Source organism: Halalkalibacter urbisdiaboli, assembly GCF_002156385.1.
GTDB lineage: Bacteria > Bacillota > Bacilli > Bacillales > Bacillaceae_D > Halalkalibacter_A > Halalkalibacter_A urbisdiaboli.
The window spans coordinates 119717-177055 of sequence record NZ_MVJM01000001.1 but is presented as its reverse complement, the minus strand read 5'-3'; the positions used below and the strand labels follow the sequence as shown (position 1 = coordinate 177055).

General features: G+C 36.9%; 64 protein-coding genes, 2 pseudogenes and 1 other annotated feature (1 of these 67 running past the window's edge). Of the genes and pseudogenes, 50 read left to right on the top strand and 16 right to left on the bottom strand.

The features are described 5' to 3' along the window. The 12 genes and pseudogenes from B1R93_RS00890 to B1R93_RS00840 form a co-directional block, all read left to right on the top strand. Positions 1–751: the 3' portion of a GerAB/ArcD/ProY family transporter gene (locus B1R93_RS00890; protein ID WP_165763695.1), read on the top strand. 362 nt of this gene lie to the left of the window's left edge; 751 of the gene's 1113 nt are visible here — the last part of the coding sequence; the start codon falls outside the window, past its left edge; the stop codon is at positions 749–751. A gap of 184 nt (positions 752–935) precedes the next feature. Then, the gene (locus B1R93_RS00885) at positions 936–2711 is read left to right on the top strand and encodes an SLC13 family permease (protein ID WP_088102112.1); all 1776 of its coding nucleotides are present in this window, start codon (positions 936–938) and stop codon (positions 2709–2711) included. A gap of 104 nt (positions 2712–2815) precedes the next feature. Then, entirely contained in the window at positions 2816–3682 is an 867-nt protein-coding gene (locus B1R93_RS00880; protein ID WP_088102111.1) for a gamma-glutamylcyclotransferase family protein, read from the top strand. After that, positions 3679–4296 carry a cyclase family protein gene (locus B1R93_RS00875; protein ID WP_088102110.1) on the top strand — a complete coding sequence of 206 codons (618 nt, stop codon included), beginning with the start codon at positions 3679–3681 and terminating at the stop codon, positions 4294–4296. The genes B1R93_RS00880 and B1R93_RS00875 overlap by 4 nt, the downstream gene beginning before the upstream one ends. 149 nt (positions 4297–4445) lie before the next feature. Next, positions 4446–5435 carry a sugar-binding protein gene (locus B1R93_RS00870; protein ID WP_088102109.1) on the top strand — a complete coding sequence of 330 codons (990 nt, stop codon included), beginning with the start codon at positions 4446–4448 and terminating at the stop codon, positions 5433–5435. 16 nt (positions 5436–5451) lie between these two features. Beyond that, the gene (locus tag B1R93_RS00865) at positions 5452–6897 is read left to right on the top strand and encodes a sensor histidine kinase (RefSeq protein ID WP_088102108.1); all 1446 of its coding nucleotides are present in this window, start codon (positions 5452–5454) and stop codon (positions 6895–6897) included. Next, positions 6890–8470, top strand: coding sequence for a response regulator (locus B1R93_RS00860; protein WP_088102107.1), 1581 nt, complete (start codon positions 6890–6892; stop codon positions 8468–8470). Before B1R93_RS00865 ends, B1R93_RS00860 begins: the two co-directional genes overlap by 8 nt. A 297-nt stretch (positions 8471–8767) precedes the next feature. After that, entirely contained in the window at positions 8768–9865 is a 1098-nt protein-coding gene (gene chvE / locus B1R93_RS00855; RefSeq protein WP_245308158.1) for a multiple monosaccharide ABC transporter substrate-binding protein, read from the top strand. Between the two features lie 74 nt (positions 9866–9939). After that, on the top strand, positions 9940–11460 hold the full coding sequence (mmsA, locus tag B1R93_RS00850) for a multiple monosaccharide ABC transporter ATP-binding protein (RefSeq protein WP_088102106.1): 1521 nt from the start codon (positions 9940–9942) through the stop codon (positions 11458–11460). 11 nt (positions 11461–11471) lie between these two features. Next, positions 11472–12641 carry a multiple monosaccharide ABC transporter permease gene (gene mmsB, locus B1R93_RS00845; RefSeq protein WP_088102105.1) on the top strand — a complete coding sequence of 390 codons (1170 nt, stop codon included), beginning with the start codon at positions 11472–11474 and terminating at the stop codon, positions 12639–12641. Between the two features lie 158 nt (positions 12642–12799). Next, positions 12800–12918, top strand: a pseudogene (locus B1R93_RS23875) (sugar ABC transporter substrate-binding protein); the annotation flags it as partial. 250 nt (positions 12919–13168) lie between these two features. Continuing rightward, a complete protein-coding gene (locus tag B1R93_RS00840; protein ID WP_088102104.1) occupies positions 13169–13843 on the top strand; it encodes a hypothetical protein in 675 nt (224 codons plus the stop codon). Between the two features lie 54 nt (positions 13844–13897). Here B1R93_RS00840 and B1R93_RS00835 read toward each other — a convergent pair whose 3' ends face one another. After that, complete coding sequence (locus tag B1R93_RS00835) at positions 13898–15160, bottom strand: glycosyl hydrolase family 18 protein (protein ID WP_088102103.1); 1263 nt, start codon at positions 15158–15160, stop codon at positions 13898–13900. A gap of 220 nt (positions 15161–15380) precedes the next feature. Between B1R93_RS00835 and B1R93_RS00830 the strand changes: the two genes are divergently transcribed. The 4 genes from B1R93_RS00830 (at position 15381) to B1R93_RS00815 (ending at position 18110) form a co-directional block, all read left to right on the top strand. Further along, positions 15381–16181, top strand: a complete 801-nt coding sequence (locus B1R93_RS00830; protein ID WP_088102102.1) for an ABC transporter ATP-binding protein — start codon at positions 15381–15383, stop codon at positions 16179–16181. A 68-nt stretch (positions 16182–16249) separates the two neighbouring features. After that, complete coding sequence (gene ppnP / locus B1R93_RS00825; RefSeq protein WP_088102101.1) at positions 16250–16564, top strand: pyrimidine/purine nucleoside phosphorylase; 315 nt, start codon at positions 16250–16252, stop codon at positions 16562–16564. 66 nt (positions 16565–16630) lie between these two features. Next, on the top strand, positions 16631–16873 hold the full coding sequence (locus B1R93_RS00820) for a hypothetical protein (RefSeq protein ID WP_088102100.1): 243 nt from the start codon (positions 16631–16633) through the stop codon (positions 16871–16873). A 172-nt stretch (positions 16874–17045) separates the two neighbouring features. After that, entirely contained in the window at positions 17046–18110 is a 1065-nt protein-coding gene (locus B1R93_RS00815) for a branched-chain amino acid aminotransferase (protein ID WP_088102099.1), read from the top strand. Between the two features lie 43 nt (positions 18111–18153). Here B1R93_RS00815 and B1R93_RS00810 read toward each other — a convergent pair whose 3' ends face one another. Continuing rightward, on the bottom strand, positions 18154–18456 hold the full coding sequence (locus B1R93_RS00810) for a DUF3231 family protein (RefSeq protein ID WP_088102098.1): 303 nt from the start codon (positions 18454–18456) through the stop codon (positions 18154–18156). Between the two features lie 191 nt (positions 18457–18647). Between B1R93_RS00810 and B1R93_RS00805 the strand changes: the two genes are divergently transcribed. The 3 genes and pseudogenes from B1R93_RS00805 (at position 18648) to B1R93_RS00800 (ending at position 21427) form a co-directional block, all read left to right on the top strand. Then, complete coding sequence (locus B1R93_RS00805) at positions 18648–19637, top strand: sodium-dependent bicarbonate transport family permease (protein WP_088102097.1); 990 nt, start codon at positions 18648–18650, stop codon at positions 19635–19637. Between the two features lie 382 nt (positions 19638–20019). Further along, positions 20020–20411: pseudogene (locus B1R93_RS23870) on the top strand (DUF6886 family protein). Positions 20412–20425: 14 nt separating this feature from the next. Beyond that, the gene (locus B1R93_RS00800; protein ID WP_088102096.1) at positions 20426–21427 is read left to right on the top strand and encodes a DUF3231 family protein; all 1002 of its coding nucleotides are present in this window, start codon (positions 20426–20428) and stop codon (positions 21425–21427) included. Between the two features lie 28 nt (positions 21428–21455). On the opposite strand, the gene B1R93_RS00795 is transcribed toward B1R93_RS00800, so the two are convergent. The 3 genes from B1R93_RS00795 to B1R93_RS00785 form a co-directional block, all read right to left on the bottom strand. Next, positions 21456–22079: a class D sortase gene (locus B1R93_RS00795; protein WP_245308157.1), complete on the bottom strand. Its 624-nt coding sequence runs from the start codon at positions 22077–22079 to the stop codon at positions 21456–21458. A gap of 16 nt (positions 22080–22095) precedes the next feature. Continuing rightward, a complete protein-coding gene (locus B1R93_RS00790; RefSeq protein WP_088102095.1) occupies positions 22096–23055 on the bottom strand; it encodes a processed acidic surface protein in 960 nt (319 codons plus the stop codon). A 265-nt stretch (positions 23056–23320) separates the two neighbouring features. Then, positions 23321–23503: a hypothetical protein gene (locus B1R93_RS00785; protein WP_088102094.1), complete on the bottom strand. Its 183-nt coding sequence runs from the start codon at positions 23501–23503 to the stop codon at positions 23321–23323. 217 nt (positions 23504–23720) lie between these two features. Between B1R93_RS00785 and B1R93_RS00780 the strand changes: the two genes are divergently transcribed. Continuing rightward, positions 23721–25193 carry an MHYT domain-containing protein gene (locus B1R93_RS00780; protein ID WP_165763694.1) on the top strand — a complete coding sequence of 491 codons (1473 nt, stop codon included), beginning with the start codon at positions 23721–23723 and terminating at the stop codon, positions 25191–25193. A gap of 126 nt (positions 25194–25319) precedes the next feature. Beyond that, complete coding sequence (locus B1R93_RS00775) at positions 25320–26057, top strand: MerR family transcriptional regulator (protein ID WP_088102092.1); 738 nt, start codon at positions 25320–25322, stop codon at positions 26055–26057. Positions 26058–26127: 70 nt separating this feature from the next. Here B1R93_RS00775 and B1R93_RS00770 read toward each other — a convergent pair whose 3' ends face one another. After that, the gene (locus tag B1R93_RS00770; protein ID WP_088102091.1) at positions 26128–26499 is read right to left on the bottom strand and encodes a DoxX family membrane protein; all 372 of its coding nucleotides are present in this window, start codon (positions 26497–26499) and stop codon (positions 26128–26130) included. Between the two features lie 175 nt (positions 26500–26674). Between B1R93_RS00770 and B1R93_RS00765 the strand changes: the two genes are divergently transcribed. The 10 genes from B1R93_RS00765 (at position 26675) to B1R93_RS00725 (ending at position 32443) form a co-directional block, all read left to right on the top strand. Beyond that, entirely contained in the window at positions 26675–27115 is a 441-nt protein-coding gene (locus B1R93_RS00765) for a GNAT family N-acetyltransferase (RefSeq protein WP_088102090.1), read from the top strand. A 31-nt stretch (positions 27116–27146) separates the two neighbouring features. Continuing rightward, the gene (locus B1R93_RS00760) at positions 27147–27662 is read left to right on the top strand and encodes a GrpB family protein (RefSeq protein ID WP_088102089.1); all 516 of its coding nucleotides are present in this window, start codon (positions 27147–27149) and stop codon (positions 27660–27662) included. A 58-nt stretch (positions 27663–27720) separates the two neighbouring features. Further along, on the top strand, positions 27721–28272 hold the full coding sequence (locus B1R93_RS00755; protein ID WP_088102088.1) for a GNAT family N-acetyltransferase: 552 nt from the start codon (positions 27721–27723) through the stop codon (positions 28270–28272). 131 nt (positions 28273–28403) lie between these two features. Next, the gene (locus B1R93_RS22850; protein ID WP_165763693.1) at positions 28404–28556 is read left to right on the top strand and encodes a hypothetical protein; all 153 of its coding nucleotides are present in this window, start codon (positions 28404–28406) and stop codon (positions 28554–28556) included. Positions 28557–28599: 43 nt separating this feature from the next. Then, positions 28600–29211 carry a histidine phosphatase family protein gene (locus tag B1R93_RS00750; RefSeq protein ID WP_088102087.1) on the top strand — a complete coding sequence of 204 codons (612 nt, stop codon included), beginning with the start codon at positions 28600–28602 and terminating at the stop codon, positions 29209–29211. A gap of 134 nt (positions 29212–29345) precedes the next feature. Next, positions 29346–29762, top strand: a complete 417-nt coding sequence (locus B1R93_RS00745) for a GNAT family N-acetyltransferase (RefSeq protein ID WP_245308156.1) — start codon at positions 29346–29348, stop codon at positions 29760–29762. A gap of 79 nt (positions 29763–29841) precedes the next feature. Then, positions 29842–30450, top strand: a complete 609-nt coding sequence (locus B1R93_RS00740; RefSeq protein WP_088102086.1) for an HAD family hydrolase — start codon at positions 29842–29844, stop codon at positions 30448–30450. A 252-nt stretch (positions 30451–30702) separates the two neighbouring features. After that, positions 30703–31689, top strand: coding sequence for an HD-GYP domain-containing protein (locus B1R93_RS00735; protein ID WP_088102085.1), 987 nt, complete (start codon positions 30703–30705; stop codon positions 31687–31689). A gap of 24 nt (positions 31690–31713) precedes the next feature. Next, positions 31714–32070, top strand: a complete 357-nt coding sequence (locus tag B1R93_RS00730; protein WP_088102084.1) for a response regulator — start codon at positions 31714–31716, stop codon at positions 32068–32070. 109 nt (positions 32071–32179) lie between these two features. After that, positions 32180–32443, top strand: coding sequence for a hypothetical protein (locus tag B1R93_RS00725; RefSeq protein ID WP_088102083.1), 264 nt, complete (start codon positions 32180–32182; stop codon positions 32441–32443). Between the two features lie 132 nt (positions 32444–32575). Here B1R93_RS00725 and B1R93_RS22845 read toward each other — a convergent pair whose 3' ends face one another. The 3 genes from B1R93_RS22845 to B1R93_RS00715 form a co-directional block, all read right to left on the bottom strand. Then, a complete protein-coding gene (locus B1R93_RS22845) occupies positions 32576–32749 on the bottom strand; it encodes a hypothetical protein (protein ID WP_165763692.1) in 174 nt (57 codons plus the stop codon). Positions 32750–32888: 139 nt separating this feature from the next. Continuing rightward, entirely contained in the window at positions 32889–33851 is a 963-nt protein-coding gene (locus tag B1R93_RS00720) for a DMT family transporter (RefSeq protein WP_245308155.1), read from the bottom strand. Next, positions 33820–34779, bottom strand: a complete 960-nt coding sequence (locus B1R93_RS00715; RefSeq protein ID WP_088102081.1) for a proline dehydrogenase family protein — start codon at positions 34777–34779, stop codon at positions 33820–33822. Before B1R93_RS00715 ends, B1R93_RS00720 begins: the two co-directional genes overlap by 32 nt. 132 nt (positions 34780–34911) lie before the next feature. Here B1R93_RS00715 and pdxR point away from each other — a divergent pair, with 132 nt between their 5' ends. Next, positions 34912–36315, top strand: coding sequence for a MocR-like pyridoxine biosynthesis transcription factor PdxR (gene pdxR / locus B1R93_RS00710; RefSeq protein WP_088102080.1), 1404 nt, complete (start codon positions 34912–34914; stop codon positions 36313–36315). A 149-nt stretch (positions 36316–36464) separates the two neighbouring features. Here pdxR and B1R93_RS00705 read toward each other — a convergent pair whose 3' ends face one another. After that, the gene (locus B1R93_RS00705; protein ID WP_280949464.1) at positions 36465–37115 is read right to left on the bottom strand and encodes a DsbA family oxidoreductase; all 651 of its coding nucleotides are present in this window, start codon (positions 37113–37115) and stop codon (positions 36465–36467) included. Between the two features lie 195 nt (positions 37116–37310). After that, on the bottom strand, positions 37311–37586 hold the full coding sequence (locus B1R93_RS00700; protein ID WP_088102078.1) for a hypothetical protein: 276 nt from the start codon (positions 37584–37586) through the stop codon (positions 37311–37313). Between the two features lie 112 nt (positions 37587–37698). On the opposite strand from B1R93_RS00700, the gene B1R93_RS00695 reads away from it, so the two are divergent. The 3 genes from B1R93_RS00695 (at position 37699) to B1R93_RS00685 (ending at position 39810) form a co-directional block, all read left to right on the top strand. After that, a complete protein-coding gene (locus B1R93_RS00695; protein WP_088102077.1) occupies positions 37699–38103 on the top strand; it encodes a hypothetical protein in 405 nt (134 codons plus the stop codon). Positions 38104–38285: 182 nt separating this feature from the next. Then, complete coding sequence (locus B1R93_RS00690) at positions 38286–38792, top strand: RNA polymerase sigma factor (RefSeq protein ID WP_165763691.1); 507 nt, start codon at positions 38286–38288, stop codon at positions 38790–38792. Beyond that, positions 38785–39810 carry an anti sigma factor C-terminal domain-containing protein gene (locus B1R93_RS00685; protein WP_088102075.1) on the top strand — a complete coding sequence of 342 codons (1026 nt, stop codon included), beginning with the start codon at positions 38785–38787 and terminating at the stop codon, positions 39808–39810. Before B1R93_RS00690 ends, B1R93_RS00685 begins: the two co-directional genes overlap by 8 nt. Before the next feature lie 288 nt (positions 39811–40098). Here B1R93_RS00685 and B1R93_RS00680 read toward each other — a convergent pair whose 3' ends face one another. After that, the gene (locus B1R93_RS00680; protein ID WP_088102074.1) at positions 40099–41127 is read right to left on the bottom strand and encodes an S-layer homology domain-containing protein; all 1029 of its coding nucleotides are present in this window, start codon (positions 41125–41127) and stop codon (positions 40099–40101) included. A 334-nt stretch (positions 41128–41461) separates the two neighbouring features. Here B1R93_RS00680 and B1R93_RS00675 point away from each other — a divergent pair, with 334 nt between their 5' ends. From B1R93_RS00675 to B1R93_RS00630, 11 genes are all read left to right on the top strand, one after another. Then, positions 41462–43201 carry an ABC transporter ATP-binding protein gene (locus B1R93_RS00675; RefSeq protein ID WP_165763690.1) on the top strand — a complete coding sequence of 580 codons (1740 nt, stop codon included), beginning with the start codon at positions 41462–41464 and terminating at the stop codon, positions 43199–43201. Beyond that, positions 43198–44940, top strand: a complete 1743-nt coding sequence (locus B1R93_RS00670) for an ABC transporter ATP-binding protein (RefSeq protein ID WP_088102072.1) — start codon at positions 43198–43200, stop codon at positions 44938–44940. Before B1R93_RS00675 ends, B1R93_RS00670 begins: the two co-directional genes overlap by 4 nt. A gap of 259 nt (positions 44941–45199) precedes the next feature. Beyond that, entirely contained in the window at positions 45200–45616 is a 417-nt protein-coding gene (locus B1R93_RS00665) for a GNAT family N-acetyltransferase (RefSeq protein WP_245308154.1), read from the top strand. Between the two features lie 373 nt (positions 45617–45989). Then, positions 45990–46340 (top strand): DUF3221 domain-containing protein, encoded by a 351-nt coding sequence (locus B1R93_RS00660; RefSeq protein ID WP_165763689.1) that lies wholly within the window; start codon positions 45990–45992, stop codon positions 46338–46340. Positions 46341–46539: 199 nt separating this feature from the next. Continuing rightward, a complete protein-coding gene (locus B1R93_RS00655) occupies positions 46540–47247 on the top strand; it encodes a cytochrome c biogenesis CcdA family protein (protein WP_088102069.1) in 708 nt (235 codons plus the stop codon). A 64-nt stretch (positions 47248–47311) separates the two neighbouring features. After that, positions 47312–48073, top strand: a complete 762-nt coding sequence (locus tag B1R93_RS00650) for a (S)-benzoin forming benzil reductase (RefSeq protein WP_088102068.1) — start codon at positions 47312–47314, stop codon at positions 48071–48073. Between the two features lie 121 nt (positions 48074–48194). Continuing rightward, positions 48195–48485: a DNA-binding protein gene (locus tag B1R93_RS00645; RefSeq protein WP_088102067.1), complete on the top strand. Its 291-nt coding sequence runs from the start codon at positions 48195–48197 to the stop codon at positions 48483–48485. 343 nt (positions 48486–48828) lie between these two features. After that, positions 48829–49044 (top strand): hypothetical protein, encoded by a 216-nt coding sequence (locus B1R93_RS00640; RefSeq protein ID WP_088102066.1) that lies wholly within the window; start codon positions 48829–48831, stop codon positions 49042–49044. A 29-nt stretch (positions 49045–49073) separates the two neighbouring features. Beyond that, positions 49074–49538, top strand: a complete 465-nt coding sequence (locus tag B1R93_RS00635; RefSeq protein ID WP_088102065.1) for a 2-thiouracil desulfurase family protein — start codon at positions 49074–49076, stop codon at positions 49536–49538. A gap of 9 nt (positions 49539–49547) precedes the next feature. Further along, entirely contained in the window at positions 49548–49715 is a 168-nt protein-coding gene (locus B1R93_RS22840) for a hypothetical protein (RefSeq protein ID WP_165763688.1), read from the top strand. 22 nt (positions 49716–49737) lie between these two features. Beyond that, positions 49738–50169 (top strand): hypothetical protein, encoded by a 432-nt coding sequence (locus tag B1R93_RS00630; protein ID WP_088102064.1) that lies wholly within the window; start codon positions 49738–49740, stop codon positions 50167–50169. A 44-nt stretch (positions 50170–50213) separates the two neighbouring features. Here B1R93_RS00630 and B1R93_RS00625 read toward each other — a convergent pair whose 3' ends face one another. Beyond that, the gene (locus B1R93_RS00625) at positions 50214–50396 is read right to left on the bottom strand and encodes a hypothetical protein (RefSeq protein WP_088102063.1); all 183 of its coding nucleotides are present in this window, start codon (positions 50394–50396) and stop codon (positions 50214–50216) included. A gap of 14 nt (positions 50397–50410) precedes the next feature. Next, the gene (locus B1R93_RS00620; RefSeq protein WP_088102062.1) at positions 50411–51421 is read right to left on the bottom strand and encodes a DUF3231 family protein; all 1011 of its coding nucleotides are present in this window, start codon (positions 51419–51421) and stop codon (positions 50411–50413) included. 214 nt (positions 51422–51635) lie between these two features. Between B1R93_RS00620 and B1R93_RS00615 the strand changes: the two genes are divergently transcribed. The 4 genes from B1R93_RS00615 (at position 51636) to B1R93_RS00600 (ending at position 56622) form a co-directional block, all read left to right on the top strand. Next, positions 51636–52382: a DUF3891 family protein gene (locus tag B1R93_RS00615; RefSeq protein ID WP_088102061.1), complete on the top strand. Its 747-nt coding sequence runs from the start codon at positions 51636–51638 to the stop codon at positions 52380–52382. A 38-nt stretch (positions 52383–52420) separates the two neighbouring features. Further along, positions 52421–52632: a binding site (T-box leader), on the top strand. A gap of 41 nt (positions 52633–52673) precedes the next feature. Further along, on the top strand, positions 52674–53174 hold the full coding sequence (locus B1R93_RS00610) for a class I SAM-dependent methyltransferase (protein ID WP_207634106.1): 501 nt from the start codon (positions 52674–52676) through the stop codon (positions 53172–53174). 283 nt (positions 53175–53457) lie between these two features. Beyond that, the gene (locus B1R93_RS00605; RefSeq protein WP_088102060.1) at positions 53458–54207 is read left to right on the top strand and encodes a GTP pyrophosphokinase; all 750 of its coding nucleotides are present in this window, start codon (positions 53458–53460) and stop codon (positions 54205–54207) included. Between the two features lie 273 nt (positions 54208–54480). Beyond that, positions 54481–56622, top strand: a complete 2142-nt coding sequence (locus B1R93_RS00600; RefSeq protein ID WP_088102059.1) for an ATP-dependent Clp protease ATP-binding subunit — start codon at positions 54481–54483, stop codon at positions 56620–56622. Positions 56623–56663: 41 nt separating this feature from the next. Here B1R93_RS00600 and B1R93_RS00595 read toward each other — a convergent pair whose 3' ends face one another. Continuing rightward, positions 56664–56894 (bottom strand): group-specific protein, encoded by a 231-nt coding sequence (locus B1R93_RS00595; protein WP_088102058.1) that lies wholly within the window; start codon positions 56892–56894, stop codon positions 56664–56666. Positions 56895–57114: 220 nt separating this feature from the next. Beyond that, on the bottom strand, positions 57115–57339 hold a 225-nt coding region (locus B1R93_RS23275), incomplete at its 5' end, for a transposase (protein WP_483422317.1).

Here is a 57339-nt window from a genome sequence, read left to right as displayed (position 1 = left end):
TGGAACCGTTCTTTACCTTGCAATGTCAGGAATCGAAGTGATTGCCAGGTTTACAGAGTTATACTACTTTTTATTTATTGGTGTGATTTTATTTATCCCTTTATCATTAGGAACTCAAATAAGTGTTGAAAATTTTGAACCGATGGTCGGTTTAAAGGTGATTCCTTCCCTGTTACAGTCATCCTATATTGGACTAGCATGGATGGGAGAAGCGGTGGCTGTAATTATGATTATTTGGCTTACAAGTCCAAAAGAGGGAACAAGGAAAGCCGTGTTCTGGGGGATAGGATTTGGAATAACGATGCTGTTCATTCTCATTTTTTCACAAATTGCTGTGTTAGGGTCGGAAATTGTACGTTATTCCACGTATCCTAGCTATACGCTTGTTCAACAAATTCGTTTAACGGAATTTCTAGACCGACTCGATTTTGTGCTTGTTGCCTTTTATTTTCCTACGGTTTTTGCTAAGATGTCCTTTTTCTTATATGGATTACATCGCTCGTTAACGATGTTAAATAACAAAATGACGAATATTACGATGGTTCCTTTAGCTATAATAATGGGGGTATTGGCTGTAACGTTATTTGAAAATGTTGGTGATACGACTGAGTTTTCCATTTTTACATGGGCAAGCTTAGGATTAATTTTAGAGCTTCTAATTCTTGCTCTTACATTTATGATCATTCGAACGAAACTTAATAATAAGCAGAGGGAAAAGAAAGAGGAAAAGGATCATTCTGTAAGTCATTGAACGTGCAATGGAAATAAATTGGCACGTTCTTTTTGTTTATGATTATTATATCTAATAACAATAATAAAAAATTTTTATAGATCATGAAAAATCCGTAGACAAATGAACGATGTTTTCATATACTAATCTAAATTACAGATAAACCTTATCAATTTACTATGGATTAAAAAGCGGGGAAATTATCATGTCAATGGACATCATTATCGTCTTATCAGTCGTTATTATAATGTTAATTTGCTTAATGAAGGAAGTGTCAAGACCTGACTTCATTGTGTTCTGTGCGTTGGCTTCCCTGCTATTACTAGGTGTATTAACGCCAGCAGATGCGGTAAAGGGCTTCTCGAATGAAGGAATGTTAACGGTCGCTTTACTATTTATTGTCGCAGGTTCAGTACAGCAAAGTGGATTATTAAACCGACTTGTCTATAGTGCCTTAGGAGCTGGAAGAAGTCCTAGAACAACACTGATTCGAATGATGCTACCAGTTTCAGGCTTATCTGCTTTTTTAAATAACACGCCGATTGTTGTCATGTTTACACCAGTTATTCGTGATTGGTGTAATGAACGAGGGATATCCCCCTCCAAATTTCTGATTCCTTTGTCCTATGCTACGATATTTGGTGGAACGATTACGTTGATTGGTACCTCCACAAATTTATTAATTCATGGCTTAATGATTGATAGTGGATTACCTGGCTATTCAATGTTTCAACTTGCAATTGTTGGGATTCCTGCTGCGTTGGTCGGAACTATCTACATGAGTACAATCGGATATAAAATATTACCTGAACGCAAGTCCTCTGAAGTTATGTTTAAAGAAAATACTCGCGAGTATCTTTCGGAGCTAGTCGTCGAAGAACATTCGCCTATTATAGGGAAGACAATTGAAGAGGCCGGTTTAAGAAGTTTAACAGGCTTATATTTAATTAGTATCATAAGAAAAGATGGCGAAAAGCTGGCACCTGTTAACTCACAACATAAAATTAAAGAAGGCGATCGTCTTATTTTCACAGGACTGATTTCAACGATTGTGGAGCTGCAAAATATGAAAGGTCTTCGTGTAGATACAGGTTCGAAAATCCAGCTCGAAGATTTAAAAAATGGCAACCAAGTACTAGTAGAAGCCGTCGTTTCCCATCAATCTAGTCTTGTAAATAAATCAATTAAACAAAGTAAGTTCCGGGTTAAGTATGGTGGTGGTGTTATTGCTGTTAACCGTAACCAACAACGTATTAATAGTAAGATAGGTGATATCGTCTTAGAGCCTGGTGATACGTTACTTATTTTAGCTGGTAGAGATTTTGAAAGTCGTTGGTCAAGTTCAAAAGACTTCTATTTAATGAGTACAGTAGAGGGAGCAGAAGTCGTTGATCGGAAAAAATCAATGATTGCGATTTTTACATTAGCTGCTATGATTTTATTAGCGACGTTTGAAGTGCTAAGCATGTTTAAAGCTGCAACACTTGCAGTACTGATCTTATTTTTAACAAAAACTGTTACATTTGAAAGTGTAAAAAAGTATGTACAATTTAATGTGTTATTATTAATTGCAAGTGCAATCGGGATTGGGGTTGCATTAGAGCAATCTGGGGCTGCTGCATGGATTGCTGAAAAGTTAGTACAATTTACTGGGAGCTTTGGGTTATTAGCAATTCTCATTGTTGTCTATTTAGTTACAACGATTTTCACAGAGATTATTACAAATAATGCGGCAGTTGTGCTTATGTATCCTATTTCACTTGCTCTTTCTACACAACTTGGAATCGATCCAATGGCGTTTTTCATTGCGATTACAATTGCGGCATCAGCAAGCTTTGCTACACCGATTGGATATCAAACGAATCTGATTGTATATGGACCTGGGGGTTATCGTTTTTCAGACTATGTAAAAGTAGGGCTCCCATTAAATTTGCTCTATTTAATCGTGACAGTCACGATCGCTTATTTTGTTTGGCTATAATAGAAAAGGCAGTCCTGAATTATTTTAAACAGGCTGCCTTTTTCTGTTAGAATAGTAGAAAACCGAAGTGAAAGTCTTTATCATAGCGTAGGAGGGGAGAAGTGATGCAAGAGAGAACGTATGATTTATTTGTGTATGGTACCTTAAGAAAAGGTGCAGGTAATCATGACTTTTTAAAAAATGCAAGACTGCTAGCTGAGCAGTGTTGGATAAATGGTGAGCTTTACGATACAGGTGATGGCTATCCTGTATTAAAACAAAGTATTGCAGGAAAAGTATATGGTGAAGTTTACCAAGTGAATGACCAAGAGCTGGAACTCATCGATAGATTAGAAGATTATGTAGTTGAAGGAGAAGATAATTTATACGAACGGATTGAACAAACGGTACATACTGACAAAGGGTCAATAAGAGCATTCGTTTATGTAGCTGGAAAGCAACTAGAGTCATGTCAACAATTGATTAGGAACGGTGATTGGAAAGAGTATATGCTTTGGAAAGTAGAACAGCCTATTTATTATTTTGCTTACGGTTCGTGTATGGATAATGAACGGTTTAAACAGGCAGGTGTTGACCCTTTTTTCCAGTTTGTGATGGGAAAAGGGATGTTAGATGGGTATACCCTACGTTTTACCTACCCTTCAGCTGATGGAGGCAAAGCTGATATTGTAGAAGAAGGTGGTACGGTCGAGGGCAAGGTTTACATTATTGACCAGGAAACGTTGCATTATTTATATGAGCGGGAAGGGGTCGCAAAGGGCGTTTATCGGCCGACGTTCGTATCGGTACAACTGAAAAGTAAACAACGGATAGAAGCATTGACATTTGTCGTGGTGGACAAAAAAGCTGAAACTGCTCCTTCAGAGAATTACGCACTTGAAATTGTCCGGGGAGGGACAAACTGTGTTAATGAAAAGTATCTAATGAAGATAAAAGAACATATTACTTCTTTAGTGGAGGAAAGCACATGAAAATCATTGATATTAGTATACCGATCCATGAAGGAATGCCAACCTATATGGGGAATACAGCCAATCAGCCTAAAATAACAACGACGACTAATGGATATATAACCGATACGAGACTTGATATGAATATTCATACTTGCACGCATATTGACGCTCCGCTGCATATGATTAATCAAGGTGAAACCATTGAATCTATTGGACTTGAAAGACTCGTTCGTCGTTGTAAGGTTATTGAAGTCGATGCGAACGACCGGATAACAGAAGAAGATTTGCATGGGAAAGACATCGAACAGGGGGACTTTCTCTTGTTAAAAACGAAGAACTCCTTTGGACAAACATCAGAGAAGGAATTTATTTTTTTAGCAGAGGACGCGGCTCAATATTTGATTCAAATGAAAATTGATGGTGTTGGAATTGATACACTTGGTATTGAACGAAGTCAGGAAAATCACCCCACGCATAAAGGCCTATTTTCAAATGATATTATTATCATTGAAGGCTTAGATTTAAAAGAGGTCGATCCAGGCGAGTATTTATTAGTTGCAGCGCCTTTAAAATTAACACAAATAGAGGCTGCACCTGCACGCGTATTTTTAATTGAGGGATTAGCTCTATAATAACTAATTTATTGGCAGCTAAATTCTTTGCTGTGGGGATGTCCAACTAGGTTGTAATGAGCCTTTTGGACATCCTATTCTATATTACTCATTCTTTGGAATATGTGATAAAATAATAAAACTAAAATAACTGACAGGAGGGTGGTACAATGAGACAGAATAAGATTCACATTTTATTAATAATTGGCATGTGTATTTCGTTTGGTTTCATGTATCACTACTTCGTGAAAGCGCTTCAATATGATGTGACAATTGACCATTATTCAACTGATGTTAAAGAAGGCCAACATTTTGTATTAATTGTTGAAGAAAAAGACAATCCTTATTTTACAGAGTTATTAAAGGGAGCTTTGGATGCTGCACGTCCTCATAATATTACAGTCGAGTACATCGGTCCAAAACAAACAAATATTGAGGAACATATTAAGCTGATTGAGAAAGCTATTGCAGCAAAGGTTGATGGTATATTAACACAAGGTTTATCGGATGAAGAGTTTGCTCCAATTATCGATAAAGCAATAAGCAAGGGGATTCCTTTAATAACAGTTGATACAGATGTGAAAAATAGTAAACGTTTAGCCTATGTTGGTACCAATAATTATCAAGCCGGTTATAAGGTAGGACAAGCTGTATTAAGCGAAACAAAAGGACCGATTCAAGTCGGGATTGTTTCCGGCAGCCTTGTTGCCAATCAGCATAAATCGCGAGTGAAAGGCTTTCTTGATGCGGTAGAGCATGCAGTAAGAGTTGAAGTTGTTGCGATAGAGACATCGAATTTAAGTAAAATCCAAGGGGCTGAAAAGACGTTTCAAATGCTACGTACTAACCCAGAAATTAATGTCTTATATGGGACCAGTGCACTAGACGGCGTTGGGATTTCAGATGCAATAGAAAAAATAAATCCTGCCGAACCAATTATCGTTTATGCCTTTGATGATTTAGAGGAAACGATTGATTATATGAATAAAGGTGTTATTCATTCTATTTTACGTCAGCAGCCTTATGATATGGGCTACAAAGGGGTTAATTTGCTAATTGATATCCTAGATGGAAAAGAAGTAGAACCGTTAAATTATACCGACACAGAGTTTATTCGAAAAGATGATTCATTGACGAACATCACACTAAAGAAGAACTAGGTTAGGAAGATGAAAAATGTATAAAATAAAAACGAAACTCATGCTGTTTTATGTCATTTTATTTCTTATTTTAAATAGTTTATCAATTTTTTTATTTTACAATCATAAACAAACGGTACAGCAATATGACCACATCCTTAATCGATTCTTTTTATTGAATGATGTTTCTCAAAAATCTAATGAATCATATGAATCCATGAACGCTTATTTGAACAAAAAAATGATCGATGATTTAGAAGAGTATCAAAATAGCAGGGACCAACTTTTTCAACTACAGGAGCAATTGCAATATGAATTAAAAAACCAAAATAATGCAACGCTTGTGACAAATTACGAAAATATGATTCAAAGCTTGGTAGATGAAAGTGACTTGGCCGTATCAACCTTTTTAAATGACGATATTGAATTATATTCCGTCAAGCAAAGAGAGGCACTTAAACTACTTGGCTTTATTCAAGAGGAAACCTTAATTTTATTAAATAATGAACTGTCTGAATTTCAAGCCTTTTATGATGCAATGAACAAACGTAATGCTTATATGGAATCAATGGGAATTGCAATGTTTTCTGGGACGTTTTTAATGGGTTTACTTTTTGCCTTTATCTTTAGTAATGATATAACGAAGCCGATTCACCGTTTAACGGGGGCCGCACGTGAGATTGCTAGAGGAAATTTAGAAGGAGAAGACATACAAACTCCAAGAAAAGATGAGCTCGGATTTTTAACGACAACCTTCAATCAAATGAGAACGGATTTGCATTATTTAGTAAGGCAAATAAAAGATAAATCAGAACAAGAAAAGCTGTTAAAGGAAATGGAATTAAAGAGCCTGCAAAGTCAAATTAATCCGCATTTTTTATTTAATACGCTTAATACGATTGCGAAAACCGCTTATATTGAAGGCTCAGAACGTATTTATCAGCTTATCACATCCATATCGAAACTGTTGCGTTATAATTTAAGTCAAATTGAAAAACCAGTTACATTGGCTGATGAAATTAATATAGTCAAAGAGTATTTCTTCATTCAAAAGGCTCGATTTGAGGAAAGAGTCCACTTTAAAATAGATGTGCAAGAAGATTGTTTATCACATCGAATTCCGATTTTGACATTACAGCCACTTGTGGAAAATGCTTTTATTCATGGAATCGAGCCTTTTGAAAAAGAGGGTGAAATTGCGATAGAAGGCTTCGTCAATGACGGGTATGTTTATTTGAAAATTCGTGATAATGGAATTGGTATGGATAAGGAAGTGAGTCAAGTGTTAACAGAACACCCTTCAGAGCGAATGGTGAAGTCTTCCGGTCATTCCACAGGCCTCGGCATGCATAACGTCATTAGGAGGCTGCAAATGTTTTATCAAACGGATGATATTTTAAGCATCTATTCAAATAAAGGACAAGGTACAGTGATTCAATTAAAGTTACCGATTCAAGGACAGGAGGAGGGGTCAGATGTATAAAATCATGGTAGTAGATGATGAGATGATAGAGCGTCAGTGGCTTCGAAAGATTATCAGCGATCGCTACCAATCACAAGTTGAAATTGAAGAAGCAGAAAATGGTCGAACAGCGATTTTAAAAGCAGAGGAGTTTAGACCTGATATTGTTTTTATGGATATTAAAATGCCGGGAATTAACGGAATTGAAGCTGCCCAAGAAATAAAAAAACAAAATCATGCGACACGATTTATTATGGTTTCTGCCTTTGACACGTTTGAATATGCAAGACAAGTGATGAGAATCGGTGTAAAGGAATATTTACTTAAACCGAGTACAATGGAAGAAGTCATACAATCACTAGAGCAGGTGATTCGTGAAATTGTTCTTGAGCGTAGTAAGAGGGAAGAGGAGCTCATGCTAAAGGATAATTATCGAAGGGCGTTGTCGGTCGTTCAATCAAAGGTAATAACTTCCTTATTAATGGGCGATATGGCCGAAGCCGAAATGGCCGAGTTCGAAGATGATTGGGAACGCAAACTAGAGAAAGATAGCTTTGTTATGGTCTTCGAATTTATGAAGGATGGAGAATCTATAGAGGTGTCTGAACTTAAACAATATAGCTCATTTATTCATGCTCATTTGAATCATTATTTTTGGAAAAGCTTAATGGGACCCCCGCGAATCAATCGACTTCCTGTCCTTATTCAATTAAGGGAAGAAGAACGAACCGATCTAATTTCATTAAAAAGTAGAGCGCTTTCTACAGGAAAGGAAATGATCGAGAAGTTTCGACATCGCTATCCGAACACTCTCGTCTCAGTTGGGATTGGGACAAAGTATCATGAGATTGATAAATTTGTCCAGTCTTATCATGAAGCGATTTATGCTTTGACAACGTCAAGCCGACCGTACTCGTGCATCTATTATAGCCAACAAGTGAGAGAAGGAAATGATTCAACCTATCCGTATAAACCCGAAAAACGGTTACTTGAGGCTATTACAGCAGGGTTAACAGATGAACTTTCCCCTAAGTTTACCGAGTATTTTGATGCCATTTCGTCGTTTTGTAATGGGTCTGTCGAAGAGATAAAAAAGAAGGTTTTTGAATTTTTTATCGTATTAAAAAGACAAATGATAGATTCAGATCACACAATTGAAATTAATGAACAGTTTTTACATGCCAATGTACTTGGGGCACTACGTGAATCAATCTATGATGAAATGCTACGGATAAACACTCACATTCATTCAATGTATTATTCATTGAATAAGGATGTTATGGCAATTGCAAAAGATTATATAGAAGATCATTATGAGAAGCCGATAACGTTAGAAGATGTTTCTGAAGCAGTGCAATTAAGCCCACATTATTTTAGTAAGGTATTTAAAGTAAGAACAGGCAGTTCCTTTATTGATTATTTAACGGAACTTCGTGTAAAGCGGGCAAAAGAGTTAATGCGTACGAAGGAGCGGAATTTAAAAGAAATATGTTTTGCCGTCGGCTACAAAGATCCGAATTATTTTAGTCGAGTTTTTAAAAAAGTGACAGGAATGTCCCCAAGTGAATATCGACAAGATGCTTTAAATTTATAATTTGAGCTCTTTATAAATGTCTCAAAAGGATAAATCCCCCTTTTGAGACATTTTTTGCGCTATCATACACATTGTTCGTTCAATAAATTAACTAATTGTGATATAAAAGTGCTACTTAAATTAAAAAAGTACAGATTTGCTCAAAAAATGATATCGTTTTCAATAAAAGGAGGGAAGAAGTGAAGCAAATCGTAAATTCTTATAGAATGAAAGCGCACTAAATGTGGACAATATATCCTATAATCGTAACTGTAAGCGATTCCACTTATGTTTTAATAAAAAAAAGGGGGAAGTACAGTGAAAAAAGTACTAGGAATTTTTCTAGCAGCAATGATTTTATTTGTAATGGCTGCTTGTGGTGGCGGTAATGAAGAAGGCGGTGGAGAAAACGCTGGTGGAGATACAGGCGGCACAGGTGAAGCTGGATTTGTCGGTATCGCAATGCCAACAAAGTCTTCCGAAAGATGGGTACATGATGGAGATAACATGGTAAAGGAATTTGAAGCTTTAGGCTATAAAACTGTTCTTCAATATGCGGAAGATGTTGTAGAAAACCAAGTTTCACAAATCGAAAACATGATTACACAAGGTGTTGACGTACTTGTTGTTGCGGCAATCGATGGTGAAGCGTTATCAAATGTTCTTGAGCAAGCAGCAGCTGCAGACGTACCGGTTATTTCTTATGACCGTTTAATTAAAGGTACAGAGCATATTTCATACTATGCTACATTTGATAATTTTGAAGTTGGGGTATTACAAGGTTCTTACATTGTTGAAGCATTAGATTTAGAAAATCAAGACGGTCCATTTAACATTGAATTATTTGGTGGTTCTCCAGATGATAACAATGCATATTTCTTCTATGATGGTGCAATGTCTGTATTACAACCGTACATTGATGAAGGCAAGCTAGTTGTTAAGAGTGGTCAAACTGGTATGGACACTGTTTCTACACTACGTTGGGATGCAGCACTTGCTCAAGCTCGTATGGATAACCTTTTAAGCACATACTATACAGATGATGAAGTTCACGCAGTTTTATCTCCATATGATGGTATCAGTATTGGTATTATTGCTGCACTTAAAAACATTGGTTACTCGGACCTTCCAGTTGTTACAGGTCAGGATGCTGAGTTAGCTTCTGTTAAATCAATTGTTGCTGGTGAGCAAACAATGACAGTATTTAAAGATACTCGTGAATTAGCGAAGAAGGCCGTTGAAATGGCTGATGCAGTTCTTAAAGGTGAAGAGCCTGAAGTTAATGACACAGAAACATATGACAATGGTGTGAAAGTAGTACCTTCTTTCTTACTTGAGCCAGTTCGTGTTGATATTAACAACTACGAAGAAGTTATTATTGAAGGCGGATACTACACTGCTGAGGAAGTTCAATAATTAGAAGTTGATAATTTAGTGGCAGATCTCTGCCACTAAATTATTTATTAAGCTATGAGGGTGTGGTGAGGAAAATGTCATCAGTTATTTTAGAAATGAAAAATATCACCAAGGAATTCCCTGGAGTTAAAGCCCTTGATAATGTAAGTTTAAAAGTTATTGAAGGTGAAATTCATGCACTCTGTGGGGAAAATGGTGCAGGTAAGTCGACATTAATGAAGGTTTTAAGTGGTGTTTATCCTCATGGAACGTATGAGGGAGACATTTTATTTGAGGATAAAATTTGTGAATTTAAAAACATTAGGGAAAGTGAAGATTTAGGTATTGTTATTATTCACCAAGAGTTAGCACTTATTCCTGAGTTATCGATTGCGGAAAATATCTTTTTAGGAAATGAACAAGCAAAAAGCGGTGTCATTGATTGGAACCAAACGAAAGTAAAAACAGTTGAACTTTTAAATAAAGTAGGCTTAAAAAATGAATCACCTGATACATTAATTAAAGATATCGGGGTCGGGAAACAACAATTAGTTGAAATTGCGAAAGCTTTATCTAAAAATGTGAAATTACTAATATTAGATGAACCGACGGCTGCTCTTAACGAAAATGATAGTGAGAACTTATTAAATTTATTAATGGAGTTAAGAAGTCAAGGCATGTCAGCTATTATTATTTCTCATAAATTAAACGAAATTAAAAAAGTAGCGAATTCCGTAACGATTATTCGTGATGGACAATCGATTGAAACATTAGCGACTTCTGATATTACAGAGGACCGAATTATTAAAGGGATGGTTGGACGTGAACTAACGAACAGATATCCTGATCGCGAGCCGAAGGTTGGTGAGACCTTTTTTGAGGTTAAAAACTGGACGGCATATCATCCCCTTCAAGCTGAACGAAAGGTTGTTAATAATGTAAACCTTCACATAAAAAGAGGCGAGATTGTCGGGATTGCTGGATTAATGGGTGCTGGACGTACGGAGTTAGCGATGAGTATCTTTGGTAAATCATATGGAAAAAACATCTCTGGCGAAGTGATTAAAGATGGAAAAGCACTTGATTTATCTGATGTAAATAAAGCGATTAATGAAGGTATTGCTTACGTAAGTGAAGACCGTAAATCTTATGGCCTTATTTTAATGGATGACATTAAGCAAAACATTACATTAGCAAACCTACCTAGAATTACGAAAAATACCGTTGTTAATGAAAATGAAGAATATATACATGCAGAAGATTTCCGTGGAAAGATGAATATTAAAACACCAAGTGTAAACCAAATAGTTGGTAACTTAAGTGGTGGTAACCAACAGAAGGTTGTTTTAAGTAAATGGATGTTTACTGAACCTGACCTTTTAATTTTGGATGAACCAACACGCGGAATTGATGTTGGGGCAAAATATGAAATATATACGATTATTAACCAATTAGCGGACCAAGGAAAAGGTGTTTTAGTCATCTCATCCGAATTACCTGAGGTTATTGGAATGTGTGATCGTATTTATGTAATGAACGAGGGAGAAATTACCGGGGAAGTTAGCAAAGAGGCTGCTTCACAAGAAACATTGATGAAGTACATGACGAATAAGTAGGAGGGAACACGATGGACACAATTAGAAATCTCTTAAAAAATAACATGAGACAATACAGTATGATTATCGCATTAGTCTTAATCGTGCTATTGTTTCAATTTCTTACAGGCGGTGTATTATTAAAGCCGTTAAATATTACAAACTTAATTCTACAAAACAGTTATATCCTAGTGTTAGCGATTGGGATGGTACTCATTATTATTACAGGGCATATTGACTTATCAGTTGGTTCGATTGCGGCCTTTGTAGGAGCGATTGCTGGTATTTTAATGGTAAGCTTACAAATGAACCCTGTGTTAGCTGTTATTATTTGTTTATTAGTTGGAGCGGCAATTGGAGCGTGGCAAGGCTTTTGGGTTGCTTATGTTGGCATTCCAGCCTTCATTGTTACATTAGCAGGGATGCTTTTATTCAGAGGATTAACACTTGTTGTACTTAAAGGACAATCGATTTCACCGTTCCCTAAAGAATTCCAACAAATTAGTAATGGATTCCTTCCGAATATTTTCGGAAGTGAAAAAGGTGAATTACAAATCTTTACGATCGTCGTAGGGTTAATTGTTTCAATTATTCTGATCGTACTGGATATTAAAAACCGAAATAATGCACAAAAATACAGTTTTGAAGTATTACCGAGTGGGTTATTCTATGTTAAGCTAATTGCTATTTTTGCTATTGTAAATATTTTCACTTATACTTTAGCTACTTATCGTGGAATTCCTTATATTTTAGTCATTTTGTTTGTTTTAATTGCGTTTTACTCATTTGTCATGAAAAAGACGATTATCGGTCGACACATTTATGCAGTTGGTGGAAACCTCAAGGCGGCAAGTTTATCAGGTGTAAAAACGAAGAAAATTACATTTGGTGTTTTCGTTAACATGGGCTTCTTGTCAGCTTTATCAGGTTTAATTTTCGCAGCACGTTTAAATGCTGCAACTCCAAGAGCTGGTAACTTATTCGAGCTTGATGCTATCGCAGCCGTATTTATCGGTGGTGCGTCTGCATACGGTGGTGTAGGTACTGTTGGTGGTGCGATTGTCGGTGGTCTCGTAATGGGTGTCATGAACAACGGGATGTCGATTTTAGGTTTAGGTATTGACTGGCAACAAGCAATTAAAGGTTTAGTGTTACTTTCAGCAGTTGCCTTTGATATAATTAACAAGAAAAAAGGTTCATAAATCATTTATTAACTCTTCTTGGGGTGAAAACCTCAAGAAGAGTTTTTTTGTGCGAGAGGACAGGGATTATGGCTGACGAATCAATCGTAACGATCGAACTTAGTTCATTAAAGTAATTAAGTTAAGTAAATAATGCTTATTTCTTCTATGATGGAGCATATGATAACAGTGTAAAAGTAGTACCATCTTACCTTTTGGAGCCAATCTATGTTGATAAAATAACTATGAAGAAATTATTATTGATAGTGGGTATTATACAGAAGAACAAGTACAATAATATAGAGGAAGGACCTATCTAAAATGTCAATGAAGCAGGGGCCAAGGTTCAATTCGCTGCTTTTCATAAGACTTTAACAGATGTAGCGACTCCATTGCTTCAGAGGTGTCCCACAAGTAAACATATACTTTGGGACACCTCCTTCTTTGTTTTAATCTCAGTCAGTACGAATAGATGAGGCTTGAGCCTTTTTCTTTATGACTCATTATTTGGTATAGTTTATGACATACAATATAAAGGAGGGATGTTTATGAAAGCTTTCATCAGTGCGTTGGCTTTATGCTTGCTTCTACTTGGTTGTGGTACTTCAGAGGAGACACCAGAACAGGAGTCTCCACCACCAGAAGAAGAACCAAGTGAAAATGGAGAAGAGCCAAATGAAAATATGGAAGAGGACGAGTTGAATCATAATGAGGACGACAGTGAACTCGCACCTGCAGAAGCAGCGGATCAGATTGTTGAAGCGTTAAAAAACAAAGAGATGAGTACCCTAGCTCAATATATTCACGCAACAAAAGGTGTCCGTTTTACCCCATACGGATATGTTGATCCTGAGTCAGATTTAGTATTTGAGTCTCATGAATTAACGACATTACTAGAAGATGATACGAAATATGTTTGGGGTCATTTTGATGGTACAGGTGAACCGATTGAATTAACGTTTGCAGAATACTACGAGCGTTTTGTATATGACCAAGATTACTTGAATGCAGATGAAAAGTCGGTGAATGAGAGATTAGGACATGGAAACTCACTTGATAATAGCCAAGAGATTTATCCGGAGGCAACCGTGATTGAATATCACTTTCCTGAAATTGATGAACAATACGAGGGGATGGATTGGAAGAGTCTCCGGATTGTGATTGAAAAGGAAGAAGGCGAGTGGAAACTCCTTGGGATTATTCATGATGAATGGACGATATAGTAAAACAAAGGGCCTGTCCAAAATGGATAGGCCCTTGATAATACAGTCATATCTTTATCTACTTAAGACAGAATCAATACTTTCCCAAAAATCTCTTGTCTCTTGTCCCATTCTCCACATTGAAACACCTGCAAGATTATAGGAATGAACAAGTTCAGTTTTTAAGGCAATACTTGTATTGTTCTCAAACCAAACAACATGTGAATCGCCATACTCGTCTACATAGTGAAAATAAGGACTTTGGGAAGTAGAATCCCACTGAATCATCGGTTGACGTTCATTTATTAAAGCTTGAATTTGTTTTAACGTTAACGCACGGTGACCTGTTCCCTTCGTTGTATTCCAATCATAGCCATAGGCTGGAATACCGATAAGAAGTTTTTCACTTGGAATATGAGAGGTAGCATAATTTAACACTGTTTGTACCCAATTTAGCCCCGCAACAGGACCAGGTTGCCCCCATGAACCATGTTGATCATAGCTCATAATTTGAACGTAATCGACGTTACTTTTCCCAATAAAGTCAAAATCAAAGGTTCCTGACCAAGCCCATGAAGGACAATCGCATGTTTTTGCAGGAACGGAAACCATAACTGGAAGGTCATTTGAATGAAACACGGATACAGCTTCTGATAGGAATTGATTAAAATAAGGACGATCAGTAGCATACATATTTTCTAAATTAATATTAACACCATCATAGCCATTGTCTTGAACGAGCTTTAGCATATTTGCAATTGCTTTTTGACGAAGAGCAGGGTCTTGTAAGATTTGACTCGCTGTAATCGGATCAAACTTATTTTGAACCGTTGCGTACGTAATAACAGATTGCTGCTTAGAGAAATCAAGCGCTTCTGTCGGCATAAAGCCCGTGATCGTACCATCTCTTTCAAAATCAAAAGTAGCTGTGGCGATCGTATTCAAATAAGGGTGAAACTCAGTTAATGAATGGTAAGATCCTAAATCGGTTTGCCAGTATTTCGTATAAAATCCTAAAACCATCGGGGATGTGACTTCATCTGATGGAGGTACCGTCTCATCTGGACTCGGTTCCACAATGACCGGTTCTTCAGTCACTGGTTCTTCTGTAACAGGTTCTTCGGTAGTTGGCTCTTCAGTAACCGGTTCTTCGATTACATGCTTCTTTGCTTTTCCGGGTGGAAGTGTTTTCGTACCACTTACTTCAAAATACTGTTCTTCTGTCGTTTTCGTGTTCCCTTTTCCATTATTATTTTTTGAAGCTTCTGTTGGTAGATTCATAGACAAAAAGCTTAACGTGAATAGAAACATAAACAGAAAGATGATTTTTTTCTTCATGCTGTAATAACCTCCGCAGTTTATTATGAAGTACTCTTCTATTATAAAAAAGAAAATGCTATGAAACTATTAGAAAAATACGGTAATAACAGAGTGAACGAAAATATGTCGGTCTTTCCCTTTTTTCGTTCACTCCATAACAGCAGTATGTATGTTACCTGCTAACCTGCATTGGATTATGTTAAATTAAGGATATGAAAGCTCAAAAAGGAGAGGTTTTATGAACGCAGTTATTTCGGTAAACGATGTAAGCTGGAGACGAGAACAGAAACTAATTCTTAATAAAATTTCATGGACCGTAAATAATGGTGAGCATTGGGTTGTATTAGGGCTAAATGGATCTGGGAAAACCTCGTTGCTTAATATGGTGATGGGCTATCTTTGGCCGACGAAAGGCACGATAACCGTTCTTGGAGAGACGTTTGGCCAAACGAACATTCCTGAGGTAAGAAAAAAAATCGGCTGGGTTAGCTCATCAATGGATGAACGATTTTTATCAAGGTATGCTGATTCAGCCCTCGAGGTCGTAATGAGTGGAAAGCATGCATCCGTTGGTTTGTATGAATCTTTTACGAAGGAGGATACAGAACGTGCTGGCATGCTCTTACAACAATTGAAGATTGAACGATTAGCACAAGAGTGTTACATTCATTTGTCGCAAGGAGAAAAGAGAAGGGTAATGATTGCAAGAGCACTGATGGCCTCTCCTCAGCTATTAATTCTTGATGAACCTTGTAATGGACTTGATATTTTTGCACGTGAGCAATTACTAGATACTGTTCAGACATTGGCAGAGCAGCCACATGGACCAACGTTAATATATGTTACCCACCATATTGAGGAGGTCGTACCAGCGGTTTCTCATGCATTGTTAATCAATCAAGGAACCATTGTCAAAGCAGGGAAAAAGAAAAGTACATTAACGAATGATTTCCTATCGCATACCTTTCAGCTTCCATTACAAATTGATTGGGAAGCAGAGCGACCGTGGCTACAAATTAAAAAGGACGAGTCGCGATAAATGTTGTTTCCCTTTTCTTTTTTTTATGGTAAATTTATCTGGATTACAAAGAGAGAGGACTAAGAGAGATGTCACAATTTGAGAATGTTACAATAGTAAAGCAGGCGAATGTTTATTTTGAAGGAAAAGTTACGAGTCGTGCGGTGTTATTTAATGATGGTACTAAACGTACACTTGGGATTATGTTACCTGGTGAATATACATTTTCAACTGAGTTAAAAGAAGAAATGGAAATTTTAGCCGGTCATCTAGAATATAAATTGGCTGGTGAAGAATGGAAAACAATTGAAGGGACGGGCGTTTTTTATGTGCCTGCGAATGAATCTTTTGAATTAAAGATTCATGCAGTTGTTGATTATTGTTGTTCATATTTAAGTGAATAAATTTCCAAAGCCTTGTGCATCATAATGCATGAGGCTTTTTTTGAATGAAATGAAAGGAGGGGCACAATGACAAACGAAGAGATGGTAGAAAAAATTGATAAGCTACAAACAGGAAAGTCGAATGAAGAAATTTTTGATCGGTTGCGTCCTCCTGAAGAATTTGGAGATGCAGTTAAATTAACGTATAATCTAGAAAATGAATCCTTTCATGCAACAGTGTTTGATCCACAAACGAAAACGATTTACAGTGAAATTGATATACTAGAACGAGAGCATGTTCTTTCATTTATTAAAAAAACAGTGAACTAAGGTAGTTTTATTAAGGGGCATCACCTTTAAAAAGCTATCTTATTTTTATTATTATATGCCATGAGTTAACTAATCTATAAAGCTTGTCTTGTGTGGGGATTCTATTTACAATATAGAAATACGATAGATAGAAATAGCTAGAAGCATTTGAGTAAACAAAGGAGAGGTATGGATGACTGAGAGTGAATTAAAAATAATAAAGAGTCAGGTTGAAAAAACGAAGCCAGAGAATTTGTCGTTCGGTAAGCAATTTACGGATCATATGTTTGTGATGAATTACATAACAGGAAAAGGCTGGCATAACCCAAGAATTACGCCATATCAGCCTGTTACTCTTGATCCGGCAGCGATGATTTTTCATTACGGACAAACCGTTTTTGAAGGATTAAAAGCATATCGTACAAATGATGATCGGATTCTGTTGTTTAGACCTGAGCAAAACTTTCAACGTTTAAACCGTTCAAGTCAACGTTTAAGTATTCCAGCCATTGATGAGGAGCTCGTTTTATCTTATTTAAAGACACTTCTTGAAATTGAAAAAGACTGGGTTCCAGAGAAAGAAGGAACATCCTTATATATTCGTCCGTTTATCATTGCAACTGAACCCAATTTAAGTGTCAATCCATCACATGTATATTCCTTTATGATTATTTTATCACCAGTTGGATCCTATTATGCTGAGGGGATTCATCCAGTATCTATTTATGTTGAAGACGAGTACACAAGAGCTGTAAAGGGAGGAACTGGAACAGCAAAAACAGCTGGAAACTATTCGGCAGCCTATAAAGCGCAAGAGCGAGCTGCTGCTCAGGGCTGTGCCCAAGTTCTTTGGTTAGATGGAGTTGAAAAGAAGTATATAGAAGAAGTAGGGAGTATGAATGTCTTTTTCAAAATAAATGGAGAAATCATTACGCCTGAATTAAATGGCAGTATTTTAGAAGGAATTACGAGAAAATCAATAATTGAGTTATTGCAACATTGGGGTTTGCCTATAAAGGAAAGAAAAATCTCCATTGATGAATTATATCAAGCATATGAGGCAGGTATGTTAGAGGAAGCGTTCGGTACAGGGACAGCAGCTGTCATCTCACCGGTTGGTGAAATGAATTGGCAAGGTAAAAAAATGGTCATAAATCAGAAGGAAACGGGTGAATTATCAAAGAAACTCTATGATACGTTAACGGGTATTCAAACAGGGAAGCTGAAAGATGAATTAAATTGGACCGTGGAAATTTAATAAATGATAAAGGAGGGGATGACAGATTAAACACCCCCTCCTATTACACTTTAATGCTGTTTTTTATTAACTCTCTTCGGTCCGCCGCATGAGGTGGTCGTTCGAACCATGCATAGTCAATCATCATATTCAAGCCATCTTCTGCATAATGGCCAGCCTCAGCAGTGAGTCTTACGTAAGTAGCGGCTAAATCTCGTCTAGGGCTCACTGACATCGCGGCCCCGTAATTCGAAATACCATTTGACAAAGGATGCTTATTAAAAATATCATAAGCCAGCGTAATGGCGTAGTTGGTGAGCCCACCTTTTGTCATATGTTTTACATAGAAAGAAAATAAAAAATGCATATGTGCATACTATCAGCTAAAATATGTAGCCCGCAAACTTGAAAGCTCAGCTGATGTTAAACGAATAGGGTGCTCTGACTTCACTTTAGATGCCCTCCATTTTAATAAGTTGTTAAATAGCATCTCCTATTTGAAGTTAAATTATATGATATATTCTTTAGATATAAACAAAGCAGATGAGGTGTTGAAGTATGGGGCAAATGCTCGAAATTGCTTATGCAAATTTATTATCACCGATGATATTATTTTTTTTAATAGGGATCGTGGCTGTATTGGTGAACTCTGATTTAAAAGTACCAACAGCGTTTTATACAGGCTATACGATGATTATTTTGTTTACGATTGGCATCAAAGGAGGCGTCCAATTAAGAAATGTAGCCTTCTTTGAGATGCTTCCAACGATGATAACAGCTGTCTTATTAAGCTTAATTATGCTTTTTATTGCTTTTATCGTTGTCTGGAAGCTGTGTAAATTTTCAGTTGAAGAGTCATGGGCAATAGCAGCCCACTACGGTTCTGTTAGTGCGGTTACCTTTATCGCAGGGTTAGCCTTTTTGGATAAAATCGGAGTTGTTTATGAAAGCTATATGTCAGCGATTCTCGTCATAATGGAGGGTCCTGCGATTGTATTAGCGATTATTTTTTATAAAATGTACGTTCAAAAGCAAGGGGAAGAGGCTAAAAATCCAGAATCCGGCTTATCACACGTTGTGAAGGAAGCCTTTTTTGGAAAAAGCATCTTTTTATTGCTAGGTGGTATTTTTATTGGTTTGGTTGCACATACTGAAGGGTTAGCGTTAATAAAACCGTTATTTGGTGACTTGTTTTATGGCATCCTTTGTATTTTTTTATTACATATGGGGATGATTGCAACTCAAAGCATTAAACAAATAGAGAAAATTCAACCGCTGTCCTTTATTTTTGCGTTTCTCCTACCAGTCATAGGTGGAACGATTGGTGTAATCGCGGGTAATCTCATTGGCCTTTCTTTAGGAGGCGCTTTTATTCTAGCAGTATTAACAGGAAGTGCCTCCTATATTGCCGCTCCTGCGGCGATTGCACAAGCGATTCCAAAAGCGAACTCGGGAATCTACCTAGGATCTGCGCTCGGCTTAACATTACCCTTTAATTTAATTATTGGGATTCCATATTATTATTGGATTGCTACCATTTTTAATTAAACGATTATAGAAGGTTGTCCCAAAGGAACAGGGGCAACCTCTATTTATTGAGAAGAAGTTGGAGATGTTTTACGATAAATACATTAATTAACAAAAAAGTTGAGGGGTAGAATGTACTTTTTCATTTTAGCGAGAATCCATCAATAAAAGAATTCCAACCTAGAAAATCAAAAGAGCAACTCCCACCGGTTGTAGAGGGCACTGAAAAAGGGTGCTTTTCCCTTTTTCAATGCCCTCGAAGCAATGTGCGGAGCCGTTGCCATCTTTTTAAAAGCCTGCTATGAGTGGGTTTCTCTTAGCAGGCGAGCAACGTGTGAAGCCATTGCTGCTTCCTGCGTGACTTTCAAGGTTTCATTATTATTTTCCACGCGATTGTCCACGTATTATTTATTCTAAACCTGATGAGATAAGTGAAGCGAATGAAGCTGCATGGCTTGACCGTATTCAAAAAGCAACAATATACCAATATACATTTCCTCAAGGCTCGTTTACATTATATGACCAAACAGCGGGTACTATATTTCCCAATCACCTGTAACGCCGATAACTGTACACCCTATTAATAACTTAATTGAAGAAATAGTTAAAAAAGGTGTAGAGCTAATAATTACTCCGGATCTATACAGCCTTCGAGATGCTATCCTTGCTTCTACATTTGAGAATTTTTCGGTGATCCGCTTTAGAAATGCTAAGAAAGAAAGTGATAAATCTTTAAAAAGAGCAATAATAGAGCCAATAATCGGTTATAATACCTTCTATCATGAACGGGAATGAAAGGAGGTGTGTTTATGGAGAACCATCATATTCGTCTCACGTCTTCAGAAGTAGGAAATTTATGGGTGAATTACCTTAACGATAGTATGGCGATTTGTGTGCTTACCTATTATTTAGCTCATGTTGAAGATACCAAAATAAAAAAAGTATTAGAGCACGCATTGGACCTTTCTAAACAACATGTTGATGTGATTAAAGAAATATTTAAGGAAGAAAAAATTGCTATTCCTCATGGCTTTACCGATGAAGATGTCAATTTACATGCACCCAGGTTATTTTCCGATGAATTCATGCTGCTTTACACAAAACACATGACAAAAGGTGGATTATCCGGTTACGCAGCGGTTTTGCCAAATACCTTCCGAGATGATATTCGAGAATTTTACATGTCAGCTATTTCCTCTACAATGGAGCTATTTAATGATGCAACAAAGCTGCTTCTTTCAAAGGGGTTGGAAGTTAGGGCCCCATATGTTCCGTATCCAGAACAAGTTGAATTTGTGAAGCGTGAATCATTTTTAACTGGCTGGTTTGGTAAACAAAGGCCGTTAAGTGCTGTTGAGATAGCCCATCTTTATGCGAATATCCAAACGAATCAAATGGGAAAAGCGATGACCACAGCATTTGCTCAAACCGCTCAATCTAAAGAAATACGTAATCATATAATCAGGGGAAATGAAATTTGTACTAAGCATATTGCTATTTTCTCAAAGCATTTACAGGAATCCAATCTACCTGTTCCAACAACATGGGATGCCGAGGTACACCCGACAAAAAAGGGGCCATTTTCAGATAAACTCATGAATTATCATATAGGTGTGTTAAGCTCTACTGGAATGGGTAACTATGGAACCGCGATGTCACTTTCACCGAGGCGCGATCTAACAACGGAATATAGTCGCCTATTAGCAGAGGTTGGACTGTATGCAGAGGATGGACTGGAAATCACAATAAAGCATCAATGGTTAGAACAACCTCCACAAGCTGCAGATCGTAAAGAACTAATGAAACAATAAACGAAGAAAGAGGGGATGTTCCAATAGGTTAAGATCGAACCTTTGGGACATCCCCTTCTATATTCGCAGCGATTAAATCAGCAATTAAAACAAAACGTTGTGGAGCATTCCCAAAATAGCCAAAAGGGTAACAGGTGATAACGGTTAATGTTGCTTTTGGCTTCGGTACAATAACGGTGCGATTTTCTTTATCGACGATTCTGATTTTTTTAACTTGGTAGGTGAATCGACCCGAGTCTGTTTCAATGATAAAGCGATCACCTTTTTCAATCTTACCGAGATGACGGAATACAGTATCACGGTGACCAGATAAAACCGTATTGTTGTCTTCGCCAGGTAAGGCGGTCTTTTCAACATGACCAATTCCTTGCTTAAGCTGTTCTTCTTCCGCACCATAATAAATCGGAATTTTGGAATCAAGTTTCGGAATGAGTAGATGGCCATACTGTTCTCCATATGAAGGAGTTGAGTCTTGTAACGGTTCTGCTTCTGTATGTGTACGTTCAGTTTTGTCGACTGGATGCTCAGGAGGAGGACCTGAATGTAAGGACTCCACTGCTGAAAACCCTTTGAAAAATGAGTAGGCATTCATACTTGTTATACTAAATCCGATAAAGAAGAGAAGAAGAATGATGCGCTTTTGATGCATCATTCTTCCGACCATTCGTTTATGAGGCATGATTCAGCTTACGATAACGAACATACAGAGCAATAGATAAAATCATAAGGAACGCACCGAACAGCATATTTCCAACATAAGGTGAAGCGGTTTCGGGCATTTTTTGACCGAGTGGGTGGGCATGCGCCAAATGAGGCACCTCTGGTAATAAATGACCCATTTCGGTTATGAAATTAGATGTAAATAAATTTTCATCAATGTTCATATCCAATAACAGATTACCTTCATGATCATAAAACTCAATGAGCAGACTTTGCCCATTCAAGCTTTCCATCCCCAATAGAGTGGTAAGCGATACAACGTCTCGCTGGCCATTTGTTTCTAAATAAAACGTAGCGCTCATTTTAAAGGCAGCAAGCATGTCTGTAAAGAGAGAGGCGATTTCTTGTTTTTGCGCTTCAGTTAATTCTGTTGCATCTGAAAAATCTTCCATCGCCATAATCCGTTCCTCAATCGCAGCCATTTGTTGTTCAACCGTCTCCTCATCTAACTGACTTAAATGAAGAAACACTCTTTCTAACTCTTCATCAGTAATCCCTAAAAGTGCAAAGAAATCAACGACCTCATCCATTTCGCCACTGTAATTCGTATAAAAGTCAATTGCTGCATCTAAATCCTCAAGAAAATAATAATCATCAACGCTTTCTCCATACTCAGCGAGAAGGGCTTCAAGCTCTTCTAAGGACATATTATATTGCGTTAACAGTTCCTGACGATTTTCAGCCGTAATTGGTGTACCTATCCAAGCCTTTAGCTCTTCAAATGTTTCAAAATCTTCAATGGACATGTCGAAATAATCCTGTAAGTAATTTTCAAGATCTGACGCTGACCAACCGATTGGTGAGAGATATGCTTCTATTTCCTCATGATTAATTTGTGCAACTGTAGTTAATGGAAATTGCATACCAACCATTACAACAATGATAAGTATTGAAAGTAGTCGTTTCACAATAATCCTCCTATGAATTGAAAAATTGGTATGTAACGTATCTTTTGTAGTAAAAAGAAAAATATACCATCTTTAAAATGATTTATTGTTTTAGGAGGAAGCTAATTGTTCACGAGGGGGAAAGGAAAGGTGGAAAGAATTCAAAACCGGCTGTTTATTCGAATTAAGTGTTTTTATAGAGAGGATGGATTTAAATGGATGCATGGCTGAAAACCGAAATGAGCCATTGCAGTCCACTGCAATGGCTCATTACATTTTTTATTAACTAACGTTGAACGGTATTATTTGAATAGGTTTGAACCATTTTATATAGGTTTCTATGAGCCTCTCTTAATTTAATCGTTTCGTCAATAATTTGTTGGAATCCTTCTAGCTCTTTATCAGAGGCATTTAAGATAGATTTGGAAATGCCTTCTGCTACTTGCTGTAAGGTGAAATCACGGTTCAAAAAACAACACCTCCTTTGAACAATACTACGTAAAGCTGATAATGTATAATTCTATAACCTTTCTTTTATAAATTATAGTATCTCCACGACATTACCATCTCATTTTGAGAATCTTACAACTTTCTAATTTTGAACTGTCTAACATTTACTTGAAGGGTTTAAGGTTCATTCATTATGGAAATACATGTTAATACATTTTGAGAATGGAGAGGGTAAAGTGGAACAACATTTACATCATTACAATGTCTATTGGCTTGTTTTTTCAGTGCTGCTCGGAGTTCTTTTTTCATACATTGCTCTAGATCTCCGTTGGAAAATGCTAATATTCAAAAATGCAATGTATAAATTATGGCTACTAGGCTGTGCTTGTAGTATGGGGATCGGAATATGGATGATGCATTTTGTCGGAATGCTAGCGATGGAAATGCCTATCGTCTATGATATAAGAATTGTAATTGTATCAATGCTATTATCGATTATTGGAACAGGAATTGCTTTTTTTATAATGAAAATGACAAATCCAAGACTGTTTTTAGCGAGCCTTTTTATGGGTGGTGGGATTACGCTCATGCACTATCTTGGGATTAGTGCAATGAATGTAAATTATACGATTCATTACCAACCATCAATTGTTATTTTATCTATCCTTGTCGCGCTTATCTCATCATACGGTTCATTACGTCTACTCTTTTATTACAGTGACTCATTAAACTTCGGATGGCGGATCGCTAGCAGTATTTTAATGGGACTCGGAATTGCAGGGATGCATTACAGTGGGATGTGGGGCACCGATTTTGAGCTTAAACCATTTCAAATTTTAAGCCAACCTTATCATGTACTATCAGACACACTTAGTTCTTATATTAGCGTACCAGCCTTTCTCGTATTATTTATCATGTTTTTATCCGGTGCATATTTAGATAAAAAACTTGTAGGTCAAATGAAAGAGTTGAAAGAACGAGAAGAGATGTTAATCGAAACAGAAAAGCTTTCTCTAGTAGGTGAGCTTGCCTCAGGAGTTGCCCATGAAATTCGAAATCCATTAACAACACTAAAGGGATTTACGAAAATGATTTATCAACATTCACAAGAAAAAAGCCAAAAAAAATATTTAAAGATTATGATGGATGAATTGGACAGAATTAATCTTATTGTCGACGAGTTTATGGTACTTGCTAAACCACACTTAGTGAATTTTGAAAAAAAAGACTTGTCGCAAATTATAAATGAGGTCGTCACTCTTTTAAGGACACAGGCAATCATTAAAGATATTGAAATTGTAACAGTATTAGAAGGACATTCATTTGATTTGATATGTGAAGGAAACCAAATTAAACAAGTCTTAGTAAACTTAATTAAGAATTCAATTGAAGCGATGTCAAACGGAGGAAAAATATACGTCAAATTAGAAAAAAACGGGGGGCGGTTCGTTGTCTCGATTATTGATGAAGGAGAAGGAATTCCACAAGAAAACCTTCCTCTACTAGGAAACCCTTTCTATACAACCAAAAAAGAAGGGACGGGATTAGGCTTAATGGTGACTAAGAAAATCATCCAAAACCATAATGGTACATTTAAAATCACAAGTCAACCAAACAATGGGACAAGGGTAACGGTTTCACTTCCGATTGATGGAGATCATTTAGAAATAATGAAACAACAAAAACAGTATGTTAATAATATCTCATAAAGTTAAACGACCTTGCTTTAAGAAGGTCGTTTGTTTGTGTGGATGGATAGAATAAAACACTCATTCTTTGATTGACTCTTACGTTACGTGATGCGCTAAAGTGAGTAGTGAAGGGAGGCAAGAGTGATGAAAGTGAGAGAGCTTGCTGACTTAGTTGGGATTAGTGTACGCACGCTCCACTATTACGACGAAATAGGATTATTATCACCAGATGGGACGACGGAGGCAGGGTACCGGCTGTACTCAACAGAGAACGTTGAAATGCTGCAACAAATATTATTTTTTAGGGAGCTCGGTTTCCCACTAAAAGAAATTAGAGACATCATTAGCAAACCGAGTTTTGACCGACAAGCAGCATTAGTGCAGCACCGAACGACTTTAATTGAAAAACAAAGAAAGCTGGAGACATTAATTCATACTATTGATAAAACGCTTCAGCATATGAAAGGAGAAATCGAGATGACAAATCAGGAGAAATTTGCCGGCTTCGATTTTAGTGTTAACCCTTATGAACAAGAGGCACGCGAGCGATGGGGGGATAAACCGGTTAATGATACAAATGCAAGACTAGCAAGTTTAACAGAGAATGAACAAAACACGCTCACTCAACAATGTGAAGCAATTTATACGAAGCTAGCAAGTATTCGAAATGGATCGCCATATTCACCAAAAGCGCAAGCAACGATAAAAGAATGGTTTAAATTGTTAAACCGTCACTTTGGGAACTATTCTCTGGATGCATTTAAAGGTTTAGGGAAGCTATATGTCGACGACGAAAGGTTTACTAAAAATATTGATCAATACGGTGACGGTTTAGCAGCGTTTATGTGTGAAGCAATGGCGAACTTTGCAGATGAAAACTAAGTATACTTTATAGGGGATCCCCAATAGGCTGAGCTTTTGGGGATCCCCTTTTTTTTGATGAAATACTGATTTATTTTTTTAAAAGCCCACTGAAATTATTTCGGTACATATAAATAAGATAGCCATGACAGGCAATGAGAAGAAGTGCTAAAGGGAGTAATGAATGGTCAACGAGGAGATGAAGTAAAAAAATATTAGCAGTTATCGGTAACAGCATGGCTAGTGCTAAAGATACGTAGCGGTTCATCAATAATAAAACCCCAAAAATGACCTCGAAAGCTTTCACAAAAACTAAAAGAAATTGATATTCAAATAACGCCATGGCCTGTTCACTTGTTGAGAAGAAAGGTTCTAGACCAGCTAAAACAAAAAATCCATTTACTCCAGCAACAAAGAAAATAAATCCTAATATGATTCTTGAGACAAGTATAAGTATGTTCATAAACACTCCTCCTACAATAATCAAATTAAAGAATTAGTGTTATCTTTTTCCATTTTAGCACGTATTCAAAGAGAAATTTGGGTTAAAATACAGATTTTTTTAAATTATATTAACAATTTGGATATTTTAGTTTATATTGTAATGTATTAACATTTCGGTGAGGAGTGGAAGCTAGATGGCTAGAGTGGAAAGAATCAAAACAGAATCAGAAATCCTATCAACCTTTGCAACTGTGAATCAATTGCGACCTCATTTAACAAAGGATGGTTATGTAAAAACGATAAAGCGTTTAATGGATACATACGAGTATACGTTAGTTGCAGTTATAGAGGAGGCCCAGGTTAAGGCTGTAGCAGGATATCGATTATCTGAATCGTTAGCATGGGGAAAATATTTGTATGTGGATGATTTAATTACAGACAAAGCTAGTCGGCGAATAGGGTATGCTCAGCTATTATGGGATTGGCTTTATCTGGAAGCGGATAAGCATGAGTGTGAGCAATTTCATTTAGATTCTGGAGTAAATCGACATGAAGCTCACAGGTTTTACTTAAAGACTGGATTAGCTATTACTTGTCACCACTTTGAGATGAACGTTATAAATAAGGACTTATAAGAGAGAATAATAGATGTTAGGTGGTTGTAAAATGAGAAAGTTGGTGTTCACACCTTATAATCAACAATGGCCATCTTTATTTAGAGAAGAAGCTAAAAAGATAAAGAAAATTTTCGGTAATGAATTAATTGAAATCTACCATATTGGTAGTACCTCCATAAATAGATTACATGCCAAACCGATCATTGACATGATGCCTGTCGTTAGAAATATTAAACACGTAGATCTTTATAACGGAGCCATGACTAAATTAGGGTATATATGCAAGGGGGAAAATGGAATTCCCGGTCGTAGGTACTTTCAGAAGGGGGGAGATATTAGAACCCATCATGTTCATGTTTATGAAAACGGAAATCCTCATATTGAGCGTCATTTAGCATTTCGAAATTATTTACGTGAACACCCACAGGAAGCAAAGGCATATGGGGAGTTAAAAAGAAAGTTGGCTGAATGTTTTCCAAACGATATTACATCGTACATTAAAGGCAAAGAAGCACTAGCAATAGACATCGAAACGAGAGCACTTGAGTGGATGAGACAGCAATAAGTCATGACATATTAAAGGTTGCTTAATCAACCTCTATCAAAGGAAAAGAGGAATTTCAATGTTTGTACATACGATTAATGAGGACTTGGCTTTAAAGCTAATCGGAATTGATGATGCTGAACAAATATTTAATTTAACAATTCAGAACAGAGACCATTTACGGGAATGGCTGCCATGGATTGATCAAAGTAATCATCTCGATGATACAACCACTTATATTAAGAGTTGTTTAACTGGCTTTGCGAAAAATGATAGCTTGCAAACAGTTATCATTTATAAGAACCAATATGTAGGTGTAGCGGGCTTCAATCAACTTAATTGGGGAAATAAAACAGGACATATTGGCTATTGGCTTGGAAATGATTTTCAAGGTAAAGGCATTATGACGACGGTCGTACAGGCTTTAACCGATTACGGTTTTAATAATTTAATGTTAAATAAGGTAGAAATAAGAGCTGCTGAAGCGAATAGAAAAAGTAGGAGTATTCCTGAACGTTTGGGCTTTAAACATGAGGGAACAATTCGCAGCGCCCAATGGCTTTACGACCACTATGTTGATATGGTTATTTACGGCATGCTCAAAAATGAATGGAATAAAGCAAAAAGGTAGGAGTCTATTTTTATTCAGTAGGCTTCCTGCTTTTTTGTTATACATGATTGTTCTATCTGCGGAAGTCAAAGGAAGTAATTGAATATATTCAAAAAAATGGTAACATATATTTGGATAGAGGTGGTGGATAGATGAACATTACGTCTTTTTTAAAAAAGCTGAATAAGCAGGTGAAGGGGGAGCAGACCTCTTCGGATCCACAGTTTCTTAGAGATGTGATAATATTTGGTCTGTTTCTATTATTCTTAATTTTAATTCTTTCGTTATCTGCTCTGTTCAACTAAGTGGTTAAGAACAAGGGAAAAATGCAATTAGGAGGTCTATTAGATGCTAACCTTATATATTACGAGACACGGTGAGACGGAGTGGAATAAGCAAAAACGGTTACAAGGCTGGAGTGATTCTGATTTAACTGATAAGGGGATTGCCAATGCAATAAGCTTAGGGGAACGGTTGAAAAGTATCAACTTAAACGCGATTTATTCGAGTCCTAGTAAGAGGGCTAGTGACACAGCGAAATTGATTTGTGGTGATAAGGATATTCCGATTATTTATGAAGACAAACTTAAAGAAATATATCTAGGGAGCTGGGAAGGACGAACTCAATCGGAGCTTGAAGAGAACTACCCATCTGACTACTACTCATTTTGGAATACTCCACATCTTTACACATCAAAAGACTGCGAAAGCTTTGGTGAGTTACAGACAAAATTAGTCGATGTGCTACATACAATTAAGGAAAAAAACATATCTGGAAATATATTAATTGTCACACATGCTGTTGTCATTAAAACATTGATGGCATATTTCAAAAATGTTCCTGTTGCAAAGCTTTGGGATCCTCCATTTATTCACGATACAAGTCTTACGGTGGTCGAAGTAACGGGCAATGAGTACCGGATTATGTTAGAAGGCGACTTAGCACATCGGGAACAGTAAAATGAATAGTGTAAACATGCAAACTCCCTAGTTAGAGGTATAATCTACTTCTTTAGGGATTTTTTTTATTTAATTATTGTATAAATAATCACGGTTATGTATAATTATAAAATATTATCAGGAGGTGGATAATTATGGGTATTGTAAACATAAAGCTTTGTGAAATCATGCCGATGAAGTCGGATTTAGTAAAGTTATATGAGACTACTGGCTGGAACTCAAAAAACATGTTCACTGAGGAAGAAATCTACAGAGCAATTAGTAATAGCTGGTATTACGTTTCGGTTTATCATAAGCAACAATTAATTGGGTTTGGAAGAATAATCTCTGATGGGGCTTACCAAACATTTATTTGTGATGTAATGGTAAGTCCTGAATTTCAAAATCAAGGGATTGGACGAATCATTGTTAAGACATTAATGAATAAATGTCAGCAAGAAGGCGTGAAGTGGATTCAGTTATTTTGTGCTAAAGGAAAACAATCGTTTTATAAAAAATTGGGCTTTGTCGAAAGAGATGCAGAAGCACCTGGAATGGGATTATTTTTATAATTTCTGGTTATTCACTCATTTGAACGTATGTTAAGCTTAAAAAAGCTTCATTATCTATGTAAAAAAGGAGCGACGATAAATGGACAGTATTATCTTTGATTTAGATGGAACATTGTGGGATTCATTGGACACAGTTGTAGATGTTTGGAATGATGTGCTTGGTAAGTACCAGGCAGGTACAATAAAAAAATCAGAATTACAGGCTTTGACCGGGCTGCCATTTCAAAAAATTGCAGAGAAGCTACTACCTCATTTGAACAAGGAGCAAATAAATCAGATTTTAGATGAATGTAATCAATCAGAATGTGAAGCTTTGAAAATGAGGGGTGGGGTTTTATACCCGAAAGTTGAGGAAACCCTTCAACGTTTATCGCACTATCGTCTGTTTATTGTGAGTAATTGCCAAGATGGATATATTGAGGCGTTTTACGATTATCATAAATTAAAGATGTACTTCGAAGACTACGAAAACCCAGGTCGGACGGGGCTTTCTAAGGGAGAGAATATAAAACTAGTCATTGAACGAAATGGATTAACAAGCCCTGTTTATGTTGGGGATACAGAAGGCGACCTTGCAGGAGCGAAGCACGCTGGAATTCCTTTTGTATATGCATCATATGGATTTGGAGATGTTCAACATTATGATTATAACATCAAGTCGTTTGAAGAACTTTTAAGCCTATTCTAGTCTATAAAGTAGGAGAAATAAAGATAAACGAAAGAGAGATAGTAGTATTTTACTATCTCTCTTTCGGTTTTAGTCAAAAAATACTACGATTCGACAAAACGAGGTGGAAAATATGCTGTTGTTATTGTAGAATAGGTAATTAGAAAGCAGTCCTTAGACTCTGGTGAACGAGCGGGAAGAACGATGTGTCTAAAATGCAGCTGTGCCAAATGAAAACATATAAGGACCCATACCATTTGGAAGGTGATTACTATGAGAATGATTGAAATAAATGAATATGATGAAAGCTCTATGCAACTAGCAAAACCTGTATGTGATTCTAAAAGAAGAGTTCTTCTTGGGAGTGGAAGTAAGCTGCATCCGAAATATCTAGAAAAACTTATACAAATGGGTATCAAGTATGTTTTTGTTGAGGATTCAAGCTCAAAAGGAATTTCTCTTGATGAAATGCTTGATATGCCGACCTGGATGGATATTATTACAGTAGTTGAACGTTCTTTTAACTCGGTCGTTACGAATAAACCTTTACCGATTGTCGACCTACAAGTAGCTGTAAAAAAGTTAATTGAGGAAATCAAGAAGCGTGATGCAATCATGTTAATACCGACTACTGCTGTAGACAGTCTTTTGACTCCTTTTGCTCATACCGTAAATGTGACGCTTATTGCCCTACAAATAGGGAAAAAAATCGGGCTTACGAATTCCGCTCTTAACGATTTAGGAATTGGTTGTTTACTTCATGATATTGGGAAATCAAAAACCAATGTCAAAGAAGAACATCCAGAAGCAGGCTTTAATATTATACGGTCTAACCGAGAGCTCAGTCTTATGTCTGCACATATTGCCTATCAGCACCATGAAAGATTAGATGGAACAGGTTACCCACGTAACCTTTCTGAAAACGACATCATTGAATATGCCCAAATTTGTAGTATTGCAAATGACTATGATAATTTCGTTTCAATTGAAGGAGTTGTCCCACATGAAGCGATTGAACGTATTATGACGTTTTCTGATACAAAATATAGTCATTCTCTTGTAGCGGCGTTTAGCCAAGGCATTATCAGCTATCCTCCTGGCACAAATGTTAAGCTAAACATTGGCACAGGAATTGTAACTAGAGTCGAATCGAATCCGCATCGACCAATTGTTAAGCTACATAAACTCTTGAAAGAAGTTGATTTAAATAAGCAACCGACGATTGTAATCGAATCGATTTTAAAAGAGAAAGTTGTATAAACTAAATAGAAGGTGGGATAACAAATGGCAAAAGTATTAATAACAGATGATGCTGCATTTATGCGTATGCAATTAAAGGACATAATTTCGAAATTAGGTCATGAAGTAATCGGGGAAGCGGATACTGGACAGGTTTCTGTTGAAAAGTATAAGGAATTAAAGCCAGACCTCGTTACGATGGATATTACGATGCCAGAGATGGATGGAATCGAGGCTTTACGAGAAATTAAAAAAGTAGACCCAAACGCTACGGTCATAATGTGTTCAGCTATGGGCCAACAAGGAATGGTTGTTGAAGCGATTCAAGCGGGGGCAAAAGACTTTATCGTTAAGCCGTTTACTGCTGAAAGAATTGAGGAAACATTTAATAAACTTCTTTAAATATAATAAGTATCACACTACTCTTTTTATCGGGTATCTAAGCTAGAGCTAATAAGAACGTTCTATTTGAGGGAAGGCTATTGGAAACAATAAAAAGAGGAGTGGACATATGATAATAAATGGGGCGGTTATTTCCGGTGAATTTGATCAGCCATCCAACGAGTTTTCATTACAGAAAATTAAACATTTTTACACCGAATCAACGCTTAAAGAAAATCAGGTAAATACATTATATGAATATTTAACAAAACATAAAGATGATGTAGATGGGCAAGTGATTACTTTATACGATCAAATGCCGATACATTTAAGCCAATCCGAAATTATTCAAATCATTGCTGACCTTGAAAAAATAAGGACCTTGTATCATTAAAAAGCTACATATAAGGTGGGCACTGAAAAAGGTGATTTTCCCTTTTTCAATGCCCTCTAAGTTCAGTGGCTGCCATATAAGAGGGGGGATCCATAAAAGGCATTGACCTTCAAGTGGCCCCCCTTTTTTTGTTTATTTAGCTGTTTTTCTTACATTTTCATAACGTTGAACGACACTTAAGTATCTATCACTATACTGGGTTATCACTAGTGTGGCCGCGTCTTCTACGGATACCCCTTTATGTTTTGCAATTTCCTCAAGTTTATGTTCTACCTCTTCACCAATTTTAATCGCTAAATCTTTCAAGATATCCCCACTCTCATACATGATTCAATGTAATGATGTGTTTATTGTATTCATTTTGCTTCATGTTGTATAGAGGATCTGCAACTTTAACATGTCTATTATAAATTTTTACAAATTTCATTGATTGTGACCATAATAGCTATTTCGATAAATCGCTATGAGTAGAGTTAGAATCTTTTGAAGTAATATAGATGGCCATAAGGACAAAAACAATTGCAATGAGATGAAACCAATATAAACGTTCTTTTAGAATGAAAAAAGAAAGGATAACCGTGCTAATTGGTAGGATACTAGTGAGCACACCTACCTGGTTAGCTGGAACTTTTTCAACTCCTTCGTACATGAGAATAAACGCAATGACAGTAACAATGACTCCAAAATAAATGAGTACGCCCCAATCTAACAATGAAATAGCCCGTAATGATACCCTCTGTAAATCATAAAGGGCAAGTGGGAAAAACAGAATTGCACCAAATAGACTGACGGCTGTTGACATGGTAAGTGGTGTTACTTTTTTTGATAGCTGTTTCCCACAGAGAATGAAGGTCGCCTCTCCAATGATAGCTGCTAAAATGAGCAGATTCCCTAGTACTGGGTCTGACCCCCGGTTGTCCTCGAAAAAAAGGCTTCCCATATGAATACATAATGTCCCGAGTATAGCTAGGGTCATGCTGACTATTGTAAGCCGACTAGGTGTTTCTTTTAGAAAAAGAAAGGCTAATATGGCAACGATTGCCGGAAGTGTACTAGTGATAATCCCACCTTCAATGGCTGTTGTTAGTTTTAACCCGTATAGCATAAAGATGCTAAATAAGAAGACACCCGAAACTGCCTGTAAGAAGAGGAGACTGAGCTCCTGTTTAGTTAATGAAGGAATCCCCTCACGTCTTATTAATAACGGGATTAAAATCAATGTAGCCAACAGAAATCGAATTTCTGAAGTAAGAAACACAGGTAGGCTTTCAACAAGTACTTTTCCCGCAACTACGGAGCTTCCTACTATAACCATAGAAAGGCTAATTTTAATATATGCTACCTGCTTTTCAGTCAACATTGCATCTGTTCCCCAATTAATAGCGGTTGAGTGGGGATGAAGGTTCATTCATCATATCAGCTATAAAGGTATAGAGATTTGGAGGGAATTCTGCTAAGCGATGGCAAAGGTATAAATACCATTCCGAGCCGTATGTTAAATAGACTCTCGTATGAATCCCATTCTCTTTCAAAGACTTTAAATATTCGGGACTAATTCCATAAAGCATTTCACACTCTACTAACTCGGAATGAAGCAACTGTTTCTGAAGGAGCGAAGAAATAATCGATTGATCATGAGTGGCAACCGAAAGTGGATGGTTGGCTGCAATAATCATCTCGACAAGTTGTAAATATCGTTCATTCAAAGCATTTGAACGAGAAAGAGCAATGTCACTTTCTTCTTCAAAAGCTCCTTTCACTAAGCGGATTTTTCCGGGATAGTTTAAAAGAGCTTGAATATCCTTTTTCGTTCGGTGTAAATGAGCCTGAACGGTAATTCCTACATTTGGATAGTGGTTAGCTGTGTTTTGATAAACGGTAAGAATTTGGTCTGTTTTGGAGGATTCCTCCATGCTTATCATCACCGTATAGTTCCTTTTCCTTGCTTCGTCCGCGATTTGGTGTAAGTGGATTTCAGTTTGTCTTAAGTCAATAGCTAAACCGATGTGCGATAAATCAAGTGAAATTGTCCCATCATGAAGGGGGGGATTCAAATCAGTTATGAGCCCAATGATTTCATTTTTTGCTGCAATACATTCTTCCATCTGTTGAGTATTTTCGCCAATGTATTCGAGAGATACTTGATAGCCCTTATGAACAAATTGTCTTGCTTTTGCAATGGCTTCTTCCCTAGTTTCACCTGCAACGAAACGTTTAGCCCCTCGTAGTAAAATCGGATATAAATCGCTTGACTGTTGAATATAGCTTTTGATTTGTTCGTTCCGGGCGATTGACTTTAACGCTTTTGTAGCATGTTGGGCTTGTTTGGATACCATGTGTACATCCTCCTTCAAGTTATTAAAATGTAATTTCTTCCATGACTTTATCATGCTAAACTGGTGGAGAGTAGTACCACTTTTTCTTAAATTTAATGGTGCCAATTTTTGTAGTTAGTGGAGGAGACGAGCATGTTATGGGTTCCAATCGATAGAAACCGAGAAATTCCGTTCATTCGTCAAGTGTATTTACAAATTAGAAATCAAATTTTGAAAGGTCATTTAGTTGGAGGTCAACGATTACCGTCAACGCGGCAATTAGCGACTGAATTACAAGTGTCGCGAAATGTTATTATGGAAGCGTATGAACAGTTGTTGGCGGAGGGGTTTATTGAAACTCGTCAAGGCGCAGGGACCTATGTTGCGAAGGGAGCCTTTTTAGAGGAAGACCGTGGAGACGTTCAGCGGACTAACATATTATTAAGATCTACGCACAGCCAAAAAGTGATTGATTTTCGTTCAGGAATACCAGACTTAGGTTATTTTCCGCGAGTAATATGGGCGAAATTAGCAGCTGACATTTATCGTTCGAGTACGGATTCGATGTTAAGCTATGGTGAGCCAGAAGGACGTTATGAATTAAGGCAAGCAATTTCTAAGTATTTAGGAAGAACTCGTGGGGTCCATTGCCACCCGGAGCAGATCGTTGTTACCTCAGGTGCAACACAAGCTTTAACAATGATAACAAAACTTTTGCTTTCAAAAGGGGATACTGTCCTTATAGAAGATCCAATCACCGATGATATTCAAACAATTTTCACACAAACAGGAGCGAATCTACACCCGATAACTGTGGATAGATATGGAATGAACACCGATGCGCTATCTTCAGGGTTAAATCCTAAATTCGTCTTTGTTACACCGTCACATCAGTTCCCATTAGGTAGTACATTACCAATTCAGCGCCGAATTCAATTGATTCAATTTGCAAGGGAGAATGGCTGTTATTTGGTCGAGGATGACTATGATAGTGAGTTTCGTTATGCAGGATTACCTGTTAGTTCATTACAAGGCTTAGCGCCAGAGCTAGTGATTTATGTTGGTTCCTTCAGTAAAATCTTATCACCTGGATTGCGACTAGGCTATGTAATCCTTCCCTCACACTTGATTGAACAAGGAAGACAAGTAAAGTGGTTCTCTGATCTCCATACACCTTCTGTTGAGCAAGTTGTATTAGCACGGTTTATCGAAGCAGGTTATTTAGAGCGCCATATTCTTAAAATGAAAAAAATCTACAAAAAAAGGCGTGACTTTCTTATTCAGCTTTTGACTCAGTACTTCTCCGACCAAATCAACATTCTTGGTGATTCGACAGGCTTGCATATAATTGTTGAATTTAAAGAGCTAATGTTTACCTCGGAGTTCTTTAATAAGATGGTTAATAACGGTGTACGGGTTTATCCTGTAGAAAGACATGCGATTGTAAAGGGGAAACATAAAAACAAAGTAATTGTCGGGTATGGACATCTAGGAGAGGACGAGTTACAGGAAGGGATAGCAAAGCTTAGTCGCTTCATACAACAGGTACGTTGTTAGTCGATTAATTAGATAAATAAAAAATCGCTCATCCATGGTGGAGGCCACGGAAAAAGGTTGATTTTCACCTTTTCAGTGGCCTTTTAGGAATGAGCTACGTGAAAGGAGTTTTTCAGTGCTCTCCCTACATGTTAGTAACCTCTTATTAATTATTCTTTCGGAATTTCACAGCCGTTATCATCACAAGTTGTACCTTTACTTTCGGCTGTAAAAGGGTCATCCTGTTCAATAATTTGCTGGAGTGATTGGACGAATACCTCTGTCGGTTGTGCACCAGATATCGCGTATTTTCGATTAATGAGGAAAAATGGAATACTACGAATGTTTAACTGTTCCGCTTCCTGCTCATCTGCCCGCACCGCATCTGCCATGTCATTGCTTGCAAGCATACTCTTGACCTCAGTGTAATCCAAACCAACGTCTTCTGCTAGTGCAGCTAACGTGTCATGATCTCCAATATGCCTCGACTCTGAGTAATACGCTCGTAATATTCGCTCGGTCATTTCATGCATATAGCCCTTCGATTTTGCAAACATCACTAAACGATGAGCGTCAAACGTATTTGTCAATATTTGCGTATCAAATCGAAAATCGACGCCAGCCTCTTGGGCCATTTGCTCCATATTTCTACAATTCGTCTTCGCCTGTTCCAAACTCATACCATATTTCTGCGCTAACTTCTCGTAAATATTATAGTTCACATCTCGCTCCATTGTAGGGTCTAGCTCAAAGCAGCGATACGAAACAGTTATAGGCTGTTCAATCTGCTGAAGTGCGTCCTCCAGACGCCTCTTGCCAATATAGCAGAATGGTCAAGCAAAGTCAGTCCACATTTCAATGATCATTTCAACTACCTCCAATCCTTTCACTAAACCTTAGTATACTTAGGTTGTCCAAATTTGACCACTTTAGTGCATAAGGAAAAAAAGAGTGGTTCCTTTTACGAAAAATGTAAAAAATTATTGTTGGCATATTCCTGACACATTAGAACTTTATTATTGGACATGTAAGGCAAAATAAAAAAATTGGAGATTGGTTTGCATGTTAAATGTACTTTCTACAAAAATTGTGACACTACTAGCAGTAGGAGTTGCAGTCCCATCCTTGATCGTAGGGGAGTTCTGATGTTGAAGCAGAACAGAACCAAGCAAGATTAGAAAGAACGTCATGGATACAGCAATTAGATGAAGAGACTCAGGAACAGCTTCAAATGTATCAAACAGTAAAAATGGTTGAGCTAGTATACATAGGGCTTCCCACATTCTAAACATGTGGGAAGCTTTCCTTTTTATAGAGGAACGATTATCCTTAAATTTGTAAGAGCCATTCTTGATCATAGTTACTAGGTTTTAAATATGGAATCAAAAAAGGGAGCGATATGATTTGAGGAAGGTTGTAATAGCTTTTTTTCTAATGATAATATTAGCTGGCTGCGGTGAGAACGAGCAAACGTTAACAAGAGTAGATATCCAAAAGTTAAATGTAGAAGGAATTGTAGTCGATGTAATGGTTACGGACGAAACGAGTGTTTATAACTTGAAAGCTGTACTAGAGGAGGTAAGGTGGGAGTCAGGTGTTGAAGCCGAAATGGTAAGATATGAGGATATACGGGCGACCTATTTTTACCAGCTTGACAAAAATATGCCTGAACGATTGTTTCATTATCGAATCTGGTTTAATAGCAACGAAACATCAACATGGATGAGCAATGAAGCAAACCAAAGCTATGGGACGTTAGACGAGGCGAACACTAAGGTGTTAAAAGAGGAGCTTTTAAAAGAAAGATAGATAATTCACACATCCTTCGAGTCCAAGATGACAGATTCGATATTAGGTGTCAGGAATTTAGATGAAAATTGCAAGAGTATATAAATGAGATGCGCTCTTTTTCTAAGGGGGCTTTTTCTTTTTAAGATAATTGTAAACTTTTGTGAAGGTCAGTCGTTTTATAAGTGAAAGGGGGGGAGTTATTGAATACCGATGCAGCGCTGCAACAAATATTAGAAGAAAAAACGAAAACCATTTATAAGTATTTAATAAAGGTTGGCGCGAACCCTCGTGACGCTGAAGATATTGTTCAAGAATCGGTGTATAAATACATTCTCTATATGGATTCAATCGAAACGTCCAAAGTATATAGTTGGTTATTTCGGGTTGCGATTAATCAATATTATGATTTGTGTCGAAAACAAAATAGACAAATTCGTATTTCTTTTGAGCATGTTGATTTAATAGATGATGAACCACTTCCAATTGATTACATCCAGCAACAAGAATTACGAGAGGACATTAATCAAGTCATGCATCAATTAAAACCCGTATATAGACAGCTGCTTTTCTTAAAATACGAACTTGAATTAAGCTACGAGGAAATAGCCGATTTGTTAGATTTAAAGCGTGCTACATTAAAAACGTATTTATTTCGTGCACGAGAAACATTTAAGGAGATTTATAGGAGGGAAGCTAAACATGACTGACCGTGAAAAGGAATTAGACAAGCTTTTTGAAGATACTTCGAAGGGGAAGACGCCCCTTCAACAAACGATAAAAAGGGCAAAAAGAAAAACAATAATCCGTAATATTTTCATATCCGTGTTTGTTGCACTATTTGTTTTTGTAGCACTCGGTTTCACATGGCTATACATTATGCACGAAAATCAAGAAAATGCGCTACGTGATATTCAGTTATTTAGTGAAATTACAAGTCCCAATGTGAATGAAGCTGGTGTACAAAATATGGGAAATGGGATCTTTGAGGGGATTCTATTTATCAATCGGTATAAAGAAATAGGCGGAATTCCTGTTAGCTGGAGCGACAATGTGCAAACCTACAGTTTATTCGGAGGTGTTAGCCGGTTAGCGGGTGATCATTCTCCTATTCACGTTGAGGACCCTGTAGATGGGCAAATACGTTATTATGACCGCGAAACAAAGCAGCGAATGTTAGAATTCTATCATCCCGATGTTGAATATCAAACAATAAGAAACGATTTACTACAGCTTGATGAGAGAATGCAAGATAAAACAATTGAAATGGCAATTTCGTTTGATAAAAAATATAAACCAGAGGAAGTGCGAGCATTATTAAAAGATGTAACACTAAAATGGTATTGGGCCGATACGTATACAGATCTTGAAAGATTAAAGGAAGTCAACACCCAGTCTGAAGAGGAAGAGGAGGAAATCTCGATCCCAGCATCTCCTGAGCTCGCTAATCAAATCTATGGCTTTGATGAAATAAACGGCGGCTCAATAAACAGTGAGGAAGCGTTCATAGAAGCTATTAAAAATGGAATTAAGGAAAAAAACGGAAAATACTATGGTGAATTTGAGCGGATTTACCACCACTTAAAAGGTGATTCTGAAGAACTTCATGCTGAGAATGTAAATGTATTAGGGGCTGTCATTACAGGGACACGTGAGCAATTAGAACCATTATTAAATCAAAAGATGGTTCGCGCATCTGTATTCGGTGTCATGGTTGAATCTCAATAAAATAATAATTAGAGGACGATGCTGGCAATTGCGGCATCGTCTTCTTCAAGTACTTATTAAATTGAAGAGTATTCAGCAAAGGTACTTTTAGAGTTTCGGTTATTTACTGAATGTAGTGCGGTTATTTATTACTTATTGGTTTTCTTTATTAATCGAGAAAGAAAAGGCTAAGGCAGATTTTATTGAACGAAATGCAAATGTAAAAATACAGCAATTAGGTAAATGGAAAAAGGGAGCAAGTAACCGCTCCCTCTTATTTAAAGAATACCTTTTAAAACAAAGTAGACTTTAATATCTAGAGTACTTATTTATTTCATAATAGTATTTATAAGAAACTGAAAAATCTCGTGATAGTCGACCAAAGCTATCTTTTAAAAGCACCAAATTTATCAGTTCCTCTTTATCATCTTCAATTGTCCATAAATACCCAACAGGATAACGCTGCTTTACTGTAAAACGATTTGAGTATGGTTCAATTTCGACTCTAACTATTTTGCCAATGAAATGCTCTTCCATATATTTGTTCACTATGTCGGGAATTCCAGCTTCATCATCCGCTACTGAGAAAGGTTCTAACCCAGCTAATTCAATATCAATTTTTTCGTTGTTTATTTCAACAGTTGCTATATTACCTGCTTGGGTGTGCCATCCAGTTAACGTCCCTTCAAACTTCATTGGATTAAACTTAATTACTCTCGTTAAAAAAGTTGAAAACTCAGCTCGTGTAACATTGCGTTTTGGACCAAATTCAGTTTGAGAGTAACCTGCTATTAAATTATTTGATGCTAGTTCTTCAATTCCGTTTTTTGCCCACTTTACGTCAGATAAATCCTTAAAAGTAATTTCTTTCTTACCATATCCTTGTACATAAGCTTTCGAGAGGATAACAGCAGTTTCCGCACGTGTAATTGGATTTTGGGGTTTAAACGTTCCGTCTGTATAGCCACCCATTAAGCCTTTTTCAGCAGCAATAGAAATTTCCTTTATAAAATAATGGTCCTTATCCACATCAGAAAATTTACTTGAATAAGAAGAGGAAGATTGGTCTATTAAATGTGGATAAAGTTCTCTTACAAGTAGTGCGGCGGCCTGACCTCGTGTAATAGAATCATTTGGACCAAAAATGCCATTACCGTAACCTGAAATCGTACCTCTTTCAGTTAAAAAGTAAATACTCGATTCGGCCCATGGCACAGAATCTAAATCATAAAATACTTTACTTTCGGTAACTGTTTCTGCATGAGCCGACATGAACGAAGTGTTAAAACTCACACATAAAACCAGAAAAGTAATAAAAATGCAAAAATACTTTTTCATTTGAATTCCTCCAATAATCTATGACTTTTAATTTCTATTATTTCTAATATTATACAATAGTGCAAAAAAGTCAATAATAGATGTCGTGTTCAAGATATAAAGGTAAACTACTAAATGTGGTGATAATTCAGGGTTTAGATAATGAGGGAAGATTGAAGGTAAATATATGTAAGATAAACCTATATCAAAAAAGAAAGTAGTTGATTTCAACAAAAAACTGAGGTAATTATTATCTGTTTTACCAAAAAATGTGGTACGGTAACATAAAATTAGAATAAAAAATGATGGGCGAATGTCATTATGAAAGCGTTATTATTTAAATGGAGTGGTCAATTTGTCAAAGTTTATAAGTCAGTTGATTCGTTTATCAAAGGATCGAACTAATATTTATTTGTACCTCGTAGCGGCGATATTCGTTGGGATTAGTGATGTAACATTAGGGTATGTAATTAAGGAACTTACTGATCTTCGGGATGATGCTCTTACGGAAATCTGGTATTATGTCTGTCTTTTAGTGATTGTTGCGGTATTTGGGACGTTCTTTAAATATGTTACTAGATATGTCTCTGGAAAATTTTGTTTCAAGTATATACAGAAATTACGGGAACAGCTCTCTACTCATATTATGAAGCTTTCTGTACCGCAGCGAGATCAAGTTAACGCTGGTGAGTTCGTTTCTAAGCTGTCTAATGATATCAATCAGCTCCAACAATTTTTGCAAGGTCCTTTCTTTCAATTACTTTATCAACCAATTATCTTTTTACTAACTTTCACATTTCTAATTTTTATGAGCTGGAAGCTTGTTATCATGACGTTGGTCATTGTTCCGGTAACTTTATTTTTAGCTAATAAAATTAGTAAGCCAATTAGTGGCTTTCGTAAGCGTGAATCAGAAATCCAGTCTAACATGCTCACCATTGCCCAAGATTCGATTGATGGTATTCATATGGAGCGAGCCTATAACTTACAAAGTATCTTCAATCAAAAGTATGATCATGTGGTGAAAGAGCTTGTTCACTTTATGCTTAAGCGAGAAAAACGGCAGGCGCTGCTTACACCGTTTCAGATGATAATTCATATTGTTCCATTATTAATTTGCTCAATTTATGGGGGCTATTTAGCGATTAATGGTCAATTAACTGCGGGGGAGTTGTTTGCATTTGTCTTTTTAGTCCAATATCTTATAGACCCTCTAGCAATGATCCCAAGTTTAATTGGAGGAATGAGGACTGCGGATGCCTCGTTTCAACGTATTAAAGATGTATTGGCACTACCAATAGAGCGTAAAGGTGGTAATGAAGAAATTTTGCAAGTAGAGTCTAGTGAACCCGTTATAGAATTTTCACAAGTGTCTTTTCAGTATGAAAATGGTGTGCACGTTTTGCATGATATCAGCTTTAAGATCAATCGAAATCAAACCGTTGCTTTAGTTGGATCAAGTGGATCTGGAAAAAGTACAACCTTGCAATTGGTTTGTGGTCTTTATGAGCAGCAGAAAGGAGATATTTATCTTTATGGAAACGATATGAGAAAGTTACATTTGCAAAGCGTTCGTGAAAAAATAGCGATGGTTTCACAAGATACGTATTTGTTTCCAGGGACGATTGCCGAAAATATATCCTACGGGAATCCTCATGCTCGTTTTGATGAGATTGTGGAAGTTGCAAAAGCAGCCTGTATTCATGATTTTATTATCGAACTTCCCCAAGGGTATCAGACGCTTGTCGGTGAACGAGGCTACAATTTGTCTGGAGGGCAAAAACAAAGGCTCTCTATCGCCAGAGCATTATTGAAACCTGCGTCTATTCTCTTGTTAGATGAAGCGACGTCTGCATTAGATCATGGATTGGAAACTTCCATTCAATCAGCGTTAGACGAATATGCTAAGAAACGCACCACCCTCGTCATTGCTCATCGTTTATCAACAGTCATTAAAGCAGATGAGATTCTTGTGTTTGATAACGGAACGATAGTAGAAAGAGGAACTCATGAGGATTTAATAAAGAATGGTATACGATACAGAGCATTATATGAGAAACAATTTTCAGAAGAGCTGTTGGAGGAAGCGCAATGATGGATTATTTGCAAATGGGGAAAGAATTTACAAGAACACTATCCTTTTTAAAACATCGAGCCTTATTCTATTTTATCGGAATGCTGGGAATGTCGCTGATGTTAGCTGTTATTCCTGTCGTTCAAGCAATGATTATCAAAAAAATGATTGAAGCTGCAGAATTTAAACAAATGTCCCTTTTAGTTGAAGGAATCTATCTATTAATTGTTTCATTGCTTTGTCTCTGTATCTTCATCCCACTGTTTCGTTATATGTATAATGCGTGTGCAAAGCGAACTGAAGGGGATCTCCAAGTTGAGGTCTTTAATCACAGAAGTACTTTACCAATTAGGTACTTTGAAAACAACCATAGTGGGATTTTATTATCGAGATTAACGAATGATGTAACAACGATGACAGGTCTTTACACAGGGAGGCTCAGAAGGCTCATTGCTCCTGTTATTTATGGATTAACGGCGGCAGTTCCGATGTTTCTTTTGGATTGGAGGCTTGCCTTAGGTCTGGTCACTCTAAATGTTATCTCGATGTTTTTTAACGTGTTATATACAAAGCCGATTCGGCGTATTAGTAGTGAAATTCAACATTCACTTGGTATGTTGTCATCTAGAATTGTTGATATTCTCTCAGGCTTTACGGTGATAAAGCTGTATCCAATACGAACATTGATATTAAATAAGTATAGCGAGCAAAATCGTCGTGTTACCGAGCAAGCGATAAACAGAGAGAAAAAAGGTGCATCCCTTGATAGTCTGAATTACCTTCTAGGTATTATAAGTACGATGTTTGTACTAATTGTTGGAGCTATGATGGTTTCTTGGGGAGAGACGACATTCGGAACCCTTTTTGCACTAATGTTTTTACAAATGCGTTTAAACCGTTCTTTTCTAGAAGTTGGATTGTTTATTCCCGAGGTACAAAATGCCTTAGCTGGGTCTGAACGAGTATTTACTTTTCTAGATGAAAAAAGTGAACCCACTCACTATTCTTCAAGTCAGGAATTGAAGAGTGAGAGTCAACCCTATCTTTCTATGAAAGATGTTCATTTTACTTATGGAGAATTTGGGAGTGTATTAGACGGAGTCACGTTTTCAGTTGAACAGGGTCAAACAGTTGGTTTTGTAGGAGAGAGCGGTGGTGGAAAAAGTACAATTTTTAAGTTGTTGTTAGGATTTTTCCCTGCAAATCATGGGACAATGACAATAGCTGGGAAATATGTTGGTGAGTGGACGTTAAAGGAGTTACGTGAACAAATCGCTTATGTTCCGCAAACACCTTATCTTTTTAATGGAACGATTAAAGAGAACATTAGATTTGGTTCACCTGACGCAAATCAAGATGCAGTAATGGCTGCAGCGAAAGCAGCTTTTGCACATGACTTTATTTTGCAGCAGCCCAAAGGCTACGAAACAATGGTAGGAGAGCAGGGAAGCCGTCTATCAGGAGGACAGAAGCAAAGAATTGCGATTGCACGGGCGATTTTAAAGGATGCTCCGATTTTATTACTAGATGAAGCGACGTCGGCACTAGATTCAGAATCTGAATATTGGGTTCAAAAAGCAATTGAAAAATTAAAAGAAAATCGTACAACGCTTTGTATTGCACATCGATTATCAACCATTGAAGAGGCAGATGCTATTTTTGTCATAAATAAAGGAAGAGTTGTAGAACATGGAACCCATGAGGCGTTAATCAAAAACGGTCAGTACTACAAGGACATGGTAAAACAAAGTGAAAGGTGAGATTGCTTGTTTCTAAATGTTTGTTATTAGATAAATGAGTAATATGGTTTAGAAGTCATACAAAAAGTGATAATAACGAAGAAATTGCTGTTTAATTCAATATTTATATAGTAGAATAAATAAAATTAAAGGATAGATTTTGCTACGATTCTTAAAGAGAGGTATCGTTTTTTCTGGTAAATAAAGTAAAGATTGGAGTTCGTTGATGATTATTGATTTTTTATCCAACCACCCTCGATATATTTATAAGGTGTCAGAGATGGTATATTCAGAATTTGTTGAACAATCAAGCAGTAAAATGACTTTTGACGAAGTCGTTACATATTTTTCTCACACAAAAACGGATCCCTTCCCAATGACTCTCATTGCATTAAAAGATAGGGAGTGTATTGGCACAGTATCCATTGTTGAAAATGATTTGGACGTACGCAAGGAATATAAGCCTTGGTTGGCTTCATTGTATGTTAAATCAGAGTATCGCTCCAAAGGGGTAGGACAAAAGTTAGTTAAAGAGACGATTAATGTGGCTCGGGAACTAGGATTCAGTGAGTTGTATTTACGAACAGAACATGCTTCAGGTTATTACGAAAAACAAGGGTGGAGTTTCGTTGAATCGGTTTCAGATAGATTGAATGAGCAAATCGACGTTTTCAATATGTTGTTATGCGCTAAGTAATGGGTACATTGTTTATTAATTTAAAAGGGTGATATTTAAAATGGGTTTTGGCCTTGGTATTTTACTATATTTATTTGTATTTGGTTTTATCGTTTATTTTCTAATAAGTATTCTTCGGTTCATGCGAGCAAAAAATCATAATGATATATTACTCCTTAAAAAGCTAGATGAGATATCTAATAAACTAGATAGAAATAAATTTGATCAATAAATGAATCTATACTTGCTTAAAGTCTAGCATTGTAGTACGAAAAGTAAATATTGTTCTGATAGAAATTGAAGTCCAAGTGAAGGATAGGAACACTCCCCTATAACTTATTATTGGGTGTAACCTAATGACAAGATCTGGCGTCTAATGAACAGGGGGATAAAGATGGTGAAATATTTGATTATCATTTTTGTGTTGATTGTTTCTTTAGTCAGTTGTGGGAATACCGGTGAACAAGCAGAAAAACGACCAATCTTTGTCGTAACTGAAATTCCGAATGAAAATCAGATACTAGTATCTGATACAGATCCAACTGCTACTTATGAACAGGTATATTTTATTGTGTCAGATGAAACCCAAATTTTAACCAATAATGGGGAACAAACCTCATTTGATGAGTTAGAGGTAGGGAGTAAAGTGGAAGTTTGGGTCGTTAAAAATGAGGATGGAACGAGCGAGATTTTGGAAAGTTTACCTCCTCAATTATATGCTGACAAGATTAAAATTATTGAGTAAATATGTCAGGTCGTCTCTGTAATTTGAAAAGCACATCCAATTTTTAGACATCGTCAAACAATTGGATGTGCTTTTATTATGGTCAAGTCAACAGTTTCCAGTTATTGTCATAGTGTCATAAAATATACAAAATCAATTAACTGTTTCAACATGAATAAATGATATGGTTAAGGTAACTTTTGTGAAAGGGTTGTTTTATATGCCTGAAGTAGGTCTATTATTGGCATTTGCTGCGGGAATGCTTGCTTTTGTTTCACCTTGCACCTTGCCGCTCTATCCATCGTTTATTTCATATATTACGGGAGTTTCGGTACAAGAATTAAAAACGAACAAAAAGCTGTGGATGATCACATTATCCCATTCTGTTTTGTTTTGTTTAGGTTTTTCGGTGATTTACTATGTAATTGGTTATTCTGCAAGTACGATTGGCTTGCTTTTTCGTGGCTACCATACGTTAATTCAGCAAATCGGGGGAATTTTTTTAGTTTTAGTAGGGTTATTTTTAGCAGGGGTAATTGAACCTAAGCTTCTAATGTCGGAATTTAGACTAAAATATCGTCCGAAGAGAATTTCGTATTTGAATACGTTTCTAATTGGCTTTATTTTCTCAGCTGGGTGGACGGCTTGTCTAGGACCTATTTTCGGGACAATTCTGTATTCAACATTTTATGAACCTACAAAGGCATTTGTTACGATTACTGCTTATAATCTAGGATTTTCACTTCCTTTCATTGTGATGGGATTTGCGATTGGGAAGGTGAAATTTCTAACAAAATATTCGGCTATTTTTATGAAAATTGGTGGTGTCACCATAATTATTCTTGGAATCATGATTTACTTTAAAAAAATGTATTATATCAATATTTGGAGTAATGAGCTTCAATCCTTTTTAAAGCATCTTTTTTAGAAATCGAATTTTTCATACAGGTAATAAGAACTGTAATAAACTGGAAAAAAGAGGAGGTGTCTCAATGAAATTTTTTATTATTACCGGTGCATCTAAAGGAATTGGAGAGGCGATGGCGAGAAAGCTTCTTAAGAAGGACCATTCCATTTTTAGTATATCGAGGACATGCAACAAGGCTCTTATGCAATTAGCAAAGGATACACAGGCGAGCTTTTATGATTATTCTTTTGATTTAACGAACCTGCATAAAATCGATTCACTCTTTGATGAAATGTTTGAAATTATATGTAAAGATCCAGCTATCGAGTCAATCTACTTTATTAATAATGCAGGAATTCTTGCGCCAGTTGCACCAATTGAGGCTACTCAAACTAAGGATATTGTTAAAAATGTACATACTAATCTATTGGCCCCTATTGTTTGTACTTCAGCGTTTATTAGACGTACAAATGACTTGAGACTTGATAAGCGAATCATGAACATCTCCTCGGGAACTGCGAAGCATCTTTTGCCTTCGATGAGTTGTTATGGAACGTCAAAAGCAGGACTTGATGCATTTACAAAGAGTGTAGCCTTAGAGCAGGCAACGAACGTATTTCCAATAAAGGTTGTATCCGTCTATCCGGGTATGATTGACACAGAGATGCAAGCGGAAATTCGAGACACGAAAAAGGTAGATTTTCCATATGTAGACTTATTTAAGGAATTATCAAGCGAAGGGAAGCTCCAATCAGCTGATTTTACAGCTGAAAGACTACTTGATTTATTAATGAGTGACACGTTTGGAAAAGAGGTTGTTGTTGAAAACTTAATTCCAGCGCTATAATCATTTTAAATTTCTGCCTTTGGAGTAATTCGAAAAATGGGCGGTAAATTTAGCCCGAAATATGGTATTGTTATAATGTGGAAACTGTTACTTGTTTGTTATGGCCTTAAAGGAGGGGGAAATGGATTTCATTTTATTAGCAATTGGTATTGCAGCTGCCGGCTATTTTATCGGTGATGGCTTGAAGAACTTTAATAATCCAAGCCCAAACAATGTGATGTCATATTTAGCTGAAGATGATGATCATGAACTTATTAAACAAAATGAGGTTCACTATTTTATGGGTGTATCAAAAGAAGATGCGGCTAAATTAATTGAGGAGCACCCGAGTATTCCTCATATTATCATTAATGGTACTGTTTATTACCCTAAAGTCAAACTTCGTGAATGGTTATTAAAAATCGAGAATTGAGGTCCTAATCACAAATTTTTCTGTAATAGAGGAGCGGAACAATGAAGCTACCTGTCTGCTGGTCCCGCGGCAAGTGATTTAGTTAGGAACAGTTATTATTTGAGGTCGAACGAAATGTTCGGTTTGTCGTACGGACAGTATACTACGACACATTCAAAGTGGAAAATAGGGGTCCCTTTTCTTCCGCTCCTACTCATTCTATTGGTAAATGCTTTCTTTCAGATGTCATTTCAAACGTATATAGCAATGATTCTTGGTGGCTATCTACGTTGTTTTTTTATTGATTCCGTATTAGGATGATTTCACACATCAACGACAGCCTTTATTTTATGGAGGTGAAGAGATGACGAAAACGGTAATCGTTGCATTAGTGTCTTTTTTTATATTAAGTGGATTACTTATATTGATTGGCTACCAGTTTGAGATTCAGTTGTTTATGTTTCAATTTTATAAAGAAACAGCAACAGGGTTTGAAGCTGGGGGCTCAGTGCTGCCTTTTATAATCGCACTGATTTGCAGTTGTTTTATCGGAAACTACTATCAAACCTATCAAAAATAATAAATCGAACTGTAGCGGAGGGAACTCAAATGATTCTTGTAAGCTCCTGTTTAGCCGGATTAGAAGTTAGGTATAATGGCTCTCATTGTTTAGAGCAAAGTCTAGCACAATTAGTAACCGATAACAAGGCACTACCGATTTGTCCCGAATTGCTCGGGGGTTTTGTTACTCCAAGGGAGCCGGCAGAAGTTATTGGCGGAGATGGTGAAGATGTGCTCAAAGGAAAAGCAAGAGTTGTTGAAAGAACGGGTAAAGATGTAACAGACCTCTATCTTAAAGGAGCACAGCTTACTTTAGAAAAAGCTCAAGAACTACAGGCAACATTCATTGTTTTAAAGGATTATAGCCCATCATGCGGTAGTTCTATGATCTATAATGGTAGTTTTCAACAGCATAAGATTGATGGTGTCGGTGTAACGGCTGCGCTGTTAAAGAAACATGGGATCCGTATCGTTTCAGAAGCTAATATAGCTGATGTTTTAAACGGAAAATAAGGAGGAACAATGATTAGATTAGTTGAAAGAGGCATAGATATATTAAAAACGATGTTTTTCGATTTAGTATCGATGAGCAAGGGATTTATTTATGGGTTTGTAATGGTTGGTTTATTTATTATTGTCGTAACTGTTCTTCTATATGGTTTTCTTTATTTGAAAAATGTCTTTTTTTAATTTTGGATGAAGGGGTAAGCAGTTGAATAGCCTTAAACATTATGCTTTTTTATTTGTTGTGTTTCTCTGTTTGTTTGCAGGGGGAATGCTTGGGCTTGAACGGATGGAGAGTACAAAAGTCGTTCCTTTTGAGCATATTAGCATGGAAATTCAGTCTATTCTCGTTCAGGGAGGCTTATTTTATTTCCTCATCTTCTTTCCGTTGACGATCATATTGGAACAAATTCCTCGACGGTTCGCATTCATTAACATGGCTCTATTTCCAATCGTAGGTTATTTTCTAGGGAAATATATTTTCTTCATCACCTATCCAGAATGGGTAGAAGTGGATGGATTTCCTGTGAAGGAGGAAACCTCGATGATGTTGTTTAGTCTTGTTTCTCTATTCTACGCTTTAGTAGTGCTAACAAAACATAAAAAGAAATCTCCCTCTTCAATCGTGTGTAGGACGTAGTCAAACGATAAAGGGAGATATTTCGGTTAGTCGTTCGCTAAATTTTAATACGTTACTCTTTTCTTGATTTTTAAAAAGGCATCCAGAGACTCATCCAGTAATCTCTCTCGATTAGGGTCCTCGTTCACATCTGTATCAACTTCGATTTCTTGAACGAAAATTCCATATGTATCATTCTCTGTGTTAAATTTTTTAGAAGCCGGGCGCATGTTGCTTTTTCTTTTCATCAAACGTTCCTCCTTTATATGTTTGTCTCCTTCGTGAGCTGTTCTCGATCAACCGCAAGGGGAGGTCTTTCAAACCATCCATTTTTGATCATTATATTCATCCCGTCCTCTGCAAAAGTTCCGATATCTTTAATCATTTTGATGTACTTAGCTGCTAAATCACGTCTCATACAAAGACCAAGCGAACCACCCATATTGCCAATACCAATAGAATTTAACGAACTCACATGGAAAAGCATTAATTTATCTGAAAAAGGAGCAACAGTGGATGCTGAAACCTCTGTGTCCCATGTCATAGGGGATGGTAGCGTACTTTCCTCTAAAAGAGTTCGGAAGGTTTGCATTAGTCCACGAGCGATCTCAGTGCCTCTAACAAAGTAACTTCGCAATTCCTCTGATGTTGCAGTCTGCGCAAACCCAATTAGTAACGCTTTCCCATATGAATTATTTGTGAAGTTCATAAAAATATGGCCGATTTCTTGAGCCGTAAGCGTTCTTCGCTCGCCAAACCACCCTCGTAAAAAACTGCCTTTCTCTACAAAATCGACCTGATTAGGTGCAGCGATATAAGGGGGACGAACATACAAGCCTTTAGACAGCATGACTTCTATTGTAAAGTCCTCAACATTGGCAGCTTCTATTAAATAATGGCGATAAAGCTTTCTTATGTCTTTACGGGCAGACATCGAAAAAGCCATTCCATCTGCTGCAATTCCAGCCTTTCCTAAATTGCGAACAAAATAAAGCATATATGTATCAGAGTAAAGTCTAGGCGCATTAAGATTCACATCTTCATCTGAAAACCCGAGTGGAACTGGATAGTTTTCCTGCTTAAATAATTCGGTTAGGGTAGTAAGGTGTTCCTTTGATTTTTCACATGCAAATTCAATAACACGTTTTATTTCAGCATCTTCAACAATTTCGTTAAAATAGCTGAGCACTGGTAATGTTGCACTTTCGCTCATATAAGAGGCCCATAAAGCACCTAACTCAGCTGATGTTAAGTTAATGTGATGTTCTTTCACTAAATCCTACCTCCAGTACAATGTCATGTAATGATAGTATTTCCTATACAGTTTGTAATTATTTGTATTTTTTACTGTTATAATAAACGATTTAATATTAATGGTAATTTGTGTTAATGTATTGATAAATTCATTACAAAGGTGTTAACTTTTAAAATATTTAGAAGACCCGAGATTTTTAAAAAGCTAATAAGGTATTAAAGGAGTTTATCTTATGATTATAATGGAGTCCGAAGAATGGTTTATGATGACTAAACAGCATGACCATGCCCGTATATCAGGTGAGATTGCTAACCATTTTCTGGATCACCTCTTTTTAGACGAACGATATAGGGAGGAGATATTACTGGGCGTCCGTGAGCATGATAGAGGCTGGATTGGTCTTGATGAGGTGCCTATTTGGAATGATGGCAGCAACGTCCCTTTTTCGTTCATGGATTACCCGCTTTATCCTAAGCTTCAAATGTATATAAAAGGCCTTGAGGAAGTCGAGCAAATGAGTTCTTATGCAGCATTGCTTTGTAGTCATCATTATAGTGCCTTTATTCGCCGTTCACATGACCCTGAATGTAAAGCGTTCATGAAAAATGAAATAGATAGGCAAAATCGACTCCTTACGCAATGTGGTCATCCAACTGATGACATGGTAATGAGGCATGTAAAGCTCCTTCAGCTGTGTGATGAGATCTCCCTTTATATTTGTATGAACAAAAGTGGGGCTGCTAAGGAAGAGAGTAGCGCCGCTATAAAATTCGATACAGTTATTGAGCAGCAAATCTTTAAAGCGAGCTGGCAAAGTCGCAATGCTATTAAGCTGGAGCCATTTCCTTTTAAAGAGGATTTTAGTGTGAAGTTGAAAACAAAGCATGTTTCAAAGGCGTTAAGAAATGAGGTAGGTGTTCACTTAGCTTATGAAAATACAGAATACACAGAAGAGGAATTCTCTTTTATTAAAGATTGACCGGCCTTATAATTAAAGGTATAATTTAACAAATATGATAAAATTCGATGATGAAGAGAGTAATTGATAAGGAATCGTTAGCGAGTCAGGAATGGTGGGAGCCTGATGTGCCTTTATGAATGAACCGCACTTCGGAGATACGAGCTTGAAGTCTAAGTAGGGTTCGTCGGGAATTTCGTTCTCGTTATCGTAAAGTGGACTTGAATAGTCAATGTGAGTGGTACCACGGGTGTAATAACTCGTCTCTTTATTGAGACGAGTTTTTTTATGTTTTTAAAGGAGGAGATGAATGTGGCTCAGGAACGATTCTTAAATCCACCGATGCCAGACGTTTTGGCACAGTGGAAATTTTATTTTGAACAACTGAATGTTCAGCCTGACGATGTCGTATTAGATGTTGGCTGTAATACTGGAGACACAGAGCACTTTTTAATCAATATGTATCCTTTTGTAAAGAAGGTAATTGGACTAGACGCCGATATAAAACGAATTCAAGCTGCGATTGAAACATGGAAGCTGCGAGGAAAACAGGGCAACATCGAGTTTTTAGTGGGGGATGGAATGGCTTTACCGTTTCCAGATCATTACTTTGATAAAGTGATTTGTGCAGAAACGTTAGAGTGGATGAAGGACCCTAAAGCTGCAATTGCTGAAATAAAAAGGGTATTAAAACCAAATGGTATCGCCCTTATTCAGCATACAGATTGGGATCAAACGGTATATACTACGTCTGATGTGCAAGCAAGCTGGCTTTACAAAAGTCGTTCCTCTAGTATACACGCTTATAAATGAGACGTTTCAAGAACCGAACTACTCTTATAAACTAGCAAACATGATAAAAGAGTGGCTGGTTCTAAAAGAGCTGATAGAAAATGAAGTACTTGAAAACTGGATGTTGGATATGGAGAAAATATCGGCAAAGGAAGATTTTTTCTTCTCGATTAATCGGAATCTTTGTGTTTGCGTTAAGTGAAGTGCCAACGAATAAAAATACTAAAAAGTTTTGAGTAGACTATTTAACTAGCAAGTATCATTTAAGATGAGGAGTAAAATTCGATATAAAGGTGAGATAGATATGAGCACTCTTGATTTAAAACAATTAAAAAAGTTTAAAAATGAATTAACGAGATTTATGATGCTATATCAATTTGGCATTGATGAACTTAATACTAAGATCGAAATACTACAGCAGGAATTTCAGTACATCCATGATTACAATCCAATTGAACATGTGAAGTCTAGGATCAAAACACCGGAAAGTATTTTAAAGAAAGTGTATCGGAAAAATATTGATTTTTCGTTATCAAGTATAAAAGAAACGATAAAAGATATTGCTGGAATACGCATCACGTGCTCTTTTATTTCTGATATTTATGAAGTTAGTAGAATGTTAGAGAATCAAAGTGATATTGAAGTGATTGAAAAAAAGGATTATATTTTGAATCCGAAGCCGAACGGGTACCAAAGTCTTCATCTCATTATTAAAATACCTGTTTACATGTCCGACGGTATTGAATATGTTTTTGTTGAAGTACAAATTCGAACAATCGCGATGGATTTCTGGGCAAGCTTAGAACATAAAATCTTCTATAAATACAACAAAGAGGTTCCTGCTCATCTCATCAATGAACTCAAACATGCAGCTGATACCGTAGAAATGTTAGATAAAAAAATGGAAGCCTTACATAAAGAAATTCGCGAACTAGACGATGAGGAGGCTGAGCTTGAGAGTGAAATGAAGCTACTAAACCTCAATAGTGAAAATTTTAATATACCAATGGCTTTACTAGAATCGATTTCAAGTAAGAAAATCAATGAGGATTGATCATGTTTGTTAGGCGTGAATGGTAGAGGATTTTTAATTGGTAAATTAAGGGCTCGATGCTCGAATTTTGAGTGAATAGCGAGCCTAGTATCCGCTAAGCCTATAAAAATGCTGTTTTGGATTCTTTCACTGCTAACACTTCCTACTTGAAAAGTCAAAGAAGGTCAAATATAATAAGAATAGAATTATTTTTCTAAACAGCCTATATGGCTTTTTCTTTTATATATTTGGTCAAAGATAGTCAAGGTCAAAAAACGAAAGGATGAAGACAAGATGTTATGTCAAAAATGTCAAAGTAATCAAGCAAGTGTAACGATGAACATTATGATTAATCAAGCGAAGAAGCAAGTATCATTATGTTCCGATTGTTATAATCAGAGTAAAAATCAATCGTTTATGGGCGCCTTTAATTTTGATGATTTCTTTAAAGGGCTGTTCTCACAAGGGAATTTCTCCGAAAGTGGTTTTACCCAGCAACAAGTAAAAGAGCCAGCTACTAAGCAGGCTGGTAATGGATTCCTTGACCAGCACGGACGTAATTTATCGGAAGAGGCAAGACAGGGACGAATTGATGCGGTTATTGGTCGTAAGAAAGAAATTGAACGGGTGATTGAGGTGTTAAATCGTCGTTCGAAAAACAATCCGGTGTTGATTGGGGAAGCTGGTGTAGGGAAAACGGCGATTGCTGAAGGATTTGCATTAAAGATTGTCAAAGGTGATGTTCCAGCAAAGCTACTAAATAAGGAAGTCTATGTATTAGACATTAGTTCGCTAGTGGCTGGCACGAGTTATCGTGGTCAATTTGAAGAGAAAATGCAACAGCTTGTTAGTGAGCTTCAGGCACGTGATAATGTGATTCTCTTTATTGATGAATTACACATGATGGTTGGGGCGGGGAGCTCGTCTGAAGGAACGATGGATGCTGGAAACATGTTGAAGCCAGCACTGGCCCGAGGGGAGTTCCAAATTATTGGTGCTACAACATTAAAAGAATATCGCAAAATTGAAAAGGATCAAGCGTTGGAGCGTCGATTCCAGCCGGTAGTTGTGAAAGAGCCAACAGTTGAGGAAGCATACGATATCTTAAAAGGGATCCGTCCTATTTATGAGAATTACCATAATGTGAAGTTCTCAGACGAGGTCTTAAAAGCGTGTGTGACACTATCTGACCGCTATATTCAAGACCGTTTCTTACCAGATAAAGCGATTGATTTATTAGACGAAGCAGGTTCGAAGCTCAACTTAACTCAAGTAGGTACAGATAAAGCGAAACTGCAAAAACGATTAGAGGATATTTCTCGTGAAAAAGAACTAGCAACAAAAAATGAAGAGTATGAAAAGGCAGCCCAGCTTCGGGATGAAGAGTTGGCACTTCAAAAGCAAGTAAACAATGATGTCGTTGAACCTGCAACAGAAGTGACGTTAGAGCATATTCAAGACATTATTGAAAAAAGCACGGGTATACCTGTAAAGAAGCTGCAAAAATCAGAGCAGTCAAAAATGAGGGACCTTCAAAGCAATTTAGCGAAAAAGGTCATCGGACAGGAAAAAGCGATTGAAAAAGTAGCAAAAGCGATTTTACGTGCTCGTGTTGGCTTAAAGTCAAAAGCACGTCCGACAGCGTCGTTCCTGTTTGTCGGTCCAACTGGAACAGGGAAGACGGAATTAACGAAAACATTGGCGGCTGAACTATTCGGCAGCAAGGAATCAATGATTCGTCTTGATATGAGTGAGTATATGGAAAAGCATTCTGTTTCAAAATTAATTGGTTCACCTCCTGGCTATGTTGGTCATGATGAAGCAGGTCAGCTTACCGAACAAGTTCGTCGTAATCCGTATTCGATCATACTATTAGATGAGATTGAAAAGGCGCATCCAGATGTAATGAACATGTTCCTGCAAATTATGGAGGACGGTCGTTTAACGGATAGCCAAGGTAGAGTAGTGAATTTTAATGAGACGGTCATTATCATGACGTCAAATGCAGGTGTCTCAAATCAAAAGAAAGCATCAATCGGCTTTAATGAAAGTGATGCGGACAGCGTTCTAGCAACACAGAGCATTCTTGAGAGCTTACGAGACTATTTCAAGCCTGAATTTTTAAATCGTATCGATGCGATTATTGAATTTAACCACTTAGAAAAAACGGATTTAATTCACATTATTGATATTATGCTAAATGAGTTAAAAGCCACATTAGAGGAACAACATCTTTCAATTGAGCTGACTCAAGCTGCAAAAGAAAAAATCGCCGAGCTCGGTTATCATCAAGCATTTGGTGCACGTCCATTACGACGTGCCATTCAAGAGCATATTGAAGACCAAATTACGACCCATTTAATTGAAAGTGAACAATCGCTATCCGCATTTAAAGTTAATGTTGTAAATGGTGAAATTAAGGTGGAAGCAAAATAGTGAAGAAGACAGCAGGGGCTAATGGCCTTGCTGTCTTTTCGTTATCCTTTAAATAGTTCTCGTATACTGTTGTGACGCTGTTCACGTTCTTCCACACTTGCTAAATCGTATTTTTTAAGTAAGTGAAAGGCTTCATTTAAAGCGGTTTGAGGTTGTTTTTTTTGTAAAAACGTTTGAAACCCTTCATATAACTCATTTGGCAAAAAGCTTGATTGCTCCTCGAGCTTCTTGAACACGTCTTCTACATTGTGATCTAATTTACATTCTCCCATGTGTCTTCCTCCTCTCATCGTGATTGTCCATTATTATGAAGGAAAAACAGAGAAATGAAAAGACATTCAAATAATAGTGCAGGGAGATTGAGTTGATAAAACTTGTTACATATGAATTTGTTATTGTCTATTCTTAATAAGCTTTAGGGCTAAGCTACATCTGTTTAGCTTATGAATGAATTATCTTATGTAAAGAAAAGGAATGGCTAAACTAAACAGGTTAGTTTAGCCGCAGACCGTAGACAAAACGCCTTTGAGAAATGACTCTCAAAGGCGTTTTCGCGTATTTCCGTCTATTGTCTGTTGGTGACGCTGGAGGATGGGTGTTCCTCCAGTGCCAGTTGGCTAATTTTTTTAGGTTCATGGCAGCGAAAACAAGCATCGCCTGCATTGAGTTTTTTTCCAACCCTTTTAGGTTGGTCCAACGCATACCATGCTTTTGTTT

Bases quoted from the DNA above. Each gene is read 5' to 3' on its own strand.
- B1R93_RS00885 (WP_088102112.1), top strand. From the start codon at position 936: ATGTCAATGGACATCATTATCGTCTTATCAGTCGTTATTATAATGTTA.
- B1R93_RS00880 (WP_088102111.1), top strand. From the start codon at position 2,816: ATGCAAGAGAGAACGTATGATTTATTTGTGTATGGTACCTTAAGAAAA.
- B1R93_RS00875 (WP_088102110.1), top strand. From the start codon at position 3,679: ATGAAAATCATTGATATTAGTATACCGATCCATGAAGGAATGCCAACC.
- B1R93_RS00870 (WP_088102109.1), top strand. From the start codon at position 4,446: ATGAGACAGAATAAGATTCACATTTTATTAATAATTGGCATGTGTATT.
- B1R93_RS00865 (WP_088102108.1), top strand. From the start codon at position 5,452: ATGTATAAAATAAAAACGAAACTCATGCTGTTTTATGTCATTTTATTT.
- B1R93_RS00860 (WP_088102107.1), top strand. From the start codon at position 6,890: ATGTATAAAATCATGGTAGTAGATGATGAGATGATAGAGCGTCAGTGG.
- mmsA (WP_088102106.1), top strand. From the start codon at position 9,940: ATGTCATCAGTTATTTTAGAAATGAAAAATATCACCAAGGAATTCCCT.
- mmsB (WP_088102105.1), top strand. From the start codon at position 11,472: ATGGACACAATTAGAAATCTCTTAAAAAATAACATGAGACAATACAGT.
- B1R93_RS00840 (WP_088102104.1), top strand. From the start codon at position 13,169: ATGAAAGCTTTCATCAGTGCGTTGGCTTTATGCTTGCTTCTACTTGGT.
- B1R93_RS00835 (WP_088102103.1), bottom strand. From the start codon at position 15,160: ATGAAGAAAAAAATCATCTTTCTGTTTATGTTTCTATTCACGTTAAGC.
- B1R93_RS00830 (WP_088102102.1), top strand. From the start codon at position 15,381: ATGAACGCAGTTATTTCGGTAAACGATGTAAGCTGGAGACGAGAACAG.
- ppnP (WP_088102101.1), top strand. From the start codon at position 16,250: ATGTCACAATTTGAGAATGTTACAATAGTAAAGCAGGCGAATGTTTAT.
- B1R93_RS00820 (WP_088102100.1), top strand. From the start codon at position 16,631: ATGACAAACGAAGAGATGGTAGAAAAAATTGATAAGCTACAAACAGGA.
- B1R93_RS00815 (WP_088102099.1), top strand. From the start codon at position 17,046: ATGACTGAGAGTGAATTAAAAATAATAAAGAGTCAGGTTGAAAAAACG.
- B1R93_RS00810 (WP_088102098.1), bottom strand. From the start codon at position 18,456: ATGCATTTTTTATTTTCTTTCTATGTAAAACATATGACAAAAGGTGGG.
- B1R93_RS00805 (WP_088102097.1), top strand. From the start codon at position 18,648: ATGGGGCAAATGCTCGAAATTGCTTATGCAAATTTATTATCACCGATG.
- B1R93_RS00800 (WP_088102096.1), top strand. From the start codon at position 20,426: ATGGAGAACCATCATATTCGTCTCACGTCTTCAGAAGTAGGAAATTTA.
- B1R93_RS00795 (WP_245308157.1), bottom strand. From the start codon at position 22,079: ATGATGCATCAAAAGCGCATCATTCTTCTTCTCTTCTTTATCGGATTT.
- B1R93_RS00775 (WP_088102092.1), top strand. From the start codon at position 25,320: ATGAAAGTGAGAGAGCTTGCTGACTTAGTTGGGATTAGTGTACGCACG.
- B1R93_RS00770 (WP_088102091.1), bottom strand. From the start codon at position 26,499: ATGAACATACTTATACTTGTCTCAAGAATCATATTAGGATTTATTTTC.
- B1R93_RS00765 (WP_088102090.1), top strand. From the start codon at position 26,675: ATGGCTAGAGTGGAAAGAATCAAAACAGAATCAGAAATCCTATCAACC.
- B1R93_RS00760 (WP_088102089.1), top strand. From the start codon at position 27,147: ATGAGAAAGTTGGTGTTCACACCTTATAATCAACAATGGCCATCTTTA.
- B1R93_RS00755 (WP_088102088.1), top strand. From the start codon at position 27,721: ATGTTTGTACATACGATTAATGAGGACTTGGCTTTAAAGCTAATCGGA.
- B1R93_RS22850 (WP_165763693.1), top strand. From the start codon at position 28,404: ATGAACATTACGTCTTTTTTAAAAAAGCTGAATAAGCAGGTGAAGGGG.
- B1R93_RS00750 (WP_088102087.1), top strand. From the start codon at position 28,600: ATGCTAACCTTATATATTACGAGACACGGTGAGACGGAGTGGAATAAG.
- B1R93_RS00745 (WP_245308156.1), top strand. From the start codon at position 29,346: ATGGGTATTGTAAACATAAAGCTTTGTGAAATCATGCCGATGAAGTCG.
- B1R93_RS00740 (WP_088102086.1), top strand. From the start codon at position 29,842: ATGGACAGTATTATCTTTGATTTAGATGGAACATTGTGGGATTCATTG.
- B1R93_RS00735 (WP_088102085.1), top strand. From the start codon at position 30,703: ATGAGAATGATTGAAATAAATGAATATGATGAAAGCTCTATGCAACTA.
- B1R93_RS00730 (WP_088102084.1), top strand. From the start codon at position 31,714: ATGGCAAAAGTATTAATAACAGATGATGCTGCATTTATGCGTATGCAA.
- B1R93_RS00725 (WP_088102083.1), top strand. From the start codon at position 32,180: ATGATAATAAATGGGGCGGTTATTTCCGGTGAATTTGATCAGCCATCC.
- B1R93_RS00720 (WP_245308155.1), bottom strand. From the start codon at position 33,851: ATGAACCTTCATCCCCACTCAACCGCTATTAATTGGGGAACAGATGCA.
- B1R93_RS00715 (WP_088102081.1), bottom strand. From the start codon at position 34,779: ATGGTATCCAAACAAGCCCAACATGCTACAAAAGCGTTAAAGTCAATC.
- pdxR (WP_088102080.1), top strand. From the start codon at position 34,912: ATGTTATGGGTTCCAATCGATAGAAACCGAGAAATTCCGTTCATTCGT.
- B1R93_RS00700 (WP_088102078.1), bottom strand. From the start codon at position 37,586: ATGTTTAGAATGTGGGAAGCCCTATGTATACTAGCTCAACCATTTTTA.
- B1R93_RS00685 (WP_088102075.1), top strand. From the start codon at position 38,785: ATGACTGACCGTGAAAAGGAATTAGACAAGCTTTTTGAAGATACTTCG.
- B1R93_RS00680 (WP_088102074.1), bottom strand. From the start codon at position 41,127: ATGAAAAAGTATTTTTGCATTTTTATTACTTTTCTGGTTTTATGTGTG.
- B1R93_RS00670 (WP_088102072.1), top strand. From the start codon at position 43,198: ATGATGGATTATTTGCAAATGGGGAAAGAATTTACAAGAACACTATCC.
- B1R93_RS00665 (WP_245308154.1), top strand. From the start codon at position 45,200: ATGGTATATTCAGAATTTGTTGAACAATCAAGCAGTAAAATGACTTTT.
- B1R93_RS00660 (WP_165763689.1), top strand. From the start codon at position 45,990: ATGGTGAAATATTTGATTATCATTTTTGTGTTGATTGTTTCTTTAGTC.
- B1R93_RS00655 (WP_088102069.1), top strand. From the start codon at position 46,540: ATGCCTGAAGTAGGTCTATTATTGGCATTTGCTGCGGGAATGCTTGCT.
- B1R93_RS00650 (WP_088102068.1), top strand. From the start codon at position 47,312: ATGAAATTTTTTATTATTACCGGTGCATCTAAAGGAATTGGAGAGGCG.
- B1R93_RS00645 (WP_088102067.1), top strand. From the start codon at position 48,195: ATGGATTTCATTTTATTAGCAATTGGTATTGCAGCTGCCGGCTATTTT.
- B1R93_RS00640 (WP_088102066.1), top strand. From the start codon at position 48,829: ATGACGAAAACGGTAATCGTTGCATTAGTGTCTTTTTTTATATTAAGT.
- B1R93_RS00635 (WP_088102065.1), top strand. From the start codon at position 49,074: ATGATTCTTGTAAGCTCCTGTTTAGCCGGATTAGAAGTTAGGTATAAT.
- B1R93_RS22840 (WP_165763688.1), top strand. From the start codon at position 49,548: ATGATTAGATTAGTTGAAAGAGGCATAGATATATTAAAAACGATGTTT.
- B1R93_RS00625 (WP_088102063.1), bottom strand. From the start codon at position 50,396: ATGAAAAGAAAAAGCAACATGCGCCCGGCTTCTAAAAAATTTAACACA.
- B1R93_RS00615 (WP_088102061.1), top strand. From the start codon at position 51,636: ATGATTATAATGGAGTCCGAAGAATGGTTTATGATGACTAAACAGCAT.
- B1R93_RS00605 (WP_088102060.1), top strand. From the start codon at position 53,458: ATGAGCACTCTTGATTTAAAACAATTAAAAAAGTTTAAAAATGAATTA.
- B1R93_RS00600 (WP_088102059.1), top strand. From the start codon at position 54,481: ATGTTATGTCAAAAATGTCAAAGTAATCAAGCAAGTGTAACGATGAAC.
- B1R93_RS00595 (WP_088102058.1), bottom strand. From the start codon at position 56,894: ATGGGAGAATGTAAATTAGATCACAATGTAGAAGACGTGTTCAAGAAG.